The 55,205-nt window shown below is 59.0% G+C and carries 58 protein-coding genes (1 of these 58 only partly in view); 30 read left to right on the top strand and 28 right to left on the bottom strand.

Translation table 11 applies throughout. The annotated features are described in order from the left end of the window. Positions 1 to 10: 10 nt before the first annotated feature. Positions 11 to 904, top strand: coding sequence for a sensor histidine kinase (locus GIW69_RS04895; RefSeq protein ID WP_236481154.1), 894 nt, complete (start codon positions 11 to 13; stop codon positions 902 to 904). Then, the gene (locus GIW69_RS04900) at positions 901 to 1,560 is read left to right on the top strand and encodes a response regulator transcription factor (protein WP_236481011.1); all 660 of its coding nucleotides are present in this window, start codon (positions 901 to 903) and stop codon (positions 1,558 to 1,560) included. Before GIW69_RS04895 ends, GIW69_RS04900 begins: the two co-directional genes overlap by 4 nt. Here the strand turns inward: GIW69_RS04900 and yegS are convergent. Continuing rightward, a complete protein-coding gene (gene yegS / locus GIW69_RS04905; protein WP_236481012.1) occupies positions 1,544 to 2,461 on the bottom strand; it encodes a lipid kinase YegS in 918 nt (305 codons plus the stop codon). The genes GIW69_RS04900 and yegS overlap by 17 nt on opposite strands. 314 nt (positions 2,462 to 2,775) lie before the next feature. Here yegS and GIW69_RS04910 point away from each other — a divergent pair, with 314 nt between their 5' ends. Next, positions 2,776 to 3,084, top strand: coding sequence for a hypothetical protein (locus GIW69_RS04910; RefSeq protein WP_236481013.1), 309 nt, complete (start codon positions 2,776 to 2,778; stop codon positions 3,082 to 3,084). A 52-nt stretch (positions 3,085 to 3,136) separates the two neighbouring features. On the opposite strand, the gene GIW69_RS04915 is transcribed toward GIW69_RS04910, so the two are convergent. Then, positions 3,137 to 4,363 carry a molybdopterin molybdotransferase MoeA gene (locus GIW69_RS04915; protein WP_236481014.1) on the bottom strand — a complete coding sequence of 409 codons (1,227 nt, stop codon included), beginning with the start codon at positions 4,361 to 4,363 and terminating at the stop codon, positions 3,137 to 3,139. Further along, the gene (gene moaB / locus GIW69_RS04920) at positions 4,347 to 4,886 is read right to left on the bottom strand and encodes a molybdenum cofactor biosynthesis protein B (RefSeq protein WP_236481015.1); all 540 of its coding nucleotides are present in this window, start codon (positions 4,884 to 4,886) and stop codon (positions 4,347 to 4,349) included. Before moaB ends, GIW69_RS04915 begins: the two co-directional genes overlap by 17 nt. Positions 4,887 to 4,967: 81 nt before the next feature. On the opposite strand from moaB, the gene mobA reads away from it, so the two are divergent. Further along, positions 4,968 to 5,570, top strand: a complete 603-nt coding sequence (mobA, locus tag GIW69_RS04925) for a molybdenum cofactor guanylyltransferase MobA (protein ID WP_236481016.1) — start codon at positions 4,968 to 4,970, stop codon at positions 5,568 to 5,570. Positions 5,571 to 5,648: 78 nt separating this feature from the next. Continuing rightward, on the top strand, positions 5,649 to 5,870 hold the full coding sequence (locus GIW69_RS04930) for a YgdI/YgdR family lipoprotein (protein ID WP_236481017.1): 222 nt from the start codon (positions 5,649 to 5,651) through the stop codon (positions 5,868 to 5,870). A gap of 68 nt (positions 5,871 to 5,938) precedes the next feature. Here GIW69_RS04930 and GIW69_RS04935 read toward each other — a convergent pair whose 3' ends face one another. The 3 genes from GIW69_RS04935 to GIW69_RS04945 form a co-directional block, all read right to left on the bottom strand. Then, complete coding sequence (locus GIW69_RS04935) at positions 5,939 to 6,829, bottom strand: pseudouridine synthase (RefSeq protein WP_236481018.1); 891 nt, start codon at positions 6,827 to 6,829, stop codon at positions 5,939 to 5,941. Between the two features lie 82 nt (positions 6,830 to 6,911). Beyond that, positions 6,912 to 7,229, bottom strand: coding sequence for a transcriptional regulator (locus tag GIW69_RS04940; protein ID WP_122591930.1), 318 nt, complete (start codon positions 7,227 to 7,229; stop codon positions 6,912 to 6,914). A gap of 125 nt (positions 7,230 to 7,354) precedes the next feature. Continuing rightward, a complete protein-coding gene (locus GIW69_RS04945; protein WP_236481019.1) occupies positions 7,355 to 7,594 on the bottom strand; it encodes a glutaredoxin family protein in 240 nt (79 codons plus the stop codon). 185 nt (positions 7,595 to 7,779) lie between these two features. Here GIW69_RS04945 and GIW69_RS04950 point away from each other — a divergent pair, with 185 nt between their 5' ends. After that, positions 7,780 to 9,492 carry a monovalent cation:proton antiporter-2 (CPA2) family protein gene (locus GIW69_RS04950; protein ID WP_236481020.1) on the top strand — a complete coding sequence of 571 codons (1,713 nt, stop codon included), beginning with the start codon at positions 7,780 to 7,782 and terminating at the stop codon, positions 9,490 to 9,492. On the opposite strand, the gene GIW69_RS04955 is transcribed toward GIW69_RS04950, so the two are convergent. Then, a complete protein-coding gene (locus GIW69_RS04955; protein ID WP_236481021.1) occupies positions 9,489 to 10,697 on the bottom strand; it encodes an ammonium transporter in 1,209 nt (402 codons plus the stop codon). The genes GIW69_RS04950 and GIW69_RS04955 overlap by 4 nt on opposite strands. Positions 10,698 to 10,990: 293 nt before the next feature. Here GIW69_RS04955 and GIW69_RS04960 point away from each other — a divergent pair, with 293 nt between their 5' ends. From GIW69_RS04960 to GIW69_RS04995, 8 genes are all read left to right on the top strand, one after another. Further along, positions 10,991 to 11,305: a DUF883 family protein gene (locus GIW69_RS04960; RefSeq protein ID WP_236481022.1), complete on the top strand. Its 315-nt coding sequence runs from the start codon at positions 10,991 to 10,993 to the stop codon at positions 11,303 to 11,305. Between the two features lies 1 nt (position 11,306). Next, the gene (locus tag GIW69_RS04965) at positions 11,307 to 11,696 is read left to right on the top strand and encodes a phage holin family protein (RefSeq protein WP_236481023.1); all 390 of its coding nucleotides are present in this window, start codon (positions 11,307 to 11,309) and stop codon (positions 11,694 to 11,696) included. Then, the gene (locus GIW69_RS04970; protein WP_236481024.1) at positions 11,693 to 12,031 is read left to right on the top strand and encodes a hypothetical protein; all 339 of its coding nucleotides are present in this window, start codon (positions 11,693 to 11,695) and stop codon (positions 12,029 to 12,031) included. Before GIW69_RS04965 ends, GIW69_RS04970 begins: the two co-directional genes overlap by 4 nt. 123 nt (positions 12,032 to 12,154) lie before the next feature. After that, positions 12,155 to 13,318, top strand: coding sequence for an EAL domain-containing protein (locus GIW69_RS04975; protein WP_236481025.1), 1,164 nt, complete (start codon positions 12,155 to 12,157; stop codon positions 13,316 to 13,318). A gap of 68 nt (positions 13,319 to 13,386) precedes the next feature. Next, on the top strand, positions 13,387 to 14,715 hold the full coding sequence (locus GIW69_RS04980; protein ID WP_236481026.1) for a deoxyguanosinetriphosphate triphosphohydrolase: 1,329 nt from the start codon (positions 13,387 to 13,389) through the stop codon (positions 14,713 to 14,715). A gap of 354 nt (positions 14,716 to 15,069) precedes the next feature. Next, positions 15,070 to 15,696: a response regulator transcription factor gene (locus GIW69_RS04985; RefSeq protein ID WP_236481027.1), complete on the top strand. Its 627-nt coding sequence runs from the start codon at positions 15,070 to 15,072 to the stop codon at positions 15,694 to 15,696. A gap of 8 nt (positions 15,697 to 15,704) precedes the next feature. Beyond that, positions 15,705 to 19,349 (top strand): transporter substrate-binding domain-containing protein, encoded by a 3,645-nt coding sequence (locus tag GIW69_RS04990; protein ID WP_236481028.1) that lies wholly within the window; start codon positions 15,705 to 15,707, stop codon positions 19,347 to 19,349. A gap of 48 nt (positions 19,350 to 19,397) precedes the next feature. After that, on the top strand, positions 19,398 to 22,343 hold the full coding sequence (locus GIW69_RS04995) for an HD domain-containing phosphohydrolase (protein ID WP_236481029.1): 2,946 nt from the start codon (positions 19,398 to 19,400) through the stop codon (positions 22,341 to 22,343). Here the strand turns inward: GIW69_RS04995 and GIW69_RS05000 are convergent, their stop codons facing one another. Both GIW69_RS05000 and GIW69_RS05005 read right to left on the bottom strand, forming a co-directional pair. Next, on the bottom strand, positions 22,344 to 22,826 hold the full coding sequence (locus tag GIW69_RS05000; RefSeq protein WP_236481030.1) for a GAF domain-containing protein: 483 nt from the start codon (positions 22,824 to 22,826) through the stop codon (positions 22,344 to 22,346). It abuts the gene before it with no gap. Beyond that, a complete protein-coding gene (locus GIW69_RS05005; protein ID WP_236481031.1) occupies positions 22,823 to 23,713 on the bottom strand; it encodes an ATP-binding protein in 891 nt (296 codons plus the stop codon). The genes GIW69_RS05000 and GIW69_RS05005 overlap by 4 nt, the downstream gene beginning before the upstream one ends. 154 nt (positions 23,714 to 23,867) lie before the next feature. On the opposite strand from GIW69_RS05005, the gene GIW69_RS05010 reads away from it, so the two are divergent. After that, positions 23,868 to 26,189, top strand: coding sequence for a response regulator (locus tag GIW69_RS05010; RefSeq protein WP_236481155.1), 2,322 nt, complete (start codon positions 23,868 to 23,870; stop codon positions 26,187 to 26,189). Here GIW69_RS05010 and GIW69_RS05015 read toward each other — a convergent pair. The 3 genes from GIW69_RS05015 to msrB all read right to left on the bottom strand — a co-directional run bounded on the left by GIW69_RS05015 (position 26,173) and on the right by msrB (position 27,665). Then, entirely contained in the window at positions 26,173 to 26,634 is a 462-nt protein-coding gene (locus tag GIW69_RS05015) for a MarR family transcriptional regulator (RefSeq protein ID WP_236481032.1), read from the bottom strand. The two genes, GIW69_RS05010 and GIW69_RS05015, sit on opposite strands and share 17 nt — an antisense overlap. Beyond that, entirely contained in the window at positions 26,631 to 27,116 is a 486-nt protein-coding gene (locus tag GIW69_RS05020; RefSeq protein WP_236481033.1) for a glutathione peroxidase, read from the bottom strand. The genes GIW69_RS05015 and GIW69_RS05020 overlap by 4 nt, the downstream gene beginning before the upstream one ends. 153 nt (positions 27,117 to 27,269) lie before the next feature. After that, complete coding sequence (gene msrB / locus GIW69_RS05025) at positions 27,270 to 27,665, bottom strand: peptide-methionine (R)-S-oxide reductase MsrB (protein WP_236481034.1); 396 nt, start codon at positions 27,663 to 27,665, stop codon at positions 27,270 to 27,272. A gap of 223 nt (positions 27,666 to 27,888) precedes the next feature. Here msrB and GIW69_RS05030 point away from each other — a divergent pair, with 223 nt between their 5' ends. Both GIW69_RS05030 and htpX read left to right on the top strand, forming a co-directional pair. Then, the gene (locus GIW69_RS05030; protein WP_236481035.1) at positions 27,889 to 29,100 is read left to right on the top strand and encodes a pyridoxal phosphate-dependent aminotransferase; all 1,212 of its coding nucleotides are present in this window, start codon (positions 27,889 to 27,891) and stop codon (positions 29,098 to 29,100) included. Between the two features lie 303 nt (positions 29,101 to 29,403). Further along, entirely contained in the window at positions 29,404 to 30,291 is an 888-nt protein-coding gene (gene htpX / locus GIW69_RS05035) for a protease HtpX (RefSeq protein WP_236481036.1), read from the top strand. Between the two features lie 190 nt (positions 30,292 to 30,481). Here htpX and GIW69_RS05040 read toward each other — a convergent pair whose 3' ends face one another. Next, positions 30,482 to 31,138 carry a thiopurine S-methyltransferase gene (locus GIW69_RS05040; RefSeq protein ID WP_236481037.1) on the bottom strand — a complete coding sequence of 219 codons (657 nt, stop codon included), beginning with the start codon at positions 31,136 to 31,138 and terminating at the stop codon, positions 30,482 to 30,484. Between the two features lie 103 nt (positions 31,139 to 31,241). On the opposite strand from GIW69_RS05040, the gene GIW69_RS05045 reads away from it, so the two are divergent. Then, the gene (locus GIW69_RS05045) at positions 31,242 to 32,009 is read left to right on the top strand and encodes a DODA-type extradiol aromatic ring-opening family dioxygenase (protein ID WP_236481038.1); all 768 of its coding nucleotides are present in this window, start codon (positions 31,242 to 31,244) and stop codon (positions 32,007 to 32,009) included. A 116-nt stretch (positions 32,010 to 32,125) separates the two neighbouring features. On the opposite strand, the gene GIW69_RS05050 is transcribed toward GIW69_RS05045, so the two are convergent. Continuing rightward, positions 32,126 to 33,799 (bottom strand): DEAD/DEAH box helicase, encoded by a 1,674-nt coding sequence (locus tag GIW69_RS05050; protein ID WP_236481039.1) that lies wholly within the window; start codon positions 33,797 to 33,799, stop codon positions 32,126 to 32,128. A gap of 423 nt (positions 33,800 to 34,222) precedes the next feature. On the opposite strand from GIW69_RS05050, the gene GIW69_RS05055 reads away from it, so the two are divergent. After that, complete coding sequence (locus tag GIW69_RS05055; RefSeq protein ID WP_236481040.1) at positions 34,223 to 35,014, top strand: crotonase/enoyl-CoA hydratase family protein; 792 nt, start codon at positions 34,223 to 34,225, stop codon at positions 35,012 to 35,014. Positions 35,015 to 35,081: 67 nt separating this feature from the next. Here GIW69_RS05055 and GIW69_RS05060 read toward each other — a convergent pair whose 3' ends face one another. After that, the gene (locus tag GIW69_RS05060) at positions 35,082 to 35,837 is read right to left on the bottom strand and encodes a spermidine synthase (RefSeq protein WP_236481041.1); all 756 of its coding nucleotides are present in this window, start codon (positions 35,835 to 35,837) and stop codon (positions 35,082 to 35,084) included. 150 nt (positions 35,838 to 35,987) lie between these two features. On the opposite strand from GIW69_RS05060, the gene GIW69_RS05065 reads away from it, so the two are divergent. After that, complete coding sequence (locus tag GIW69_RS05065; RefSeq protein WP_236481042.1) at positions 35,988 to 37,334, top strand: class II 3-deoxy-7-phosphoheptulonate synthase; 1,347 nt, start codon at positions 35,988 to 35,990, stop codon at positions 37,332 to 37,334. 132 nt (positions 37,335 to 37,466) lie between these two features. Here the strand turns inward: GIW69_RS05065 and GIW69_RS05070 are convergent, their stop codons facing one another. Together GIW69_RS05070 and GIW69_RS05075 are read right to left on the bottom strand one after the other, a co-directional pair. Further along, a complete protein-coding gene (locus GIW69_RS05070; RefSeq protein WP_236481043.1) occupies positions 37,467 to 38,693 on the bottom strand; it encodes a winged helix-turn-helix domain-containing protein in 1,227 nt (408 codons plus the stop codon). A 64-nt stretch (positions 38,694 to 38,757) separates the two neighbouring features. Further along, a complete protein-coding gene (locus GIW69_RS05075; protein ID WP_236481044.1) occupies positions 38,758 to 38,973 on the bottom strand; it encodes a DUF1127 domain-containing protein in 216 nt (71 codons plus the stop codon). A gap of 97 nt (positions 38,974 to 39,070) precedes the next feature. Here GIW69_RS05075 and GIW69_RS05080 point away from each other — a divergent pair, with 97 nt between their 5' ends. Beyond that, positions 39,071 to 39,925 (top strand): LysR substrate-binding domain-containing protein, encoded by an 855-nt coding sequence (locus tag GIW69_RS05080; protein WP_236481156.1) that lies wholly within the window; start codon positions 39,071 to 39,073, stop codon positions 39,923 to 39,925. Here GIW69_RS05080 and GIW69_RS05085 read toward each other — a convergent pair. Next, complete coding sequence (locus tag GIW69_RS05085; protein ID WP_268945391.1) at positions 39,915 to 40,649, bottom strand: sulfite exporter TauE/SafE family protein; 735 nt, start codon at positions 40,647 to 40,649, stop codon at positions 39,915 to 39,917. The two genes, GIW69_RS05080 and GIW69_RS05085, sit on opposite strands and share 11 nt — an antisense overlap. A gap of 126 nt (positions 40,650 to 40,775) precedes the next feature. Between GIW69_RS05085 and GIW69_RS05090 the strand changes: the two genes are divergently transcribed. The 4 genes from GIW69_RS05090 to GIW69_RS05105 all read left to right on the top strand — a co-directional run bounded on the left by GIW69_RS05090 (position 40,776) and on the right by GIW69_RS05105 (position 44,066). Next, positions 40,776 to 41,732 (top strand): LysR family transcriptional regulator, encoded by a 957-nt coding sequence (locus GIW69_RS05090; protein ID WP_236481046.1) that lies wholly within the window; start codon positions 40,776 to 40,778, stop codon positions 41,730 to 41,732. Between the two features lie 76 nt (positions 41,733 to 41,808). Beyond that, positions 41,809 to 42,264, top strand: a complete 456-nt coding sequence (locus GIW69_RS05095; protein ID WP_236481047.1) for a MarR family transcriptional regulator — start codon at positions 41,809 to 41,811, stop codon at positions 42,262 to 42,264. Positions 42,265 to 42,600: 336 nt separating this feature from the next. After that, a complete protein-coding gene (locus tag GIW69_RS05100; protein ID WP_236481048.1) occupies positions 42,601 to 43,020 on the top strand; it encodes an organic hydroperoxide resistance protein in 420 nt (139 codons plus the stop codon). Positions 43,021 to 43,055: 35 nt separating this feature from the next. Continuing rightward, positions 43,056 to 44,066, top strand: coding sequence for an alpha/beta hydrolase (locus GIW69_RS05105; RefSeq protein ID WP_236481049.1), 1,011 nt, complete (start codon positions 43,056 to 43,058; stop codon positions 44,064 to 44,066). 106 nt (positions 44,067 to 44,172) lie between these two features. Here the strand turns inward: GIW69_RS05105 and GIW69_RS05110 are convergent, their stop codons facing one another. Both GIW69_RS05110 and earP read right to left on the bottom strand, forming a co-directional pair. Continuing rightward, a complete protein-coding gene (locus GIW69_RS05110; RefSeq protein ID WP_236481050.1) occupies positions 44,173 to 44,742 on the bottom strand; it encodes an elongation factor P in 570 nt (189 codons plus the stop codon). Positions 44,743 to 44,790: 48 nt separating this feature from the next. After that, a complete protein-coding gene (gene earP / locus GIW69_RS05115) occupies positions 44,791 to 45,933 on the bottom strand; it encodes an elongation factor P maturation arginine rhamnosyltransferase EarP (protein WP_236481051.1) in 1,143 nt (380 codons plus the stop codon). A gap of 125 nt (positions 45,934 to 46,058) precedes the next feature. Here earP and GIW69_RS05120 point away from each other — a divergent pair, with 125 nt between their 5' ends. Both GIW69_RS05120 and GIW69_RS05125 read left to right on the top strand, forming a co-directional pair. Further along, positions 46,059 to 46,466: a hypothetical protein gene (locus GIW69_RS05120; RefSeq protein ID WP_236481052.1), complete on the top strand. Its 408-nt coding sequence runs from the start codon at positions 46,059 to 46,061 to the stop codon at positions 46,464 to 46,466. A gap of 2 nt (positions 46,467 to 46,468) precedes the next feature. Then, complete coding sequence (locus tag GIW69_RS05125; RefSeq protein ID WP_236481053.1) at positions 46,469 to 46,951, top strand: GreA/GreB family elongation factor; 483 nt, start codon at positions 46,469 to 46,471, stop codon at positions 46,949 to 46,951. Between the two features lie 6 nt (positions 46,952 to 46,957). Here GIW69_RS05125 and cysB read toward each other — a convergent pair whose 3' ends face one another. The 5 genes from cysB to GIW69_RS05150 all read right to left on the bottom strand — a co-directional run bounded on the left by cysB (position 46,958) and on the right by GIW69_RS05150 (position 50,915). Further along, positions 46,958 to 47,932 (bottom strand): HTH-type transcriptional regulator CysB, encoded by a 975-nt coding sequence (gene cysB, locus GIW69_RS05130; protein WP_090284966.1) that lies wholly within the window; start codon positions 47,930 to 47,932, stop codon positions 46,958 to 46,960. A gap of 112 nt (positions 47,933 to 48,044) precedes the next feature. After that, a complete protein-coding gene (locus GIW69_RS05135) occupies positions 48,045 to 48,548 on the bottom strand; it encodes a universal stress protein (RefSeq protein WP_236481054.1) in 504 nt (167 codons plus the stop codon). Positions 48,549 to 48,645: 97 nt separating this feature from the next. After that, complete coding sequence (locus tag GIW69_RS05140; RefSeq protein ID WP_236481055.1) at positions 48,646 to 49,551, bottom strand: 5'-nucleotidase; 906 nt, start codon at positions 49,549 to 49,551, stop codon at positions 48,646 to 48,648. A 24-nt stretch (positions 49,552 to 49,575) separates the two neighbouring features. Beyond that, positions 49,576 to 50,529 carry a putative 2-dehydropantoate 2-reductase gene (locus tag GIW69_RS05145; protein WP_236481056.1) on the bottom strand — a complete coding sequence of 318 codons (954 nt, stop codon included), beginning with the start codon at positions 50,527 to 50,529 and terminating at the stop codon, positions 49,576 to 49,578. Continuing rightward, positions 50,529 to 50,915: a thioredoxin family protein gene (locus tag GIW69_RS05150; protein WP_236481057.1), complete on the bottom strand. Its 387-nt coding sequence runs from the start codon at positions 50,913 to 50,915 to the stop codon at positions 50,529 to 50,531. Before GIW69_RS05150 ends, GIW69_RS05145 begins: the two co-directional genes overlap by 1 nt. Between GIW69_RS05150 and GIW69_RS05155 the strand changes: the two genes are divergently transcribed. Next, the gene (locus GIW69_RS05155; protein WP_236481058.1) at positions 50,914 to 51,357 is read left to right on the top strand and encodes a PilZ domain-containing protein; all 444 of its coding nucleotides are present in this window, start codon (positions 50,914 to 50,916) and stop codon (positions 51,355 to 51,357) included. The two genes, GIW69_RS05150 and GIW69_RS05155, sit on opposite strands and share 2 nt — an antisense overlap. A gap of 129 nt (positions 51,358 to 51,486) precedes the next feature. Continuing rightward, positions 51,487 to 52,563 (top strand): 3-deoxy-7-phosphoheptulonate synthase, encoded by a 1,077-nt coding sequence (locus GIW69_RS05160; RefSeq protein WP_236481059.1) that lies wholly within the window; start codon positions 51,487 to 51,489, stop codon positions 52,561 to 52,563. A gap of 67 nt (positions 52,564 to 52,630) precedes the next feature. Here GIW69_RS05160 and GIW69_RS05165 read toward each other — a convergent pair whose 3' ends face one another. Further along, the gene (locus GIW69_RS05165; RefSeq protein ID WP_236481060.1) at positions 52,631 to 52,912 is read right to left on the bottom strand and encodes a GNAT family N-acetyltransferase; all 282 of its coding nucleotides are present in this window, start codon (positions 52,910 to 52,912) and stop codon (positions 52,631 to 52,633) included. A gap of 637 nt (positions 52,913 to 53,549) precedes the next feature. Here GIW69_RS05165 and oprI point away from each other — a divergent pair. Then, on the top strand, positions 53,550 to 53,801 hold the full coding sequence (oprI, locus tag GIW69_RS05170; protein ID WP_003199355.1) for an outer membrane lipoprotei OprI: 252 nt from the start codon (positions 53,550 to 53,552) through the stop codon (positions 53,799 to 53,801). Positions 53,802 to 53,926: 125 nt separating this feature from the next. On the opposite strand, the gene GIW69_RS05175 is transcribed toward oprI, so the two are convergent. Further along, positions 53,927 to 54,898 (bottom strand): L,D-transpeptidase family protein, encoded by a 972-nt coding sequence (locus GIW69_RS05175; protein WP_236481061.1) that lies wholly within the window; start codon positions 54,896 to 54,898, stop codon positions 53,927 to 53,929. 127 nt (positions 54,899 to 55,025) lie between these two features. Further along, positions 55,026 to 55,205 carry the 3' portion of a hypothetical protein gene (locus GIW69_RS05180; protein WP_236481062.1) on the bottom strand. 114 nt of this gene lie beyond the right edge of the window, so 180 of the gene's 294 nt are visible here — the last part of the coding sequence; its start codon lies beyond the right edge, outside the window; it ends in the stop codon at positions 55,026 to 55,028.

Consider the following 55,205-nt stretch of genomic DNA (forward strand, 5'->3'; position numbering starts at 1 on the left):
TCCATCCGTTATGTACGCCAGTCTCAAGTCAATTATTTCGTTGTCCATTTCTCGGGAACACGCTCGCCTGTTTACATTGCTGCTGTGCATCGGATCGGCTTTGGGCAGCTTGCTGACCTATGGCTTGTCGGCGCCGTTGTCGATTGGCCTGTTATTGATCAATGTCGCGGCAAGCGTGTGCGTCGGTGTGCAATATCGTCTGTCGCGCAAGTCGATCAAGTTCCAGCCTCAGGAACTGGCCGACCGTCTGCTGGAAGTCCAGGAAAACGAACGTCACCGCCTCAGTCGAGAACTGCATGACGATATCGGTCAATTGTTGACCGCTGCCAAACTCCAAAGCGAATGGCTCAAACGACGTCTGCCCGATGACCTGCAAGCGCAGTGCACAGTGCTGAGCGATACCCTGGAAGAAACCCTGACCAAAGTGCGCGATGTTTCGGCCATTCTCAATCCTCGGCAATTGACCAGCCTGGGTCTCGAAGCGAGTTTACGTGCGCACTTGCTCAAGACACTGGCCAATACCGCCGTACACTGGAGCCTGGATTGCCAGCAGCGACTCACCGGAATTCCCGAAGAAATGGCGGTCGCTGCGTTTCGTATCACCCAGGAAGCCGTGACCAACATCCTTCGCCACGCACAGGCAAAAAACCTGTTGATTCGCGTGCAGCGTCTGCCTCAAGGTTTAACCTTGTTGATCAGCGATGACGGGCTGGGATTCGAGCCGGCCGTCGATCCCGCGAGAGAAGGACAACGTGGCATGGCGGGAATGAGTGAACGTATCGCACAACTGGGCGGCACGTTGGCCGTCACCAGCGAACCGGGCAAGGGTACCCAAATTGAAGCACTTTTCCCCTGGGCGCCCCGCGCGCTCGAGCGGGCCAGTACCAATAAGGTTATGCATTGACTTGTAACTTACTTTTAGTGGACGACCACTCACTGATCCGGGCAGGCGTGCGCGCTCTGGTGCTGGATATCCCTGGCTACGCCGTCGTCGGCGAAGCCAACGACGGCTCGCAGCTGCTCGAACTGGTCGAGCAACTGACGCCGGACATTGTCCTTCTCGACATTTCGATGAAAGAAACCGGCGGACTTGAAGCGCTGCAACGCCTCAAACGAACACGCCCGCAAAGCAAGGTACTGATTCTGTCGATGCACACCGATCCAGCGCTGATCATGCAAGCTCTGGAATCCGGCGCTCATGGTTACCTGCTCAAGGACACCACCGCCACCGAGCTCGAACACGCGCTGACGGCTCTGCGCCATAACGAGCGCTACCTCAGTCCGGCAATCGCTCATACAGTGATCAATCAGGCATTGACCCGCTCGCAGAAAAACCAGCCGGACGCTGCCGAGTCCCATAACCTGACAGCGCGCCAATTGGAAATCCTGCGCCTGATCGTGCGCGGCAAATCCACCCGGGAAATCGCCAACGGCCTGGGTCTGAGCATCAAGACCGTCGAAACCCACCGCTCGCAAATCATGAAACGGCTGCAGATATACGACGTGGCAGGCCTGGTGCTGTTTGCCGTGCGCGAGCAGATCATCAGTCTGGACGACTGATCAACCGATTGGCGCTCAACAGCGGTGAATCCTTCGGCAGATGCACCTGCAATGCAGCCGGCCGCGCGGAAAATCGCAGATTGTCACCCTCAAGCGGTTCCCCATCGAGGTTGATGAACAGCCCTTCTGCAACCTTGATCTCGACCCAGGGCAAACGGACGCGCACAAACATATTGTCGATGCCGAAACCTTCGCTGAGTAGCGTCTTCAGAGTACCCACCACCTCCTGTGGCGCGGGCAAAATACTGATGTCCAACAGTCCGTCATCCGCCAGCGCTTCCGGGCATAGAGCCTGTCCTCCACCGGCCTGTCGGCCATTACCGATGCCCAATGCCAGCAACTCGCCACTCCAGTGAAAGTCCGGGCCCTGCAACTCTCCATAGGCGGCATGCAACTCGCTGAAGCGCGTTAACCCAGTGAAGAGGTAGGCCGCGCCGCCGAGCACTTTTTTCAGTTCCTCTGAGGTGTTAGCGGTGACATGGCTGCCAAAACCGCCGGTTGCCATATTCAGAAACACTTGTCCGCCCACGTCACCCAGATCAACAGGGCTAGGCTCGACATCCAATAGTGCCAGCGCGTCGACCGGCTCAAGAGGTACACCCGCTGCACGGCAAAAATCGTTGGCGGTACCCAGCGGCAACAACGCCAGACTGGCATTGTGTTCATGTGTCGCCAACGCTTCGGCGACATCACGCAGCGTCCCATCACCGCCGCCGGCGATGATCCGCGTGTAGCCGGCAGCCAGCGCCTCGCCCACCAACCGTTGGGCGTCGCCGGCTTCCCACGTCACTCGAACCGCCAGCTCCCAGCCTTGCTCACGCTTGCCTTGAACGGCGATGCGAACTTCTTCGTTGAGTGCCTGCTTGCCATGCAGAATCAACAGTGCCCTGCGCTCAGTCATAACGGTCACTCCAAGGTTTCAATCGATACGGGACATCTTGACCCTTCGTGCAGGCAAAAAAGTCGCTGAAACCTTAATTAATTCAAGCAACCTGTCGGGCACGTCCTACAAGGCAGTCTTTTTTCTTACAAAACGTGATGAAAAGGCTCAATTGACCGGCCTTGGCGATTGATACACCGTGTCCTGGCGGTATCCAAATATCAATCCAACAACACAGGGATGTGCAGTAATGAGTGGACCCAGCTTCAGGACTTCCGGCAGTCCGATCATCGGCTCCGTCGACAAGGGTGTCGAATCAGCGAACGGATACTTCCATGCAAACCAGTGAAGCCCGAATGCCAGTAAGTCCGGTCCCCCCTCTATCCGACAATCGTGCCCATCACGGCGGCGATGTCAAAAGCAGCGCCAAAGTCATTGGAGAAACTAGAATGGAACCTCGCGTCGTCGAACTGGAAACCCACCTCAAATACATTCGCAGAGACATGGAGGAAGTCAGGGACGACGTAAAATCCATCAAGCACCGTCTGGCCTATTCGGCAGGTGCGACAGCCGTCGTACTGGGTTTGATCGGATGGGTGGCGAACAGCCGGTTCGAGCAGTTGGTCACGCTGCTGGGCCATTGACCACGAAAGAAAACCAGGCCTCGATCGAGGCCTGTTTTGGCTTTGGCTAGTGTCAGCCGAGAAGTTCACTGAGCGGAATGAAGACAACTTCGTCCCCCTCCGCGAGTGTGCGACTTTCCAGTACTTCGACTAACCCGTCGGCCCATGCTGCGCTACGCAGGACGCCCGAACTTTGATTCTTGTAGATGACAGCTCGCCCTTGAACCAGGCGTCCGCGCAGGTATTCCCGGCGATTACCGGCCTGCGGCCAGTCAAAACCGGCGGGCACCGGGAACTTCAGTGGTTCGACCTCCTGCACGCCCAAGCGGCGCAGCAGATAAGGCCGCGCCAACAATGCGAACGTCACCAGTGTCGAAGCAGGATTGCCGGGCAGCCCGATGACCGGCACATTGCGGAAATGGCCAACCGTGAGTGGTTTTCCAGGTTTGATTGCGAGCTTCCACAATGTCAGCTCGCCTTCTTCGCGCAATGCGATGCCAAGAAAGTCTGCTTCACCGACAGAAACACCACCCGTAGACAAAATCAGGTCGACATCCTGCAGTTCGCCAAGTCGCGCACGCGTGGCAGGCAGATCGTCCGGCAGGATACCGGCATCGATCACCTCACACCCCATACGCTGCAACCAGCTGCACAACAGGACACGATTGCTGTTGTAGATCTGGCCCGGGCCAAGCGCCTGGCCCGGCTCGATCAACTCGTCACCCGTAGACAACACTGCGACCCGCACCTTGCGTACGACATCCAGTCCGGCACAGCCCAAGGAAGCAGCCAGGCCTTGTTCGATAGGACCAAGTCGCGTGCCGGCGTGCAACACCAATTCGCCGACCGTCGTTTCCTGTCCCTGCGGGCGGATGTTCTGCCCGCCAGTCATGGCCTCGGTGAAACGCACACGTTCATCGGCCTGGACTTCGGCATTCTCCTGCATCTCGACGCAATCGGCACCCGCCGGGACTGGCGCTCCGGTAAAGATTCGCGCACATGTTCCAGGCTTCAAAAGCTCAGGCGCCTGGCCGGCAAATACCTTCTGGCTCACCGGCAGCGGTTCGCCCGTCCAGTCAGCCAGACGCAGGGCATAACCATCCATGGCACTGTTGGGCCACGGGGGCAGATCCAGCGTCGAAACGAGATTATCGGCCAGTACACGACCCTGAACCTGCGCCAGCGGCAAATGTTCCCGCTCAACGATCCTGGACGCTTCGGCCATTTCCAGCAGTCGAGCCAGCGCCGTTTCAACAGGCATCAAGGCGCCGGTCTTGCCCGGCTTACCCACGGGATTCACAAGGCGCTGCCTGTTTCAGATGCGGCACGAAATTGCATGGACGATGACGCGAATCCAGTTGCTCGGCGAGGATGCCGTCCCAGCCGGTGCGTACCGCGTTGGTCGAACCCGGCAGGCAGCACACCAAGGTGCCATTGGCCAACCCGGCCAATGCCCGTGACTGAACAGTGGAGGTGCCGATATCGGCAACGGAAATCTGGCGGAACAGCTCACCGAAACCATCAACCTGTTTGTCGAGCAAGCAGGCGACGGCTTCCGGCGTGCTGTCACGCCCGGTGAAACCGGTACCGCCGGTGATCAACACCACTTGCACGATGTCTTCGGCGATCCAGTGGGCGACTTGCGCGCGGATTTTGTACAAGTCATCTTTGAGCAGCACACGCTCGGCCAGGTTGTGGCCGGCGGCATTCAAACGGTCGACGAACAGTTGGCCGGAGGTATCGGTTTCAAGTGTTCGGGTGTCGCTGACAGTCAACACGGCAATATTCAGCGGTGCAAAAGGTACATCGGCCTTGGCTTTCATAGGCTCGTCCAGTTGTAGGAGAAACAGCCCGGTGTTATATCACAGCGCCCACTTTTTCCGCCGCCCCCATGGAGAGTTGTCATGACTTTGAATTCAACCCTGCCACCCTGCTCCATCCTGCTTTTGGCGGGCGGACGCGGTCAGCGCATGGGCGGTCGGGACAAGGGATTGATCGAATGGCAAGGCGAGCCGCTGATCGCCCATCTCCAACGCAAGGTTCGCCCGTTGACCGATGACCTGATCATTTCCTGCAACCGCAATCGTGATCGATACGCGCCATTTTCGGATCAACTGGTCAGCGATGACGAAGAAGACTTTCCCGGGCCGCTGGCCGGCATCCTTGCGGGCCTGAAAGTGGCCCGTCATCGGCACTTGCTGGTGTTGCCCTGCGATGTGCCGCGAATCGACCTGCCGTTGCTGCAAGGCATGCGCGAGGCCGCCGCACGGTTTGATGACAAACCTTTAATGTTGCGCCACGACGACCATTGGGAACCCCTGCTGTGCATAATTCCGACGATGCTTTTGCCAGCCTTCGATAACGCTTGGCATGCCGGTGAACGCAGTCCCGGCCGGCTCATGCGCACCCTGGGCGCGACAGCCTTTCAGTGCCCCGACAACGATCCGCGGCTGGCCAACCTCAACACGCCGGAACTGTTAAGCTCCCATGGCACTGTGTCAGACTGACACCACTCAAGGAACTTGCACGCCTTGTATACGTCTCAAGCTCAGTAACTAAAAGAATTTTCCTTCGGAGACACACTCATGACTCAACGGACCCTCGCCACTTTCATGCTCGCACTGGGCCTGGCTACTTTGGCCGGTTGCGCTTCGCCCACAGTGATCACCTTGAATGATGGTCGCGAAATTCAGGCCGTCGACTCGCCTAAATATGATGAAGATTCGGGCTTCTACGAATTCGAACAACTGGACGGCAAGCAGACCCGCATCAACAAAGATCAGATCCGTACCGTTAAAGAGCTGTAACTTTCACGCCGGATACAGAAAAGCCCGCGCAAGACGCGGGCTTTTTCATGGGAGACCGAAAAGTAGAATTACCATTGCAACGTGATGCGACTCTCGAACTCGCGCTCCTCGCCTGTCACCGGATCGATAAACTTTAACCCTTGCGCCAACAGCTTCAGCGGATTGGCATAGTCATCTTCAACGTCTTTCAACACGTTCGGATAAAACGGGTCATTGCAGATGCTGGCCCCCAGCGCGGTCATGTGTACACGCAACTGATGTTTTTTACCGGTCACCGGATACAAGCCATAACGCCACAGTCCGCCGTTTTTCTCGCGCACGTCCACTGCCGTTTCGGTGTTGCTGACGCCCGCACCTTCCTGCATGCGGAAAAACGGCTCGCCTTCGACCAACCGGCTTTTATGCACCAGCGGAAACTCCAGACCGGGTAACGCGGCGGCAATGGCTTCGTAGCGCTTTTCAATCTGTCGCGTGGGAAAAAGCGACTGATAAGCCGAACGGGTTTGCGGATTGGCGGAAAAAATCACCAGTCCCGCCGTGTGCCGGTCAATCCGGTGCAGCGGCACCAGATGAGGATTGTCCAGACGGCGAATCAAACGCCGCAGCAGTGTTTGCTCCACGTATTCCCCGGCTGGCGTCACCGGCAAAAAATGGGGTTTGTCCGCCACGACCAAATGCTCGTCCGCATACAGAATCGACTCGACCACCGGAATCGGCTTTTCGTCCGGTACTTCGCGAAAGTAGTGGATGCGCAAGCCTTCCTTGTACGGAAGATCCAGTGCAATCGGTTGGCCGTTACCATCAAGCACTCGACCTCGGGCAATCCTGTCCAGCCATTGATCACGGCTGATGGCTCGGAAGTGCTCGCACAAACAGTCGAGCACCGTCAGCCAGGTACCCGGCGGAAGGTACAACGTGCTGGCCTGGTTCCGGGCGGCAGAAAATGATGATGTGGACATACGATACGTTCGACCCCTCAATGCAGGCCGGCATTATCCAACAGCGAGCGGAGTGTACCTAGCGCAGAATCCGATGATGGCCTCAAGCTGGAATGGATTTCAGCGCCGCTGCTTCGGTGAACTCTTTCAGCCAGCGCAGCACATCGACGGCTTCCCAGCGGCCCGGGTCGTAAAGGGCGTAGAGCAATCCCTGATACCCGACCACATCCAGTTGCTTGTGATACCCCGCCCGTTGAAATAGCGCCTCGATTTCGGCAAAGCAGGTGTTGAAGTGCACTTTGTTGAAGGGCGTCTTGCCTTCCGTGACCAACCCGTCCAGGCGCAGTTCGAGGACGGCCTCGCGCACCACGTCAACCGACATGCGGTTAACGCTGTTTTTCAACTGTTCGACATTGACCACGGTTCATCCCTCTGACATCCGGTTCGCTGAGAACCCATTACTGTATGCGCATACAGTAACCGAATAAACCCGATCGGCCAAGGAATGCGAAAACAGACGCGACCAGCGGGACGAGAAAACCGAGCTCAGCGTAGAAAGGCGACGACCTGATCGGCATCGAACGGCCAACCCAGCTCCTCCCCGGTATCGATGCGACGCAGCACCGGAATCCGCAGGCTATACGCTTCAAACCAGGCCTCGTTCTCAGCGATATCGACCAGCTCCAACAGAAGCGCGTGTTCGAGGACGAACTCCATCAGCACGTCTTCGGCCACTTCGCATAGATGACACCCCAAGGTGCCGAACAACTGACATTCAGGAAGCATGTGCGCCAGACCCCAACCATTGAGTGGACATTCTAGGCCCACCCCGAAATCCCGTCGAGTTGCCGACCCGACCGCGCGCGACAAAACCCTGACGCACATCAGCCAACCAAAATCGTGCTTGCGCCATGCTCTTTAACTTTTTGCTTCTACGCTTGAATAGCCCAAGCCATGCCCCCGGAGTGTTTGTGTTTGCCAATCTGCTCATCATCCTCGCCTCTTCCCTTGTTGTAATCGCACTGTTCCGGCGGCTGCGCCTGCCGCCAGTGCTGGGCTATCTGTGCGTCGGGCTGATGGTCGGACCGACGGCCTTTGACTGGATAAACGAAAGTGAAGATTTGCCCGATCTCGCCGAACTGGGCGTGGTGTTTCTGCTGTTTTCCCTGGGCCTTGAGTTCTCTCTGTCGAAGATGATTGCACTGCGTCGGGTAGTGTTTCGACTTGGCAGTCAGCAGGTGCTGATCAGTGCAGCAGTCCTGGGTTCGGTGCTCATGCTTTTAGGCATGTCGATCACACCAGCGCTTTTGCTCGGCGCCGGTCTGGCGCTGTCATCAACGGCAATCGTGACCAAGGAGTTGGGCAGCCTGGGCGAGGTGTTCAGCAGCCACGGCCAGAACGCCATCGGCGTCCTGTTGTTCCAGGACGTGGTAGCCGTGCTTCTGCTGACGCTCGTCCCGGTGTTCGCCGGCAGCAGCGATCAAGCCTGGTATTGGGCACTACCGATGACCCTGGCGAAGACCGTTGTGTTGTTTTTCGGTCTGCTGCTCGCCAGCCGCTGGCTGTTGCCACGGTTGTTCCATGAAGTGGCGGCGTCCCGTTCGGCGGAGCTGTTCGTACTGCTGGCGCTGGTCATCGTCCTGCTTACCGCATGGCTGACCCACCTGTTGGGCCTCTCCCCTGCCCTCGGGGCTTTTCTGGCGGGCATGTTGTTAGGAGAAAGTCACTACCGACACCAAATCGAAGCGGACATCCGTCCCTTCCGGGACATCTTGCTCGGGTTGTTTTTTGTCAGCATTGGCATGTTGATCGATCTGCAACTGTTCATCAGTCACAGCCTGTTGATCCTCGGACTGACTCTCGGCCTGCTACTGATCAAGGGCAGCATCGTGGCGTTGCTGGTGAAGTGGCGCGGCAGCGACAGCGAAACCGCCTGGCGCAGCGGTCTGGCCCTGGCTCAGGGCGGCGAGTTCTGTTTCGCCCTGATGGCGCAGATGCAGCAAAACAACATGCTGCCCGCCCAACTCGGTGCACTGCTCCTCGCCGCGACGTTCTGTTCGATGCTGCTGACGCCGCTGTTGTTGCGAGCGGCACCGCGCATCGCCGCGAAACTGCATCGCAAGCCCAACGAAGAAGCCGAGATCGAAGAAATCAGCGCTCTCAACGCCGGCCTCGAGCGGCACGTGGTGATTTGCGGATACGGTCGCGTTGGCCAATCCATCGGCCGCTTCCTGCGCAATGCCGAACAATCTTACATCGCGCTGGACAGCGATCCGGTGCGGGTTCAGGAGGCGGCGAGCGCAGAGCGCGACGTGCATTACGGCGACTCGACGCGAGGCGATCTGCTCACCGCCGTCGGCCTGCTAAGGGCCCGGTTGCTGGTGATTGCGGTGGATCAAAGCGATGTTGCCTTACGGGTATTGAAAGAAGCACGACGGCTCAATCCGCACGTGCCGATTCTGGTGCGCACCCGCGATGACAGCCAATGGGCCGAGCTTAAAACGGCCGGCGCCACCGAAGTGGTGCCGGAATTACTCGAGTCGAGCCTGATGCTCGCTTCCCACGCGCTGATCTTGCTGGGTCTGCCGTCAGATCAGGTACAAGCTCGGGTCAATCAGGTGCGCAATGACCGCTATCGGTTGCTGCACGGTTTCTACCCCGGCGCCGAGGATGAAGAAAACTAGTCCTGACTGACCGCGCCGATTTTGTGCAGCGAGAGGTCGGCGCCGTCATACTCCTGTTCCTGACTCAGGCGCAGGCCATGCAACGCCTTGACTGTGCCATACACAACGAAGCCACCGATCAGCGCCACCGCCACGCCCAAAGCCGTGCCGATCAACTGACTGATCAGGCTGACACCACCGAGCCCACCCAGCGCGGTCTGGCCAAAGATGCCGCAAGCAATTGCGCCCCAGACGCCGCACACCCCGTGCAATGGCCAGACACCCAGCACATCATCGATACGCCATTTAACCTGCGCCGCCGTGAAGCACCAGACAAATATCCCGCCGGCGATGGCGCCAGTCATCAACGCGCCTACCGGATGCATCAGATCTGAGCCCGCGCAGATCGCCACCAGACCGGCCAGAGGGCCGTTGTGCAGGAAGCCCGGGTCATTGCGGCCGACGATCAACGCCGCCATCGTACCGCCGACCATGGCCATCAGCGAGTTCACCGCGACCAGCCCGCTCATGTTCTGCAAGGTTTGCGCGCTCATCACGTTGAAGCCGAACCAGCCGACAATCAGGATCCACGAACCCAACGCCAGAAACGGAATACTCGACGGCGCAAATGCCACCAGTCGTCCATCGCGGTAACGCCCGTTGCGCGGGCCGAGCAACAGCACCGCCGCCAATGCCAGCCAGCCGCCCATGGCGTGCACCACGACGGATCCGGCGAAATCGTGGAAGCTGGCGCCGAAGCGCGCCGCCAGCCAGTCTTGCAGACCGTAATTGCCGTTCCAGATCATGCCTTCGAAAAACGGGTAAATGAACGCTACGATCAATGCAGTCGCACACAACTGCGGCACGAAGCGAGCGCGTTCGGCGATGCCGCCGGAAATGATCGCCGGAATAGCAGCGGCGAAGGTCAGCAGGAAGAAAAACTTCACCAGACCATAACCGTGGTCGGCATTGAGCACCGCTGCCGGTTGCATGAACGACACACCATAGGAGATCCAATAGCCTATAAAGAAATAGGCCAGGGTCGAGACGGCGAAGTCGCTGAGGATTTTCGACAGAGCGTTGACCTGGTTTTTCTGGCGGACGGTGCCGACTTCGAGAAAGGCGAAACCGGCGTGCATGGCCAAGACCATCACCGCACCGATCAGAATGAACAACGTATTGGAGCTGTGAACCAGCGTGTCCACAGCGCTTTGCAGATTTTCCATGAGGAGGCAGACCCAAGGGCTAAGAAGGCACCAAAACGGTTCGCGGGGACATTTCATGCACCAAGTTGCGACCAGGCGGTTACGGATCTTATTTCCGCTGACCCGCTTTGGCGCACAAGGACGATGCCCTCACCATGAACCGGCGTTAAATGTTCCGGCCTCTTGCCCGCCGATAGCGCACGGGCGCCGGCCGGCGCACCGTCACACAGCAAAAGTTGTACCAGTCATTTGTACTGAACCTTCACGCAGGGCTCATACTCGAACGCTTCAAACGCCAATTACGGAGATCACCAATGGCCAGCATCAAGGCAAAGACTGCTCAAGAAATTCTGAAGAATGACTTCCAGACCCTCGTGGCCGATACCGAGCGGTTGCTTGAGCACACCGCCAGCCTCGCGGGCGATCAGGCCGATGAGCTGCGCGATCAGATCAACGACAGCCTGCTGCGCGCCCGGGAAACCTTGAAACTGACCGAAGAGTCGCTGCGCGAACGTGGTCAGGCCGCTGTCACCGCCACTGAAGACTACGTGTCAGCCAACCCTTGGCAATCAGTGGGCATCGCCGCCGGCGTCGGCTTTCTGATCGGCCTGCTGGCCACTCGGCGCTGATATGTCGATCGGCGAATCCGGCCCGTCCGCATCGGGCACCAGCTCCTCAACGCGCCGTCTCGGCGCCGCCGTCCTTGGGTTGTTGCACAGTCACGTCGAGTTGTTCGGCATCGAACTGCAGGAACAGAAATCGCGAACCGTGAGCCTGCTGCTGTTCGCAGGTCTGGCGCTAGTGTTTGCACTGTTGCTGCTGGTCGGCCTTTCGACGCTGGTCTTGATCCTGTTCTGGGATACCTATCGCCTGCCCGCCATCATCGGGTTGTGCGTTTTTTACACCTTGGCTTCCATCTTTTGTGGACTGCGCCTGAAAGCGGCTATCTTCGATGAATCCTCGCCCTTCCACGGCACCCTGGAAGAGTTGGCCAACGACAGGGAGCGTCTGCTGCCATGAGCCTGCCCAATCTTCCGCATAACAGTTCACGCCAGGAAATGCGCAAGGCGTTGATTCGCTTGCGCATGGAAATGCATCGTCAAGAGATCCGCCAGGAAGTGAGGCAAGTGCTGCAACCCTTGCATCGGGTGCGCGGCATGGGTCAGAACCTGCAAGACGGTTTCGGCATCAAGCATGCGCCGCTATGGGGCATGGCCGCTGTCACGCTGGTGGGATTCCTCACCGGCAAAGGCGCAAAAAGCGGCGGTGTCGGTGGTCTGACCCGTCTGATCCGCCTGGGCACCAGCCTCGGGCCGCTGATCAAACTGGTGATGCAAGGCTCGGCCAAACGCTGAGCGGTCGTTTTGGCTGCATTCTTGCAATCACGCAGGATTGAATCTCCCTATCCCGAGATTCGATCCTGCGTGCTACCCGGTTCAGCAGGCATTACTTAAAACAAGAACAACTAAGGAGGCCCCGTGATCGACGGGCAACCGCTCGCCTGCTTTCAGCCTTTCATCGACACCGCCACCGGACGCATTGCCGGCGTGGAAGCGTTGGGCCGCTTGCGTCAATCCGACGGCCAAATGGCTTCCGTCGGTCCACTGTTTGCTGACCCGCGCACACCTGCAATCGCCCTGCGCCGTCTTGATCGACAAATCCGCGATAACGCGCTGAGCCGCTTGCACGAAGCGCCCGCCGAATGGTTTCTCAGCCTGAACATGTCGCCACGCTGGATCAGCCGTTTGCGTGCCGATCAGGATTTGCCAAGCCTCAAACAACTGCTGCGACACGACGTCGATCCGCGGCGCATCGTCTTTGAAATCACTGAGCTGGGCGGTAACAGCCAGCGCCTGGCGGAAGTGGTCACGCGGTATCGCCAGGCCGGCGCACGCATCGCCATCGATGACTTCGGTGCCGGTTACTCGCAACTTGATCGCGTGCTGGCCCTGCAACCGGACATTCTCAAGCTCGACATGCGCCTGTTTCAGGCAGCCGCCCTTGGCGGGCCCAGCAGTGACGTAGTCAAGGCCCTCGCGCAAATGGCCGAAAAGACCGGGTGCTGGATCATCGCCGAAGGGGTGGAAACCGAGGCGCAATTGAGTTTTGCCCTGGAATGCGGCTCGCGTTATGTGCAGGGCTTTCTGTTTGCGCGGGCCGAAGAAGCGTTCTATCCCACCGAAGCCTTCGTGGACAAATTCGCCGAGCTTCGTCAGCGTTACGTGCGCCACAAACTGGCCGAGCGCGGTCGATTGATGACTATGCGCCAGCAACTCGGCGAATTGATGGCCATCCTGCAATCCTGGGCTCAGGCCCGTGCGCCGTTGAGTGCCCTGCCGCAACTGGATGCCTTTCCCTGGCTGCTGCGGTTTTATCAATGCGACCGCCACGGCACGCAACTGACCCCCAATCTCGAATGGCGCAACAACGGCTGGGTCGCCGACAACCGTTATCTGGGCCACAACTGGTCGTGGCGGCCATATTTCTATCACCTGCTGGCGGAAGGCTGGGAGGAGCGGCGCCTGACGCTGTCGAACACCTACCGCGATGCGACGAGCAATCAGTACTGCCTGACGGCCGGACAGTTCTTCGAAAACGGCGAACGCCTGTTGCTGATCGATATCGACGCCGCCGGGTTGTAGTTCCGCTTGCAGGCATCAGTCTGAACCGGGAAGCTAGGGCACCCCTCACCCGACGGAGTGAATCAGCCTTGGATTGGCATACCCTGCTCAACCGCGAACGCCTCGGAAAACCGCTGCACAGCCCCCAGGAACTTGGCCGCAGCCCGTTTCACAAGGATCACGATCGCATCATTTTTTCCGGCGCCTTCCGCCGCCTCGGCCGCAAGACCCAAGTGCATCCGGTCTCAAGCAACGATCACATTCACACGCGTCTGACCCATTCGCTGGAAGTCAGCTGCGTGGGCCGTTCGCTGGGCATGCGCGTCGGAGAGACGCTGCGCAGCGCCCTGCCGCAATGGTGCGATCCGAGCGATTTGGGCATGGTCGTGCAATCGGCTTGCCTGGCCCACGACATCGGCAATCCGCCCTTCGGCCATTCCGGCGAAGACGCGATTCGCCACTGGTTCCAGCAAGCCGCCGGGCGTGGCTGGCTCGACGGGATGAGTGAGGCCGAACGTGGCGACTTCCTCAATTTCGAAGGCAACGCCCAAGGGTTCCGAGTGCTCACCCAACTGGAATACCACCAGTTCGACGGCGGCACCCGGTTGACCTACGCCACGCTGGGCACTTACCTGAAATACCCATGGACGGCGCGTCACGCTGACTCGCTCGGTTACAAGAAACACAAGTTCGGTTGCTACCAGAGCGAGCTGCCGCTGCTTGAGCAGATCGCCCACAAACTGGGTCTGCCGCAACTGGAAGAACAGCGCTGGGCACGGCACCCGCTGGTGTACCTGATGGAGGCGGCGGACGACATTTGTTATGCCCTCATCGACCTCGAAGACGGCGTGGAGATGGAGCTGTTGGACTACGCCGAAGTCGAGTCACTGTTGCTCAATCTGGTCGGTGATGATCTGCCGGAAACCTATCGTCAACTCGGCCCGCAGGATTCTCGTCGGCGCAAACTGGCGATCCTGCGCGGGAAGGCCATCGAGCATTTGACCAACGCGGCGGCGCGCGCCTTTGTCGAACAACAGGACGCCCTGCTCGCCGGCACCTTGCATGGCGATCTGGTGGAACACATGCACGGTCCGGCCAAACGTTGCGTACTGAACGCCAAGGACATCGCGCGCAAGAAAATCTTCCAGGACAAACGCAAAACCCTGCATGAAATCGGCGCCTACACGACGCTGGAAATCCTGCTCAATGCGTTCTGCGGCGCCGCCCTGGAACAACACAACGGCCGCACGCCTTCGTTCAAGAGCCGCCGTGTCCTTGATTTGTTGGGCAGTAACGCGCCGGATCCGCACGGCTCGTTGCATGGTTCTTTCCTGCGCATGATCGATTTCATTGCAGGCATGACCGACAGCTACGCCAGTGACATGGCACTGGAAATGACTGGGCGTTCAGCCCGTTGAACGTGCAGGAGCTACCGCAGGCTGCGATCTTATGATTGTTCTTTCAAATCAAAGATCGCAGCCTGTGTCAGCTCCTACAGTGGGTTACTTGGCCAGTAATGTGAGTCTTCCCTACCGTCGTTAAACAGGGGCGCAAAAGCAGATACAAGCCGCGTAATAAAAGACAACTTCAACAACAACAAGAAAATATAAAACCAGCACTTCCTAACTCCTCAACCAGTTCATTCGTAGTCCACATCTCTCTTTCGCGTAGGATTAATCCTATATTGCTGCTGATGTCATGTCGGCTCATACGACCGCTCATTCATCTGAGCTAAGGTGCGCGCTTTATTCGCGCTTGTATGGGATTTGATTATGAACTCCGTTTTTATTGTCGACGATCACCCGGTTATCCGTCTTGCCGTTCGAATGCTGCTGGAGCACGAAGGTTATAAGGTTGTCGGCGAAACCGATAACGGCGTCGATGCCATGCAGATGGTGCGTGAGTGCATGCCGGATCTGATCATTCTGGACATCAGTATCCCCAAACTCGACGGCCTCGAAGTGCTGGCTCGTTTCAACGCCATGAGCTCACCGGTGAAAACCCTTGTACTGACCGCCCAATGCCCGAGCCTGTTTGGCATTCGCTGTATGCAATCCGGCGCCTCGGGGTATGTCTGCAAGGAAGAAGACTTGAGCGAACTGGTCAGCGCGATCAAAGCGATACTGTCCGGTTATAACTACTTTCCGAGCCAGGCGTTGAATCCTGTTCGCAGTGACGACGTGCGTTATGTCGAACTTGAACTGTTCAAGGCCGTCAATGATCGGGAATTAATGGTGCTGCAGTTGTTTGCTCAGGGGCGCACTAACAAGGAAATAGCAAAAGGCATGTTTCTCAGCAATAAGACCGTCAGCACTTACAAGAAACGCCTCATGCAAAAACTCAAAGCCAAATCCCTTGTAGAACTTATCGAAATGGCCAAACGCAACGCACTCGTGTGAGAACCAGGATGCCCAGCCGCTTAAAGGACTATTTGATCGCATTGAGTGCAAGTCTATGCCTCTTTGCCCCGGCATTTGCCCTGACGGAAGACTCGCAGGTTTACCGGCTACTCAGTCGCGCGGCGAGCGGCTCGGTGCAAGTCCCGCTGGATCAGGCGCAGCGCCAGTGGCTGCAGACGCGCCGCGAGTTGGTACTGGGTACTTCAGCGCCTGATTATCCGCCCTTCGACATGACCGTCAGCGGTCGCGACTACGAAGGGTTCACCGCGGACTATGCGGGCATCCTCGGTCAAGCGATGGGTCTGCCGGTCAGGGTTCAGCGTTTCGAGTCGCGGGAAGCTGCCATCCAGGCGCTGGTCGAAGGCAAGGTGGATCTGCTCGGTACTGCCAACGGCTATGAAGTCGGTAACGCCGACATTGCGCTGTCCCGACCCTACGCCATAGATCAACCGGTGCTGGTCACACGCGAGGGGGAAACCCGGTCATTGAGTGACGGTCTGGCCGGCTTGCGCCTGAGCATGGTGTATCACTACTTGCCGATGGATGAAGTCAAAAACCTGTACCCCAAAGCGATCATTACGTCGTACCCCTCTTACCAAAATGCAATCAACGCGGTTGCGTTCGATCAAGCCGACGTATTTCTCGGCGATACCATTTCCACCCATTACCTGATCAACAAGGGCTATCTGAACAACATTCGGATGGCCAACTTCGGTAAACACGAGGCGTACGGTTTCAGCTTCGCGGTACACCGCAAAAACCACGTACTTCTGACCCTCATCGATGCGGTGCTTAAAGCCGTTCCCAATAGCGAGCGAGACAACATCGCCAAACGCTGGAGTGCCGGCAGCGACATTCTGATGACCGATCGCAAGTTGCAACTGACCCGACGCGAAGAGCTTTGGCTGAAGGAGCATGCGGTGGTGCGCGTGGTCGTCAACGAAGCGTTCGCGCCGCTGAGTTTTTTTGACAGTGACGGCAACTTCCGCGGCATCAGCGCCGACCTGCTCGAACTGATCAGGCTGCGCACCGGCCTGCGCTTCGAAGTCCGCCGCAGCCGCAACGACGGCCAAATGATCGAACAGATCCACAATCGCCAGGCCGATCTGATCGCCGCCCTGCTGCCCAGCCCACAGCGTGAACAATCCCTGAGCTTCAGCCGTCCCTACCTGGAAAACTCCTTTGTCCTGCTGACCCGAAAAACCGCCGACAGCCCCACGCACCTCGGCCAGCTCAAAGGCAAGCCTCTGGCGATCGCTCAAGGCAATCCGATGATCGATTATCTGCGGCGGGACTTTCCGCGTATTCGCCTGATCGAAACCCCGGACGCCTACGCCGCTGTCTCGCTGCTGGCCGAAGGCAAGGTCGATGGCGCCGTGAACTCGCTGGTGATCGCCAACCATTACATCGCGTCGCAAACCTTCGCCCAGCCACTGCAAATCACCACCACCATCGGCACACAGCAAGCCGCGTTCTCCCTGGCAACGGCCAGCGACAACGACGAGCTGGGCTCAATAATCGACAAGGCATTGCTGAGCATTGCGCCAGAGGAACTGGGCATCATCAATGGACGCTGGCGCGGTTATTCCACGCCTTCGCAAAGCACCTGGCGCAATTATCAACGGCTGTTCTATCAAGTGGCGACCGGCGTCGGTCTGCTCCTTTTGCTGTCGCTGGCCTGGAACGCCTACATGCGTCGCCAGATCAAACAGCGTCAGGCGGCTGAACGGGCATTGAGCGATCAGTTCGAATTCATGCGGTCATTGGTCAACGGCACGCCACACCCTATTTATGTCCGAGACCGCCAGGGTTTGTTGCAAAGCTGCAACGACAGCTATCTCGAAGCGTTCAGCGCCCGGCGCGAAGACGTCATCGGTAAAAGCGTCATTCAAGGCACGTTGAGCAATGCCTTCGAAGCCCGGGCGTTTCAGGCCGATTACCAACGGGTGGTGGCCGAAGGCAAGCCGCTGGTACTGGATCGGCCGCTGCAAATCGGCAACCGCCAACTGACGATCTATCACTGGATCCTGCCTTACCGCGACTCCAGCGGCGATGTGCAAGGGATCATCGGCGGCTGGATCGACATCAGCGAGCGCCGGCAACTGCTCGACAAATTGCGCGCCGCCAAAGAGCGCGCCGACAGTGCCAACCGGGCCAAAAGCACGTTCCTCGCGACCATGAGCCATGAGATCCGCACGCCGATGAACGCAGTGATCGGCATGCTCGAACTGACGCTCAAGCGCATCGAGGCGCACCACCCGGATCGCTCGTCGATCGACACCGCCTATCGCTCGGCCAAGGATCTGCTCGGCCTGATCGGTGACATCCTCGACATCGCCAGGATCGAATCCGGACGCCTGAGCCTGAGCCCCGAATGGATCAACCTGGAGGACACCGTAGGGTCGACGGTCAGAATATTCGATGGCCTGGCCCGGCAAAAAAACCTTTCCTTGCAAGTAAATCTGCATCCGCGCGCCACGGCGGTGGATGTCCATCTCGATCCCCTGCGCTTCAAGCAGGTGCTGTCGAATCTCATCAGCAATGCCATCAAGTTCACCGAACAGGGGCACATTCGGATCGCCGTGAATGTGCAGGACACGGAGGTTGCTGATCGATGCTTGTTGCAATTGACGGTTCAGGACAGTGGCGCGGGGATCAGTGCCGAAGATCAGCAACGTCTGTTCGAACCTTTCGTCCAGGCCGGCAACGGTGGGCGGCAAAGTCGCGGCGGTGCGGGGCTGGGCCTGGTCATCAGCCGAAACCTTTGCGAAATGATGGGCGGACAACTGCAATTGAGCAGCCAGCCTGACATCGGCACCCAAGTGTGTATTTCCCTCCCCCTGGCCACCCGTGCCGCCATAGTGAGGAGCCCGGCAAACGAACCGCTGATTCAAGTCTCATCGACCCCTTTGAGCGTTCTGGTGGTGGACGACCATCCCGCCAACCGTTTGTTGATGTGTCAGCAACTGGAGTTTCTCGGCCACCGCTCCAGCGTTGCGGAGGACGGTCAGAGCGGTCTCGAAAACTGGATGAACGGCCAGTTCGATCTGGTGATCGTCGACTGCAACATGCCGGTCATGAATGGCTACGACCTGACTCGGGCGATCCGTCAGCACGAGCGGCAGACAGGACGCCAGCCCTGCACCGTGCTCGGTTTTACCGCCAATGCTCAGCCGGAGGAAATACAACGCTGCAAACGCGCAGGCATGAATGACTGCCTGTTCAAGCCGTTGAGCCTGAATGTTCTGAACGAGTGGATCAGCACCCTTCAGCCTGCTTTCGCGTCCCCGCCGTTCAATCTGCAAGGCCTGAATCAATTGACCGGAGGTCAGCCAGCCCAGACGCGGCGTTTACTTCTGGAGCTGCTCAACAGCAGCCGTCTGGATCGTCAGGAACTACTGGCCTTGGCGCCCGAGTACGATCGCGAAGCTTTGGCGCAGGTTGCACACAAGATCAAGGGGGCAGCGCGCATTGCCCAGGCATCTCAAGTCATCGAATGTTGCGAAGCGCTCGAACAGGCCTGCGTGCAGTCATCCTCCGTGCAGGAAATTGCCTCATGCCGCGAGGCCTGCAGCCGGGCCATGCTCGATCTTGAACGAGCACTGCAGCAACAATTGCAGCACGACAGCCAAAGCACGATGACCGAGCCTTAACTATGCTTGGGCGCTGAGCAGTGTGTTAAACATCACGGAGTGACAGCTATGCCCAGCCCACTGCGTCCGGCACAACGCCGGTTCCCGTTGCACGTACACATCAGCGTTATGTTCACATTCCTGCTGCTGCTCACCGGCGTCGTGCTGGGGCTGTTCAATTATCGGCAGACGACGCAGATCATCCTGTCGAGCAGTGAAAAGCTGTTCAACCGCATCGAACAGGATGTGCGCCTGGATCTGCAGTCTACCTATGAGCCCATCCGCCATATGCTCAGCCTGCTGGCTGACAACCCTGCCATCGGCGCTTCGCGGCTCGACGACCGGCTGGCATTGCTCAAACCGTTCAGGCAGGCGCTGACGGATAACCCCGACCTCGCGTCGCTGTACGTGGGTTTTGCCAATGGCGATTTCTTTATGGTGCGTCCGCTGCGCACGGCGGCATTGAAAGCGCTGTTTCAGGCGCCCGCGGCTGCGGCGTATCAGGTCTGGAGCATTGAGCACGACGCCAGCGGTCTGCCCCGTTCGCAATCGCTGTTTTTCGACTCAACGCTGGTGCCGGTCGGCAGCCTGAGCAATCCCGATGAAAGCTACGATCCGCGCAGTCGTGCCTGGTTTAACGCCGCCCGAGGGCAAGCCGACCAGATCACCACCGATCCATATGTGTTTTTTTCGACGCACAACATCGGCACGACGCTGGCCCGGCGCAGCGGTGATAACGCAGTGATCGCTGCCGACCTGACCCTGGACGCTCTCTCGGCGACATTGACCAAACACGTGGTGACCCCCGCCACCGAGATCGTCCTGTTCGACGCCGAAGGCAACGCGGTTGCCTATCCCGACAGCAGCCGTCTGATCGTCGACGACCGAACGGCACGCCTTGCCAAGGCAGCCGACCTGAGTCCGAGCCTGCACGCGTTACTGTCGGGTAATCATCAAGGTAATCGTTTGAGCGCCGATGGTCGCGAATGGATCGTCGCCCGCAACACCCTTGAGGAAGGCGGCCCGCAGGGTTTGCGAATGGCCCTGTTGGTGCCGGAAGACGAATTGCTGGTGGACGCCTATCGTATGCGCTGGCAAGGCGCGCTGATAACCCTGGCGACGTTGTTGCTGTGTCTGCCACTGGGCTGGCTGATCTCGCGGATCCTGGTCAAGCCGCTGAAGGCGCTGGTCAAGGAGGCCGACGCGATCCGCAGTTTCAATTTCGATTTCCCGATGATGCGCCGCTCACCCGTGCTGGAAGTGGATCAGCTGAGCGTCTCGATGGCGCGCATGAAAGACACCCTCGGCAGTTTTTTTCGCATCACCAACAGCCTGAGTGGGGAAACCCGTTTTGCGCCGCTGTTGCAACGGGTTCTGTTCGAGACCGTGCAAATCGCCCAGGCGCAGGCGGGTCTGATCTATTTGCGTGACAGCGATGGCAGTCGCGTGGAGCCCTATGGGCTAGTGATTGATGGCGTCTCGCAGCCATTGGCCGAATACGCCATTCAAGGTCAGGATCTTGAAAGCGGACAAGGGCCGGCGTGGTTCGAGCAACTGACAGACGCAGACACTGTGGTGAGTGACTTCGGCTTTGAACAGGCCGGCGATTTGCAGAAGGTGCTGCTGACCATCAACTCGCCGCGGGTGCATCTGATTGGCATCCGTCTGCATAACCGTCACAACGAAACGATCGGCCTGTTGGTTCTGCTGATCAGCGACAGCGGCACTGCGCAGGATCTGGAAAAACTGCGGCCTGATCGCATCGCGTTCCTTCAGGCGGTGTCCGGCGCCGCTGCCGTGAGCATCGAAAGCCAGCGTCTGCAAGCCAAGCAGAAACAATTGCTGGATGCATTCATCCAGTTGCTCGCCGGCGCCATCGATGCCAAAAGTCCTTACACCGGCGGCCACTGCCAGCGCGTGCCGGAGCTGACCCTCATGCTTGCCCATGCCGCCGCTGCCAGCCAGGCGCCCGCGTTCAGCAACTATCAGCCCAACGAGGACGAGTGGGAAGCCTTGCACATCGCGGCCTGGCTGCATGACTGCGGCAAGGTCACGACCCCGGAATACGTGGTCGACAAAGCCACCAAACTGGAAACCCTGAACGACCGCATCCATGAGATCCGCACCCGTTTCGAAATCCTCAAGCGCGACGCCTGGGTCGATTACTGGCGAGGGCTGGCCACGGGCGGCGAAGCGTCTCATTTGGCCGAACAGCGCAACGCCACGCTGACTGCGCTGGATGATGACTTTGCCTTCGTCGCGCGCTGCAATCTGGGCAGTGAAGCCATGGGTGACAGCGACCTGCAACGTCTGGAAAAGGTTGCCCGACGTACATGGGTGCGCACACTGGACGATCGACTCGGGGTTTCCTGGGAAGAGAACCGTCGTCAGGCCAGAACCCCGGCGCCGACTTTGCCGGTCACCGAAAACTTGCTGGCGGACAAGCCCGAACATCTGTTGGAGCGTGCCGACAGCGAGCTGATCCCGGAGGACAATCCCTGGGGCTTCAAACTGGACGCGCCGCAGTACAAATACAATCGCGGCGAGCTGTACAACCTGAGCATCGTGCGCGGCACCCTGACCCGCGAAGAGCGCTACATCATCAATCACCACATGGTGCAGACGATCCTGATGCTCAGCCACTTGCCCTTCCCAAGCCACTTGAACAGCGTCGCGGAAATCGCCGGTGGCCACCATGAAAAAATGGACGGCACCGGTTACCCGAAACGTTTGAAGCGCGAAGAAATGAGCCTGCCGGCGCGGATGATGGCGATCGCCGATATTTTCGAAGCATTGACGGCGGCGGATCGCCCGTACAAAAAGGCCAAATCCCTGAGCGAAGCGCTGGGCATCATGGCCACCATGTGCCGCGATGCCCACATCGATGCCGAACTGTTCGGCCTGTTCATCAACGATGGCGTGTACATGCAGTACGCCACGCGCTTTCTCGATCCGCGGCAGATTGATGCGGTGGATCCCGCCGGCCTGTTGCTCAAGGCCGGCGTGACAGTGTAATCAGCAGTCGGTCAGACGCAGGAAAATCGCTGCCAGACGCTCGATCCCGGCCTGATCTTCGCTGCCGAATCGCGCAAGTTTCGGGCTGTCGAGGTCGAGCACGCCGATCAGGCGACCGTCCTTGACCAACGGCACCACCAGTTCGCTGTTCGAAGCACTGTCGCAGGCAATGTGGCCGGGAAATGCATGAACGTCCTCGACCCGCTGCGTCTGCAACGTCGCGGCCGCTGCGCCGCAGACACCACGGCCGAACGGAATGCGCACGCAGGCGATCTGCCCCTGGAACGGGCCGAGCACCAGTTCTTCGTTGCGATTGAGGTAAAAGCCCGCCCAGTTCAAGTCATCGAGCTGGTTGTAGAGGAACGCGGAAAACTGCGCGGCGTTGGCGATGAAATCGCGCTCGTCCGCCAGCAGCGATTCCAGTTGCGCGGCCAACATGCCATAACCTTCCAGGCCCTGGCCGCTTTGTTGCAAATCAATCATGCCTTGTGCTCCAGCAATTTCAGTCCCACCCAGTAACGGGCGAATTGGTACGCGCAACGTCCGTTGCGGTTGCCGCGGCCGGTGGCCCAGCGCACGGCGAGGATGTCCAGTTCTTCGTCGCGCTGCCAGCTCAAGCCGGCCTTGGCTGCCAACTGGCCGATCCAGTGTTCGACGACGTTGAGGAAATGTTCTTGGGTAAACGGATAGAATGACAGCCACAAACCGAAGCGATCCGACAGGGCAATCTTGTCTTCCACCGCCTCGCTTGGATGCAGCTCGCCATCGACGCGTTTCCAGTTCTCGTTGTCGCTTTCTTTCTCCGGCACCAGATGGCGACGGTTGGACGTGGCGTACAGCAGGACGTTATCCGGTGCCTGCTCCAGCGAGCCGTCGAGCACGCTTTTCAGCACGCGGTAATCGCCTTCGCCGGACTCGAACGAAAGGTCGTCGCAAAACAAAACGAAACGTTGTGGCAGCTTGGCGATCTGTTCAACGACCCGAGGCAGATCGGCCAGATGATCACGCTCGATCTCGATCAGGCGCAAACCGGCCTTGGCATGTTCCGCCAGCAAGGCACGCACCAGTGAGGATTTACCCGTGCCGCGTGACCCCCAGAGCAGCGCATGGTTGGCCGGCATGCCGTCGAGGAATTGCCGGGTATTGCGCCCCAATTGCTCCAGCTGCCGATCGACGCCGATCAGGTCGGACAGGCGCATGTCGAGGCTGACTTCCAGCGGTAGCAAAAAACCGCTGCGACCGTCACGCTGCCAGCGGGCGGCGAGGCAGGTGTCCCAGTCGATAACAGGGCGAAGTGCCGGCAGCAGCGGCTCGATTCTCGCCAGAACCGACTCGGCGCGCTCAAGAAAAGCATTCAATCGGGAATCCACGTCTTCTCCTCGGACACATTCACAGTGATGATGGCGCTACAGACAATACGCAGGCCTGGCCACCCTTGTTACAAGGCAATTCGCCAACCCCGGTATTTACAGATGATCGGCTATGCTTGAGCAGCGAAGGGAAACGTAAGTGGTTCAACACTCCATGGACATCAAATTCACCCACCGGCTCTCTTATAAACAAGCACGGCTGGCCGTGCTGGTCGGGTTCATTCTGGGCACGCTGCTCAGCGTGCTGCAAATCGGCATCGATTATGCCAGTGAAGACGCCTCCATCAACCGTGAAATCCGGTCTTTACTGGAAATCAGCCACAATCCGGCTTCGCGCATCGCCTACAACATTGATGCCGAACTCGCGCAGGAGCTGGCGCTGGGCCTGCTGCGCTCGCCCGCCATCATCGGTGTGCGGCTGACCGACAACAACGGCACCCTCCTGGCCAACGTCAAGCGCCCGGGCCTGCAAAGCGGCTACCGGTTGCTCAGTGATTCGCTGTTCGGGGCCAATCGCCAGTTCGAAGACCGCCTCTACCTCGACCATTTGCCGAGTGAGTCCCTCGGTACCCTGCGCCTTGAAGTCGATACGTTTGCCTTCGGCAGCCGCTTTCTGCGTCGGGCGGAAGTAACCCTGCTCAATGGCTTCGCCCGCAGCCTGATCCTCACCGGCCTTCTGCTGGCCTTGTTCTACGTCATGTTGACCAAGCCGCTGGTGCGGGTTATCCGCGAACTCAGCGGCCGTGACCCGCGCAGTGCCGAACCGACCACACTTGAGTGCCCGGCGGGCCACGCCAACGATGAAATCGGCGTGCTGGTGAAAGTCGCCAATCAGCAGTTCGAAAACATCGCCACGGAAATCCAGCAGCGGCGCAACGCCGAAAACCGCCTCACCGAGTACCTTAGCCAACTCGAAGACATCGTCTCGACCCGCACCGCCGAACTTAAGGCGATTAATTCGCGTCTGAGCCAATCCAACGAGGAACTCGAAGTGGCGCGCAGTACGGCGCTGGACATGGCCGAAGCGCGGTCGGCGTTCCTGGCCAACATGAGCCATGAGATACGCACACCGCTCAATGGCCTGCTGGGCATGATCGCCTTGTCCCTCGACGGTCCATTGAACGCCGAGCAGCAACAACAACTGTCCATCGCCCACGACTCTGGCAAAGTGCTGGTCGAGTTGCTCAACGATATTCTCGATTTGTCGAAATTCGATGCCGGCCAACTCGAACTGGAAAACATTCCATTCGATCTCGGATCGTTGATTGAAGACACCGCCAACCTGCTCTCGCAGAACGCGGCGCCGAGTGTCGAACTGACCTGCCTGATCGCTCCGGACTTTCCGGCGCTGGTGCTGGGAGATCCGACCCGGGTGCGGCAGATTGTCAGCAACCTGCTGTCCAATGCGCTCAAGTTCACTCGCTTCGGCCGGGTCGATGTGCGCCTGTCGACACGCAAGGACGGCGTGCGCATTGAGGTCTGTGACACTGGCATCGGCATCGCCCGGGAAGCCCAAGTGAAAATTTTCCAGCCCTTTACCCAGGCCGGCGCCGGTATTACTCGCCAGTTTGGCGGGACCGGACTGGGCCTGGCGTTGACCTATAACTTGTGCGAGGCGATGCAGGGTCGCCTGACGATCAGCTCTGAAGTCGGCTTCGGCAGTCAGTTCTGCGCCGATCTGCCCCTACCCTGTCATACCCGCGCCGTGATGGTGCCGCCGCTGCAAGGCAGTGTGCTCGCGATCACCAATGCCAGCAGTGGCCTGGCGGAACTGCTGAAAACCTTGCTGCCAATCTGGGGTGTGGGGTATGAACAGCGCTCGATAGACGATTCACGGCTTGGGCTGGCGCCAGACGTGGTGATCACGGATTGCCCGGAATGCCTGTTCGGTTTGCGCCCGGCGCTCACCGCACCGATCCTGCTGGTGACGGCCTATGGCAGTTTTCTGCCCACTGAAGAAGCCAGCGCCCTCGCGCCTTTACAACAACAGGCTCGACCGCTGGCGAGAAACGCGCTGTATCAGACCTTGCGTCGTGTGTTGCAACCGGAACTGGCACCGCAAACCGATCCGCACCTCGAAGCGCCGTCCAACCGCAGCCGCGGTCGAGTGCTGTTGGTCGAGGACAATCCGGTCAACCAATTGGTCGCCAAAGGCATGTTGAGCAAGCTCGGCTGTGAAGTGATCGTGGCGGCCCATGGCGCCGAGGCACTGGATCAACTTGAGCATGACGTCTTCGACCTGGTGCTGATGGACTGCAACATGCCGGTGATGGACGGCTACGAGGCCAGCCGACAGATTCGCCAAAGCGGGCGCTGGCCGGCGCTGCCGATCGTCGCCCTTACGGCCAACGCGATGTCGGAAGAGCGCGAGCGCTGTCGGGCGGCGGGCATGAGCGATTACCTGGCCAAACCGTTTCGCAAGGAAGAACTCGCCGCGCTGCTCGACCAATGGGTGCCGACTACGACAACGTCTTGATCTGACCGAGCAAATGATCGAGGCCGTCGCGCAAGTCGTTAAGGCGATCCAGATCAACACCGCTGTCGCACAACAGGCGCGCCTTGAGCGGCCCGACTTGCTCGCGCAACGCCTTCCCTGCCGGTGTCAGGCTCAAGTGTACTTCGCGCTCATCCCGTGCCGAACGCTGACGCTGCACCATCTGCATCTGCTCCAGACGCTTGAGCAACGGCGTCAGGGTGCCGGAATCCAGCGCCAGACGTTCGCCCAACGCCTTGACGGTAGGCTGCGGCGGCGCAACATCCTGCCATTCCCATAACACCAGCATCACCAGGTATTGCGGGTAAGTCAGGCCGAGCTTGTCGAGCATTGGCTTGTAGGCACGGATGACCGCCCGTGAAGCGGCGTACAGCTTGAAGCACAACTGACTATCGAGCTGCAGCGAATCGACAGACCACTTGATCATTTGAGCAGGGCTTCAATCTCGCGGCTCAGATCCTGCGGCTTGGTGGCCGGGGCGAAACGCTTGACCAACTGGCCGTCCTTGCCGATCAGGAACTTGGTGAAGTTCCACTTGATGCCTTGGGAGCCGAGCAGACCCGGAGCGCGTTTTTTCAACTGGACGAACAGCGGATGGGCGCCCGCTCCGTTGACCTCGATTTTTTTGAACAGCGGGAAGCTGACGCCGAAATTCAGCTCACAGAATTCGGAAATCGCGCCCTCGTTGCCCGGCTCCTGCTTGCCGAACTGATTGCACGGGAAACCCAACACCACAAGGCCTTGATCCTTGTACGTTTGCCAGAGTTCTTCGAGTCCTTTGTATTGCGGGGTAAAGCCACACTTGCTCGCGGTATTGACCACCAGCACGGCCTTACCGGCGAAATCAGACAGAGTCTTTTGCTCGCCCTTGATGGTGGTGCACGGGATATTCAGCAGACTGTCGCTCATGGTGCGCACTCGGAAATGAAGAGAAACGCAAACATAGCGATCAATTGAATTGCACGCAATTTAATTAATCGACACGCCCCCCTTCCGCAGCTCCTACAGGGGGGCGTATGCATCCATGGATACGGGCACAGGTCGGTTTGTGCAGGGGCCGCGTTATTCGCGCGGTTCCAGGTTCAGGCAGACCGAGTTGATGCAGTAGCGCAAGCCCGTCGGCGGCGGGCCGTCCGGAAACACATGGCCCAGGTGCGCATCGCAACGGGCACATTTCACCTCGGTACGGATCATGCCGTGGGTGGTGTCACGGATTTCGGTCATGGCGCTTTCGCCGATCGGCGCATAAAAGCTGGGCCAGCCGCAGCCGGAATCGAACTTGGTCTTGGAGTCGAACAGCGGCTCATCGCAGCAGACGCAGCGATAAACACCGTCGGTTTTGGTGGCGTTGTATTTGCCGGAGAACGGTCGCTCGGTCGCGCTGAGGCGGCACACCTCGTACTGCTGCGGATCGAGCATGGCTTTCCATTCTTCCAGGGTTTTTTCCAACTTTTCCATCATCACACCTCAGCGGCTGAAAAAGCCCGATCTGTACCTTTTCCACGGATCGGGTGGCACGTATGATTGCGCCTCGTTACTCGCCAGTCTGGCAGCGGGATCCCATGCATTCAAACGGATTCTGGCGACCAGGGTTCATGGCTTTGCCTGCGCGATGTCGCAGGATTCCCAGCACGGTTGTCCATCCGCCGCCTGGATCGTTCATTTTCAGGATCACAATGCCATGCAGTTCAGCAAATCGAACAAGCTCGCCAACGTCTGCTACGACATTCGCGGCCCGGTGCTCAAGCACGCCAAACGCCTGGAAGAGGAAGGCCAACGCATCCTCAAGCTGAACATCGGCAACCCGGCGCCGTTTGGTTTCGAAGCGCCGGAAGAAATCCTCCAGGACGTGATCCGCAACCTGCCGACCGCCCAAGGCTACAGCGATTCCAAAGGCCTGTTCAGTGCGCGCAAGGCCGTCATGCAGTATTACCAGCAGAAGCAGGTCGAAGGCGTCGGCATCGAAGACATCTACCTGGGCAACGGCGTGTCCGAACTGATCGTGATGTCGCTTCAGGCGCTGCTCAACAACGGCGATGAAGTGCTCGTGCCCGCCCCGGATTATCCGCTCTGGACGGCAGCCGTCAGCCTGGCCGGCGGTAACCCGGTGCATTACCTGTGCGACGAGGGCGCCGACTGGTTCCCGGATCTGGCCGACATCAAGGCGAAGATCACGCCGAATACCAAAGCCCTGGTGATCATCAACCCGAACAACCCGACCGGCGCGGTGTACTCGAAAGAGTTGCTGCTGGGCATGCTCGAAATCGCCCGCCAGCACAATCTGGTGGTGTTCTCCGATGAAATCTACGACAAAATTCTTTACGACGATGCCGTGCATGTCTGCACCGCTTCGCTGGCGCCGGATCTGTTGTGCCTGACCTTCAACGGTCTGTCGAAGTCTTACCGCGTCGCGGGTTTCCGCTCCGGCTGGATCGCGATTTCCGGCCCCAAGCACAACGCCCAGAGCTACATCGAGGGCATCGACATGCTGGCCAACATGCGCCTGTGTGCCAACGTGCCGAGCCAACACGCCATCCAGACCGCGCTGGGCGGCTATCAAAGCATCAACGATCTAGTGTTGCCTCAGGGCCGCTTGCTGGAACAGCGCAACCGCACCTGGGAATTGCTCAACGATATTCCCGGCGTGAGCTGCGTCAAGCCGATGGGCGCGCTGTATGCCTTCCCGCGCATTGACCCGAAAGTCTGCCCGATCCACAACGACGAGAAATTCGTCCTCGATCTGCTGCTGTCCGAGAAACTGCTGGTGGTACAAGGCACGGCGTTCAACTGGCCGTGGCCGGATCACTTCCGCGTCGTCACATTGCCACGGATCGACGATCTGGAAATGGCCATCGGCCGCATCGGCAACTTCCTAAAGTCCTATCGCCAGTAATCGGCCAGCAGTGCGCAACGGCTCAACGTTGCGCACTGTCTGATTCAGCAACACTTCTGCCGATCTCATTTTCGAACGCCTTCTACACTTGCGATGCATGTGCTCCAAAGCATGCCTGCTCAATGGGCGACGGGTGCGGACGGGGTGCTTTGCACCCGGTTCGGCCTGTAGGACATGTCCGATACTATGGCGAATTTGCTGTAGGACACAGTTTGAAATAGTCACCCGGTTGAATAGCCCGGTGCCGCACCTTATATACCCCGCAGTACGCTACATCTTTAGCATGAGGAGATTTCTACAACCATGATGCGCATCCTGCTGTTTTTGGCCACTAACCTGGCGGTCGTGCTGATTGCCAGCATCACCCTGAGCCTGTTTGGCTTCGACGGGTTCATGGCGGCCAACGGGGTTGATCTCGACCTTAGTCAGCTGCTGGTTTTCTGTGCAGTCTTTGGTTTCGCCGGTTCACTGTTCTCGCTGTTCATCTCCAAGTGGATGGCGAAAATGAGCACCAGCACCCAGATCATCACCCAGCCACGCACCCGTCATGAACAATGGCTGCTGCAAACCGTCGAGCAACTGTCGCGGGAGGCTGGTATCAAGATGCCCGAAGTCGGGATCTTCCCGGCTTACGAGGCCAACGCCTTCGCCACCGGCTGGAACAAGAACGACGCGCTGGTCGCGGTCAGCCAGGGTCTGCTCGAGCGTTTTTCGCCAGATGAAGTCAAAGCCGTGCTGGCTCACGAGATCGGCCACGTGGCCAACGGCGACATGGTCACCCTGGCGTTGATCCAGGGCGTGGTGAACACCTTTGTGATGTTCTTTGCTCGGATCATCGGCAACTTCGTTGACAAGGTGATTTTCAAGAACGAAGAAGGCCGGGGCATCGCCTACTACGTGGCGACCATCTTCGCGGAACTGGTATTGGGCATTCTGGCCAGCGCCATCGTCATGTGGTTCTCGCGCAAGCGCGAATTCCGTGCCGACGAAGCCGGCGCTCGCCTCGCCGGCACCAACGCAATGATCGGTGCTTTGCAACGTTTGCGCGCTGAACAGGGCCTGCCGGTTCACATGCCGGATACCCTGAACGCCTTTGGCATCAACGGTGGCATCAAGCAGGGCTTCGCCCGCATGTTCATGAGCCACCCGCCGCTGGAAGAGCGGATTGATGCACTGCGTCGTCGCGGTTGATTGATAACTGCAAAATGGAAGGCCCGCAGTGATGCGGGCCTTTTTTTGGCTCAAAATTTCGCTGTTTCGCCGGCCCCATCGCTGGCAAGCCAGCTCCCACAGGGAATGAAGTGGAACACAGCATATGGGCCGCCAGTGAAACCTGTGGCAGCTGGCTTGCCAGCGATGAGGCCGACCCGAACGATACAAATCAGCGGGTTGAAATCCGATACACCCGTTCCTCAAGCCGCGTTACCCCCGCCTGCAAAAATTTCCAGCTCTCCCCCAGCACATCCTGCTCTTCCAGCACCTGTGCGTGCCAATACTCGCCCATCAAGCGTTGTACTTCAGAGTCTTCGACGGCAAACGGCGGTCCGGACATCTGCGCCTGATCGTAATCCAGCGTGATCAGCAGCCCCTGCACTTTCGTCGGCAAGATACGCTGCAAGTGCGCCACATAGCGCTCGCGCATCGGCGGTGGCAAAGCGATCAATGCTGCGCGGTCATAGATCGCCGCAAAGTCGGCGACATCCTCGGCAGTCAGTGCGAAAAAGTCACCGCACCACAATTCAATCGAACCACTGCGATAAACCTTGAATGCGCCCCGCTCGCCCACCTCGGGCGCCAATCGCTGCTCTGTGAAAAAATCCCGGATTGCCGTTTCCGATAATTCGACACCCAAGACCCGATGCCCCTGATCCGCCAGCCACAGCAGATCCAGACTCTTGCCGCACAGCGGCACCAACACTCGGGCTTGGACAGAAACACCCAATTGCCCCCAGTACCGCTGCAGATAAGGATTCACGTCCGTCAGATGAAAACCGATCTGGCCCGACGCCCACTTCTTGTGCCAAAACTCCGGCTGCATAAATCACCTCAAAAATTCGATGAAAAAGCGCTAAAACTTATATTAGATTTAGATCAATGGTCTGACTGAAGATGGTGCCATCTTAACGCTCAGGAACCCTTCCATGTTTCCCAGCCTGTTTATCTCCCACGGTTCGCCCATGCTCGCCCTGGAACCCGGCGCCAGCGGCCCGGCTCTGGCACGGCTGGCAGCTGAACTGCCGAAGCCAAAAGCCATCGTTATCGTTTCCGCTCACTGGGAAAGCCATGAGCTAATGGTCAGCAGCCATCCGCAGCCGGAAACCTGGCACGACTTTGGAGGATTTCCGAAAGCCCTGTTCGAAGTCCAGTATCCGGCGCCGGGCAATCCGCAGCTGGCCTCCGAGATCGCCGAGCAACTGACCGCCAGTGGCCTGACGGCGTGCATTGATCCGCAACGCCCGTTTGATCACGGTGTGTGGGTACCTCTTTCGCTGATGTATCCGCAAGCCGATATCCCGGTCGTTCAGGTTTCCCTGCCCAGCCGCGGTGGCCCGGCCTTGCAGACGCATGTGGGCCGGGCGCTGGCCGGTTTGCGTGAGCAAGGCATCCTGTTGATCGGTTCCGGCAGCATCACCCATAACCTGCGCGAGCTGGATTGGCACGCCGGCCCGGAGAGCGTTGAGCCCTGGGCCCGTGATTTCCGTGACTGGGTGATCGACAAACTCGCCACCAACGATGAAGCGGCATTGCACGATTATCGTCAACAGGCGCCGAATGCCGTGCGCAGCCATCCGAGCGATGAGCATTTGTTGCCGCTGTATTTTGCCCGTGGCGCGGGTGGAACGTTCGGCGTGGCGCATCAGGGTTTTACGATGGGTGCGTTGGGCATGGACATTTATCGGTTCGGTTGAAGGTTAAAGACCAAAAAATCGCGGCCTTCGGTAGCTCCAACACAAATGTGCAGGCAAAAAAAATCCCCGAACCAGTCGGGGATTTTTTATGTGCGATCGATCAGCTCAAGGGCAGATCAATCTTCGCGGTAGCGACGCAGCTTCAACTGCTTGCCAGCAACGCGAGTGTCCTTCAGTTTGGTCAGGAGTTTATCCAGGCCATCTTCCGGCAGCTCGACGAGGCTGAAGCTGTCACGCACCTGGATGCGACCGATCGCTTCACGGGCCAGACCACCTTCGTTGAGGATGGCGCCCAGCAGGTTTTTCGCAGCGATACCGTCACGCGCACCCAGCGCGGTACGGCAACGAGCACGGCCTTCGCCCAAAGGCATTGGCGCACGACGCTCGCGGTCGCCACGATCAGGACGGTCACCGGTACGCTCTGGACGATCGCCACGCGGTGCGTTGTTTGGCACCAGTGGACGTTCTTTCTCGATAGCGGCCAGGTTCAGCGCTTGACCGTTGGTAGCCTTGCGCAGCAGGGCTGCAGCCAGGGCACGCGGCGAGCAACCGATATCAGCGGTCAGACGATCCAGCAGATCACCGTGAGTCGATTCAGCATCGGCAACCAGTGGCGACAGGCTGTTGGTCAGTTTCTTAATGCGGGCATCGAGAACTGCCTGAGCGTCCGGCAGGCGAACTTCAGCAACTTTCTGACCGGTTACACGCTCGATCACTTGCAGCATGCGGCGCTCACGTGGAGTCACCAGCAGCAGTGCACGACCTTCGCGACCGGCACGACCGGTACGGCCGATACGGTGAACGTAGGATTCCGGATCGTACGGCATGTCGACGTTGAACACGTGAGTGATGCGCGGAACGTCGAGGCCACGGGCAGCAACGTCGGTCGCGACAACGATGTCCAGACGGCCATCTTTGAGCGAGTCGATAACGCGCTCACGCTGGTTCTGGGCGATGTCGCCGTTCAACGCGGCGGCTTTGTAGCCTTTGGCGTCGAGGGCGCTGGCCAGATCCAGGGTCGCTTGCTTGGTGCGCACGAACATGATCAGCGCGTCGAAGTCTTCCACTTCCAGCAAGCTGAGAACCGCAGAGGTCTTCTGGTCAGCGTGAACCAACAGGTGAGCCTGTTCGATCGCGGTAACGGTCTGGGTCTTGGTCTGGATCTTCACGTGTTGCGGATCGCGCAGGTGGCGTTCGGCAATGGCGCGGATCGACTGCGGCAGGGTCGCCGAGAACAAAACAGTCTGACGGGTTGCAGGCAGAGCCTTGAAGATGACTTCCAGGTCGTCCATGAAGCCCAGTTTGAGCATTTCGTCCGCTTCGTCGAGAACCAGGTGGTTCACGGTCGACAGGACTTTTTCGTCACGACGCAGGTGGTCGCACAGACGGCCCGGCGTGGCGACAACGATCTGTGCGCCATTACGGATTGCTTTCAGTTGCGGGCCCATAGGCGCGCCGCCGTAGACGGCCACAACAGTGACGCCCGGCATTTGCTTGGCGTAGGTTTCGAAAGCGGTTGCTACTTGCAGCGCCAACTCACGGGTTGGCGCCAGGATCAGGGCTTGCGGTTCGCGCTTGGCAGGATCGATGCGATGCAGGATTGGCAGGGCGAACGCAGCGGTTTTACCCGTACCGGTTTGCGCCTGACCGATCATGTCCTGGCCGGCCATGATGATCGGGATCGATTGCTGCTGAATAGCCGAAGGCTCTTCGTAGCCAGTCGCTGCGACGGCTGCAAGAATATTCGGATTAAGATTAAAAGCGGCGAAGCCGCCGGTTTCCTGGGTCATGGGTCTGCCTCTAAGTGCATCCGCAAAGACCCATGCTCCAAAGCTGCGCATGCCGTGTTGAGACTCAAGAGTCGCCCTGGCTGCTTTGTCGGCGGGGATTTGCGAAAACGAATGAATGAAAAAAAGAATCGTCAAGGAAGAGCCCGCAGTGCGGGTGTGCAGCCGAAGCTGGCTTCGGGGAATTGCGCTACCTAAACGCGGCCCGGTTAAAGGCCGGCGCGCACTATACCGGAAATTGCCCAAAAAGGGAGCTTTTTTTATCGCCGGAGTCCGGTTGTCACCGGCCTGTCACGGGGTTTTGCGGATAATCGTGCGAAGGTCTATTTTTCAAAGGCCCGGCCCTGCGGGCGATGCCACTTAAACGATTCATCCAGATGCGACACGCGGTCGCTGCAGCTTCCCATCCCGCCCGAGGAACACCCCATGAATCAGCCCTGCCCCGGTCGCGTCAGCCGAGAACGACGCGGTCACGTCCTGTTGATCGGTCTGGATCGGGCGCCCAAGCGCAACGCCTTCGATATCGATTTGCTCAATGACTTGAGCCTGGCCTACGGCGAGTTCGAGGCTGACAGCGAGGCGCGGGTGGCCGTGGTGTTCGGCCATGGCGAGCATTTCACCGCCGGCCTGGATCTGGTCAACGCCAGCGCCGCGCTCGCCGAAGGCTGGCAGGCGCCGCCGGGCGGCTGCGATCCGTGGGGTGTGTTCGCAGGGCCCAGGGTCAGCAAACCGGTGATCGTCGCCGCACAGGGTTACTGCCTGACCATCGGCATCGAATTGATGCTCGCCGCCGACATCAATCTCTGCGCCAGCAACACCCGGTTCGCGCAAATGGAAGTACAGCGCGGGATCTTTCCGTTCGGCGGCGCAACGCTGCGCTTTCATCAGATCTCAGGTTGGGGCAATGCCATGCGCTGGTTGCTGACGGGCGACGAATTTGATGCCCACGACGCCTTGCACTTGGGATTGGTGCAGGAAGTGATGGCCAGCGAAGACCTGCTGCCGCGTGCTATCGAACTGGCGGAACGCATTGCCCGTCAAGCGCCGCTGGGAGTGCAAGCGACGTTGATGTCGGCGCGTCAGGCGCGTTATGAGGGTGAGATGGCCGCAGCGCAGGCCTTACCGGCATTGGTGAAGAAGTTGTTGGCCAGTGAGGACGCGCAGGAAGGCGTGCATTCTCTGGTGGAGCGGCGACCCGGGATTTTTAAAGGGGTCTGAACGCTTTGGTGATTCTGCTGGCGCCTTCGCGGACAAGCCCGCGAAGGGGTCAGCACAGACACAACACCTAGGTTGCCGGGCGAATGGCCTTGATCAATGACTGCAACGAATAACCCAGACGCGGCGCCAGCGCTTCAGCGCGCTCGGTCAGCGCCTGCATGTCGAGTTCCTGCTCCAGATCCGCCGGGACGATCAGGATCACATTTCCCTCCTTCACCGGCAATTCCCAGTAATGCCGATGATAAAGCCCGCGCAACAACGCCGCCCCCAGCGGCTTGCCGTCATCAGTCGCCCATTGATTGATCACCAACCAGCCGCCCGGATTCAAGCGCTGCTGGCAGTCACCGAGAAAATTCCAGGCCAGATGCCCGACGCCCGGGCCGACGTCAGTGTAAAGGTCGACGAAAATCAGATCCGCCGGCTCAGCGCTCGGCAGCAGTTCGATGGCATCGCCGACGCGGATGTAGAGACGCGGATCGTCGTCCAGCCCGAGGTATTCGATAGCCAGACGCGGCACGTCGGGGCGCAGTTCAATGGCTTCGACGTCTTCCAGCGGTAAAAATTTCAGGCATGCCTGGGTCAGCGTTCCCGCGCCTAGCCCCAGGAACAACGCGCTCTCCGGTTGTTCATGACACAGCGCGCCGATCAGCATCGCCCGGGTGTAGTCGTATTCCAGCCAGCTCGGATCGGCGGTGAACACGCAGCTTTGTTCGATGGCATCGCCAAACTCCAGAAAGCGGTAATCGGCCACTTCCAGCACGCGAATCACACCGAACTCGTCCTGTACCTCGGCGAGCAGATGCTCGACGCGCTCCTCAGTCATTTCGTCTCCTGATGGTCACCGGGCGCGGTGACGCGTTCGCACCCTCGGGGTGACGTGGCAAAGCGGCGATTGTCGGCCATGGCGCGGGAACAGGTCACGCACTAATTGCTGATACCATGGCCGTCCGTGCGTAAACCACCCGAGAACGTGATGAGCCAACCGTGGAGCCCTGACAGCTGGCGTGCCCTGCCGATCCAGCAACAACCCCAATACCCCGACGCCGCGCATTTGCGCCAGGTCGAGCAAACCCTGGTCAGCTATCCGCCACTGGTATTTGCCGGTGAAGCCCGGGAGTTGCGCCGTCAGTTTGCCGAAGTGACCCAGGGCCGCGCGTTCTTGTTGCAGGGCGGCGATTGTGCGGAAAGTTTCGTCGAATTCTCCGCTGCGAAGATTCGCGACACCTTTAAAGTGTTGCTGCAAATGGCGATTGTGATGACCTTCGCCGCTGGTTGCCCGGTGGTCAAGGTCGGGCGCATGGCTGGCCAGTTCGCCAAACCGCGTTCAGCCAACGATGAAACCATCGACGGCGTGACCCTGCCCGCCTATCGCGGCGACATCGTCAACGGCATCGGTTTCGACGAAAAGAGCCGCGTGCCGGATCCGGAGCGTCTGTTGCAGTCCTATCACCAGTCCACCGCTACGCTCAATCTGCTGCGCGCCTTTGCTCAGGGCGGTTTTGCCGACCTGCATCAAGTGCACAAGTGGAATCTGGATTTCATCGCCAACTCGGCGCTGGCCGAGAAGTACAGCCACTTGGCCGATCGCATCGATGAAACCCTGGCGTTCATGCGGGCCTGCGGCATGGACACCTCGCCGCAATTGCGCGAGACCAGTTTCTTCACCGCTCACGAAGCCTTGCTGCTGAACTACGAAGAAGCCTTCGTGCGCCGCGACAGCCTGACCAATGACTATTACGATTGCTCGGCACACATGCTGTGGATCGGCGACCGCACCCGTCAGCTCGATGGCGCGCATGTTGAATTTCTGCGCGGGGTGAACAACCCGATCGGCGTCAAGGTCGGCCCGAGCATGAACCCGGACGATTTGATCCGCCTGATCGACGTGCTCAACCCGGACAACGATCCAGGCCGCCTGAACCTGATCGCGCGCATGGGTGCGAACAAGGTCGGCGATCACCTGCCGGCGCTGATCCGCGCAGTGCAACGCGAAGGCAAGCAGGTGCTGTGGAGTTCCGACCCGATGCACGGCAACACGATCAAGGCCAGCAGCGGCTACAAGACCCGGGACTTTGCGCAAATCCTCGGCGAGGTGAAGCAGTTCTTTCAGGTGCACGAAGCGGAAGGCACCTATGCCGGCGGTATCCACATCGAAATGACCGGGCAGAACGTCACCGAATGCATCGGTGGCGCACGGCCGATTACGGAGGATGGTCTGTCGGATCGCTACCACACCCACTGCGATCCACGGATGAATGCCGATCAGTCGCTGGAATTGGCGTTTCTGATTGCCGAAACCCTGAAACAGGTCAAGCGCTAGGGTTTGAAATCCTTATCGTCTGGGCGGGCTTCTTTGCGGGCAAGCCCGGCTCCTACAGGGTATTTGTCGGACGCCTGACCTGCGAACGACGCGGTCATTGTGGGAGTCGGGCTTCCCCGCGAAGGCGTCCGCTCAATCGCTACAAAGGCCGGCCAATGCCAGCCTCAATCGTCCGGCGCTCTCGCGCTGACAATTAAGCTGCACCTGCGCCAACCCCAACCAATCCGCCATCCTGTGCAAATTCGCCGCCAACGCCATCATCCCCGCCTCGTCCAGCCCCGGCTCGTCCTCATGCACGGCATGCACCGCCAGCCGCCCCGATGCCCGCTCGGCACGCAGATCAACCCGCGCGGCGATCCGTTCGTTGTGCAAAAACGGCAACACGTAGTAACCGTAAACCCGCTTGTGCTGCGGCGTATAAATCTCCAGCCGATAGCGGAAATCGAACAGCCGCTCGGTACGGCTACGCTCCCAGATCAATGAATCGAATGGCGACAACAACGCGCTCGCCCCGACCTTGCGCGGCACTTTCGGCTCGGGGAGGCAATAGGCGATTTGCCGCCATCCAGCGACTTCACACGTCAGCAATTGTCCGTCTTCGACCAACTCCGCCAGTCGCACACGGCTGTCGCCCGGATTCAAGCGGAAGTAATCGCGCAGATCCTTTTCCGTGCCGACACCCACCGCTTGCGCCGCATGCAGCAGCAAGCCGCGTTGCGCCTCGGCTTCATTCGGCAATGGCTGTCGCAGGATCGGCGCAGGAATCACCCGCTCCGGCAAATCATACAAACGCTCAAAACCACGACGCCCGGCCACCGTCACTTCGCCAGCAGCAAACAGCCATTCCAGCGCATGTTTTTCGGCGCTCCAGTCCCACCACGGCCCGGCCTTTTCCTGACGGGTCGACAGACTCCCCGCGCCCAACGCGCCGCGCTCTTCAACCAACGCCAGCACCCGGCGAATGGTTTCCTGTTCGTCACGACCGAATTTCGCCAACTGCTGATAAATATCCTCGCCGCGTCTGGCCCGCTGCATGCGCCAGCCCATCAACGGGTACATCGACAGCGGCATTAAAGAGGCTTCGTGCCCCCAATATTCGAACAACGTGCGACGTCGCCCGGCACTCCAGGCAGCCTGATCGAGCAAGTCAGAAGAATAGGAACCCAGACGGGAAAACAACGGCAGGTAGTGCGAGCGCACCACGGCGTTGACGGAGTCGATTTGCAAAAGGCCCAGCCGTTCGATCAGCCGATTGAGATGGCTTGCCTTGACTTCCGGCGGCTGGCGCCCTTGAAAACCCTGGGCGGCCAGCGCCAGACGTCGCGCCTGTTTGAGGGAAAAGGACAATGTCGCGGGCATGTGTACCTCCATGTCTGCTCGCAACCTACCTCACCTGAAGTTGGTTTGTGTAGCGATGGCCGCATCATTTATGCATCGGGTCGTCCCAGAACGGGCGCACCGTTTCGTGTTCGACATCGGCACGGCTGACACCGATATCCTTCAGCGCTTCGTCGCTCAGACTGGCCAGCAATTCACGCTCGCGGTGCAGTTCATACCAACGACTGAATTTATGCAGCAGATCGGATACCACATGGACGGAATGTTTTGTTTCGCCTACATACTCGTTTTGACCTTTCATCGTGTTGCCCTCCGTTGGGATTGGCTCCAGTCTCGTCTTCGAGCTAGGATCAATCCAACGAATGTTTCTGATGGCATGCATCTCGGAGATTGATGAATTGTCCGCCTATCCCAGTATCGATACCGATGTTCTGCGTACCTTCGTAGCGATTGCCGATCAGGGCGGTTTCACCCGCGCCGGGGAGATGGTCAACCGCACGCAATCGGCGGTGAGCATGCAGATGAAACGCCTCGAAGAGGACGTGCTGCAACGGCGCCTGTTCGATCGCGACGGGCGCCAGGTTCGTTTGACTGCCGAAGGCCAGGTGTTGCTCGGTTACGCCCGGCGCATCCTCAAGTTGCACAGCGAGGTGTTCAACACTTTGCGCGAGCCGCACATGGTCGGCACTGTACGGATCGGCACGCCGGATGATTACGTGATGCGTTTTCTGCCGGGAATACTGTCGCGGTTTGCGCAGTTCTATCCGTTGATTCAGATCGAAGTGCATTGCGAGTCCAGCAAGCAACTGTTGCAACGCACGGATCTGGATCTGTCGATCGTCACCCGCGAGCCGGGCAACGAGATTGGCCAGTTGCTGCGCAAGGAGCGTTTCGTCTGGGCCGAGGCGCAGAATTTCAATGCACACGAACAAACGCCGTTACCGCTGGCGATGTTCAACAGTGATTGTTTCTGCCGGTTGTGGGCCTGCAATGCGCTGGATGCGATGGGTCGCGACTACCGCATCGCCTACAACAGCACCAGTCTGTCGGCATTGATGGCGGTAGTGAGCGCAGGCCTGGCAATCACCGCGCAACTGGAAAGCCTGATCACGCCGGACTTGCGCATTCTCGGTGCCGCCGAAGACCTGCCGATGTTGCCCGAGGCCAGCATCATGCTGATCCGCAACCTCAACAACCCGTCGCCGATCACCGAATGCCTGGCCGAACACATCGTCGAAGGCTTCAAGCTTTAAAGGCGAGCATCACCGCACACAGGATCAGGAAACCGCAAAACAGCCCACGAAGGAGTCTTTCCGGCATGGCGTGGGCAATTTTCACACCCCAACTGATGCTCAGCAGACCGCCGACAGCCAACGGCAGGCCGATCATCCAGTCCACTTCGTGGTGCGCCGCGTAAGTCACCAACGTGACGCCAGTGCTGGGCAATGCCAGCGCCAGCGATAAGCCTTGGGCGACCACTTGCGTGGTGCCGAACAGACTGGTCAGCACTGGCGTAGCCACCACCGCGCCACCCACGCCGAACAAACCGCCCATGGTGCCGGACGCCGCGCCGAGCACGCCGAGCCATGGCCACGAATAACGCATTTCGGAGGTCGCCGCCGGTTTCTTGCCAAACATACGCAGTACGTTGTACGCCGCGAGCACCACAAGGAACGCGACGAAGCCGATACGCATGCTTTGCGCGTCGATGCCCACCGCCCAGATCGAACCGATCCAGGCAAAGCAGAAGCCCATCACCGCCAGTGGCAATGCGTGGCGCAACTCGATACGGCTGCGCTGGTGATAGCGCCACAATGCAAGCATTACATTCGGCACCACCATCACCAGTGCGGTGCCTTGGGCCAGTTGCTGATCGAGGCCGAACCATACGCCCAGCAAGGGGATGGCGATCAAACCACCACCGATGCCGAAGATCCCGCCGAGGGTGCCCAAGGCTGCGCCGAATACCAGGTACATCAGAATTTCAATCACAGCGGATTTCCTTCGTCGTCAGGCGACTTATCCTACGCAGTTGAGGCTGGTACGGAAACGCACAGCCACGCACAATGGCTATGCTCATTTCGCACAAGCACAGTATTTTTCATGAATCCCAACCAATTGACCGATCAACTCGGGCTGTTCCTCGATGTGCTGGAATCCGGCAGTTTTTCTGCCGCCTCGCGTCGACATCCGTTGACACCTTCGGCGGTGGCACGGCGTATCGACAGCCTCGAAAGCGCCGTCGGCAGCCAACTGTTCATCCGCAGCACCCATGCTGTACGTCCGACCCCAGCCGGCTTGGCGTTCGCCGAACGGGCCCGGCGGATCGTCGCCGAACTGCGCCTGGCCCGGGCCGAAGCGGTATCGCTGAGCAGCGCGCCGGAAGGCCTTATTCGGGTTGATGCACCGGCGGCTTTCGGACGTCGACATCTGGCGCCGGTGATCGCCGATTTTCTGGTGTTGTACCCGGGGCTCGACGTGCAACTGCACCTGATCGACAGCTTCGTCGACATGGACGGCTCGAATCTGGGCAAGGTCGATCTCGTACTGCGCGCAGGGCAAATCGCCGACACACGCCTGGTCGCGACCCCGCTGGCAAGCATGGTGCGCATTGCCTGCGCCAGCCCTGATTATTTAAAACGGCGCGGGATGCCGGACAGCCCTGCGCAATTGAGCGAACACGACGGTCTTGATTGGGAAGGCCTTGCGCCGCCCTTCGCCTGGCGTTTCGAGCAGGGTGGACGGTTGCAAACCCATCGCCCGGCGCGGATCCGCATGAGCGCCAACAATGCCGAAGCGTTGGTCTGTGGTGCGTTGGCGGGGCTGGGCATTGCGCATCTGCCGACCTGGCTGGCCAGCGAATACCTGTTACGCGGCGAACTGCTGCCGCTTTTTTGCGAAAACGGTCTGCCGAAGCCAGAAAGCACCGGGATCTATGCGCTGCGCCTGGAGCAACAGGCCAACGCCCGCAGCCGACTGCTGCTCGAATACCTGAAATCCCGTTTCAGTCCATTGCCGCCTTGGGATCTTGCGTTGCAAAGGGATCTGGGCCGGCATTGATCCATTCGGCTAAATTATCTGGCGCATTAAACATTCGAGCGCTAGATTCATCTCGACTATTGAACAAGGCTTCAACATGACCATCGAACGCGACATCTGCGACGACCTGCTGCTGGACAACCAGGCCTGCTTCGCTCTGCATTCCACTTCGCTGATGATGACCAAGGTCTACAAACCCTTATTACAAGCGCTGGGCCTGACCTATCCGCAGTACTTGGCGATGATGGTTCTGTGGGAAAAAGATGGTCTGACCGTCGGCGAAATCAGCGCGCGTCTGCTGACTGATCCCGGATCCCTGACGCCGCTGCTCAAGCGACTTGAGGGTGAAGGCCTGCTCAGCCGCACCCGCAGCCGTGAGGATGAACGGGTGGTGATTGTCGAACTCACCGAAAAAGGCCGCGCCTTGCAAAAGACAGCCGAAACCGTCCCGCAATGCATCCTCGGTGCCAGCGGATTCACCCTCGAACGTCTGCAAAACCTGCAAGCGGAACTTCAAGCGCTGCGCAGCCATCTGCAAGACAGCCTCAACTGACATACCCCACCGCCCCCTGTAGCTGCCGAAGCTGCGATCTTTGACTTTGCATTTCCAGAGCAAGGATCAAGAGTTCGCAGGCTGCGATCTTTTGATTTTCAGGAACGCAAAGCGTCCCTGACTGCGTTCCCACGCCGAGCGTGGGAACGAGATCGCAGGCACTTTACCCTTCTAGATCCAGGCTTCCAGCCGAACTGACACGTGTGTTCGAGTGCAGCGCAATATTTTTTTAAATTTATCTTGCGCGCAAAACATTAGCGCAGTACATTTGCCTCGTACTTACTTAGCGCGCAAACATTTAGCGCAAAACATCGCACTTAATACGAGGCTCACACCATGCAAACTCTCTACACCGCAATCGCAACCTCCACCGGTGGCCGTGACGGTCGTGCCATCTCCAGCGACAACGTGCTCGACGTCAAACTGGCCACCCCGAAAGAACTCGGTGGTGCCGGCGGCGCAGCCACCAACCCTGAGCAACTGTTCGCTGCCGGTTACTCGGCCTGCTTCATCGGCGCGCTGAAATTCGTCGCCAGCCAGACCAAACGCAGCATCCCGGCAGACGCCTCGATCACCGCCCATGTCGGCATCGGTCAGATCCCTGGCGGTTTCGGTCTGGACATCGACTTGCACATCAGCCTTCCGGGCCTGGATCAAGCGGATGCACAAAGCCTGGTCGACGCCGCTCACCAAGTCTGCCCGTACTCCAACGCCACCCGTGGCAACGTCGATGTGCGTCTGCACGTCACCGTCTAATCGCTGACCCCCGTCGCCCGAACAAGGAAATGAACATGAACACTTTCAGCAAAGTCTTGACCGGCACCCTTCTCGCCCTCTCCGTCCACAGCGCATTTGCCGGGGACGTTGAGCACAACACTCAGGCATTTCTTGATGCACTGAATGCCGGCACCGGCAAACCGATTGAGCAGCTGACACCCAAAGATGCCCGGGCCGTACTGACCGGCGCGCAGTCCGGGGTCAAGTTGTCATTGCCCAAGGCAGACGTCAGCGAGAAGACTATCCAGGTCGATGGCCAACCGTTGAGCCTGACCATCGTCCGGCCGGCCGGGGTCAAGGGCGAGTTGCCAGTGTTCATGTTCTTCCACGGCGGCGGCTGGGTACTGGGGGACTTCCCGACCCACGAACGTCTGGTGCGTGATCTGGTGGTCGGTTCAGGCGCGGCGGCGGTCTTCGTCAATTACACCCCGTCACCGGAAGCGCATTACCCGGTGGCGATCAATCAGGCTTATGCCGCGACAAAATGGGTGGCCGAGCACGGCAAGGACATCAACGTTGACGGCAAGCGTCTGGCCGTGGCCGGCAATAGCGTCGGCGGCAACATGGCAGCCGTGGTTGCACTGATGGCCAAAGACAAAGGCACCCCGGCGATCAAATTCCAGGTGCTGCTGTGGCCCGTGACCGATGCAAGCTTCGACACTGGTTCCTACAACCAATACGCCGAAGGGCACTTTCTCACTCGCAACATGATGAAGTGGTTCTGGGACAACTACACCACTGACGCCAAACAACGCAGCGAGATCTATGCCTCACCGCTGCGGGCAACCCCTGCGCAGTTGAAGGGCTTGCCGCCGGCACTGGTGCAAACCGCCGGGGCCGATGTGCTGCGTGATGAAGGCGAAGCCTATGCGCGCAAACTCGACGAGGCCGGTGTGCCAGTGACGGCGGTTCGCTACAACGGCATGATCCACGACTATGGTTTGCTGAACGTAGTCAGCCAGGTGCCGGCGGTGCGTTCGGCAATGTTGCAGGCTTCGCAAGAGCTGAAGGAACACCTGAAATAAAACTGTAGCAGGCTCGCTCCTGCAGGGGTCGGCCTCGACGCTGAAAGGCAGGCACAAAAAAGCCCGACTCAATGTTCGGGCTTTTTCTTTTCCGCAAAAACAGTGCTTATTTGGCACGGCCTTTGTAGGAACCGCCTTCGCGGGTATCGATTTCGATCATGTCGCCGATTTCGATGAAGTCAGCAACCGACAGCTCGGTGCCGTTCTTCAGCTTGGCAGGCTTCATTACCTTGCCGGAAGTGTCGCCGCGAGCGGAACCTTCGGTGTAGTCAACCTGACGCACGATGGTGGTCGGCAGTTCTACCGAAACCAGACGCTCTTCAAAGAACACGGCTTCGCAAACATCGGTCATGCCTTCTTCAACGAAAGGCAGAACGGCTTCGATGTCTTCAGCGTTCAGCTCGTACATGGTGTAGTCGGTGGTGTCCATGAACGTGTAGGTGTCGCCGCTGATGAAGGACAGGGTCGCTTCTTTGCGGTCGAGAATCACGTCATCGATCTTGTCGTCGGCGCTGTAAACGATCTCGGTCTTGTAGCCGGTCAGCAGGTTTTTCAGCTTGGTCTTCATGATCGCGCTGTTACGGCCCGACTTGGTGAATTCAGCTTTCTGAACCAGCCAAGGATCGTTTTCGATACGGATCACGGTACCGGGTTTGAGTTCTTTACCAGTTTTCATTGCGAATATCCGAATTTGGATGGGATTTACAAAAATCTAGGCCGCGTATCATAGCCAATTTAGGTAAAACTGTACCAGCGCTGCGGCAAGATCGGCTTGCAAGGCCTGTTCCAGACACCACCTCTGCGCGTTGTTTTGCAGTTCCGGCCAATGCCTGCGGGCCGCGAGCCAGTGCTCGCCGATGGGTTGCCCGGCGCTCCATGCGTGCCATAGACCGTTCATCGCTTCGGCCGCCGCCGGTGAAAGCTCCCGACTGTACAGCGCGAGAAAGGCATCAAGCTTGTCGAGATGAATGTCTTCGTCCTGCTGATATATGTGCCACAGCATCGGCCGACCGGCCCATTGCGCCCTGACGAACGAATCTTCACCACGCACGGCATTAAAATCACAACACCACAACAACTGATCGTATTGATCCTGGCGGACAAACGGCAGCACCTGCACCGTCAGGGTCTGGCTCGTATGGATATCGCCCGCCATCAGGGTTTCGACACCGAGCCAGCGCGCGACGTCGCCAAGAATACGTCCTTCCGGCACCAGCAGATGCGTGGAGGTGGTGTCAGCCGCGAGCACATCCAGCCAACTGGCCAGTCCCGGGTTTTCATAGGCAAACAACGAGATCAGTTGCGCACCCGGTGCAGGCTCGATTCCCAAGTGCTGCAGGAATTGTCGCTGCGCAGCAGGATCCTGCTGAAACCGCTGACGGCGTTCAAGCAAGCCACGCTCACGTAACAGACCGCCCGTGCCCGGTTGAAACCCCGGAAAGAAGAAGAACTTCTGCACCGTTTTGTATTTCACCGAAGGCAGGCCATGGCAGCCGATCACCCAGTCCTCGGCACTGAGGTAATCAAGGTTCATCCATAGCGGCGGTGTTTGCCGCGCGGCCATGGCGTCCATATACGGCGTGGGTAGCTGGCAGGCAAACGCTGCGATCACGACGCCGGCCGCATCGGTCGGTTGCCATTCGCTCAACCAGTGCCGCACTTCCACACCTTGCTGCCATTGCTCGTCGAGGTCGATATCAATCTCGGGACAAAGCCGTTCGAACGCGCGCAGGTCATCGACCCACAGGCGCACCGTCAGCGCATGCTCGGTCACCAATTGCCGGGCCAGACGCCAGGTCACGCCGATGTCGCCGAAGTTGTCGACGACGGTGCAGAAAATGTCCCAGCGGGGTTTCAGTTCCGGCATTCAAGGCTCCCGTTGGCAAAAGTGTTGATTGTCCGCATAAATGAGGCCGCGCAGAAGAGCCGACGGCGATTAATCTTCGTGCGACAATCGCCGCTTGCTTCGCAACCGTCCGCCAGGAGGCCGTCATGCCCTATCGTCCCAACTCGCGTCGCCCCTTGCCCGTTCAGCTTAGCGCGCTGCAATTAACCGGCAGCATTGCCTTGGGATTGTGGCTGGGGTTTCTGGCCATTGCGTTGACCTGCTGGCTCGCGTCCTTGCTGTTCAGCAAACAACTGGAGCCCGTGGCCGAGGCCGTCCAGCAGCTAGCCAAACCGCCAGTCGCCGCGCAGCCGGAACCTGCACCTGAACCGCAAAACCGCCTGTTCGAGCAATACGAAGAGAACCTGCGCAAGAACGAGCAGCAGGTGCGTATGGATCAGGCCCGCAGTAGCAACCGCAACCTGTCCAATCCGAAATGCCAGTTCTGGTTGCAACAGGATCAGAACGCCCCGAGCGAAAAAAGCCGCGCCAACGTCCTGCAATTTTGCGATTGATCATGAATAAACACATCGTCCACCAACTGATTCTCGACAAGCTGCGCGCCGATTTGGACATCGCCGAGCGCGCCGCGCAAACCGCTTACGAAACCGCGACCCACGAAGAGAACATTGCCGAAAACAAATACGACACGCTCGGACTGGAGGCGTCATATCTGGCGGCCGGACAGGCGAAGCGAGTAGAGGAAATCCGCCAATCCCTTGTGCTGTGCCAGAACCTGACGCTACGCGCCTATGACGAAAGCCGTGGCATCGAAATCGGCGCCCTGCTCGGTCTTGAAGACGAAAAGGGTCGCGAGCAATGGCTGTTTCTGGCGCCGGATGCGGCGGGATTGAAAGTCGACGTGGTCGGCCAACCGATCACCGTCATTACCCCCCGCTCACCCTTGGGCAAAAGCCTGCTGGGCAAGGTCGAGGGTGATGAGGTGGACATTCTGGTAGCGGGCGCCCGGCAACAGTTTGCTGTCACCGAGGTGCTTTGAAGGGAATTAATGGACGGGCAGTTCGACGCCGTCAAACAGTTCTTCCAGTTCCTGCTTGTTGTGGCACTGGATCGCTTTGGCCATGACTTCGCGGGTCAGGTGCGGGGCGAATTTTTCGATGAAATCGCACATGAAACCACGCAGGAAGGTGCCGCGACGGAAACCGATCTTGGTCACGCTGGACTCGAACAGTTCGCTGGCATCCAGCACGACGAGGTCGTTATCAAGCTTGGTGTCGACCGCCATTTTCGCCACGATGCCAACGCCCAGCCCCAGGCGTACGTAGGTTTTGATCACGTCGGCGTCAGCGGCAGTGAACACCACTTTTGGGGTCAGGCCACGATGACTGAAGGCTTCGTCGAGTTTTGAACGGCCGGTGAAACCGAATACGTAGGTCACGATCGGGTATTCGGCGAGCGCTTCGAGGGTCAATTTCGGCAGTTTGGTCAGCGGGTGGCCGTGCGGCACAACCACGCAGCGGTTCCAGCGATAGCACGGCATCATCACCAGGTCGCCGAACAGTTCCAGCGCTTCGGTGGCAATCGCAAAATCAACGGTGCCGTCAGCGGCCATTTCGGCGATCTGCATCGGCGAACCCTGGTGCATATGCAGCGCAACGTCAGGGTATTGCTTGATGAAATTACTGATCACTGGCGGCAACGCATAACGCGCCTGGGTATGCGTGGTGGCAATCGACAGCGTGCCTTTCTTCTCGTTGGAGAATTCCTGGGCAATCTGCTTGATGCTCTCGACCTTGCGCAGAATCTCACCGGCGGTGGTGATGATGCGCTCGCCGGCCGGGGTGACGCGGGTCAGGTGTTTGCCGCTGCGGGCAAACACTTCGACGCCGAGTTCGTCTTCAAGCAGGCGGATCTGTTTACTGATGCCCGGTTGCGAGGTGTAAAGGCTTTGGGCGGTAGCGGAAACGTTGAGGTCGTGGTGCGCCACTTCCCAGATGTAGCGCAGTTGTTGAAGCTTCATATGTATCCCTCAAAGCAGGTAGACGCCACGGGCATCAGCGAAGATATATAACTATATGAATGGTTCGAATAATAAATCTAGAACTTTTTTATCAAAATGCCAGTAATTTGCCTCAGCGATCCTCCCGACGCCGACGCTCCATCAGCGGCACCAGATAAACCGGCACCTTGGCCAGTTGCAGAACCCTCGCCGCTGTGCGCCCCAACGGTGTTTCCGCACCGACGCCATGACTGTGGCTGCCGACAATCAGCAAGTCGACGGACAACTTCTGCACCTGGTCGAGAATCACCTGTGACGGATCCCCCTGCAGCACACGCACCGCGCAAATTCGCTGCAGGTCTTGCTCGCCCTCGTCCCCCAACTCCTCACGGAAACTGTCGAGAACGCGCTGTTCGATATTGGCGATGACTGTTTTCAGACCCTGGCTATGAAATTCGTTCAATGCCTGTTCGTCGAGATAACTCTGCAACACCGATTCGGCGAACAGCCCCATCGGTTCCACCGCGTGCACCACGTATAGGTCGGCATTGAATGTGCGGGCCAGCGCCAGGGCGTGCTGCATCACGAACGGCGCGTAGAGACCGAGGTCAGTGGCATACAGCATTGAGCGAATCATATGACCTCCTCGCGAACCAACAGTGGCGGAGATGGATTCAGCTTAGCAGTGCCTCGGCGATCAGGAGGTGTGACGCAACGTCTTGAACCACAGGGCTTTAGACCGACGGTTCATTGCTGATGCCATGGGGCACGTGCCCCGTGGCGACCACCTCGCGCGCCAGTTCGCAGTGACCGGCCTGATCATCGAAAAACACGTCGGCGGCGAACGCTTCGAGGAACGCCGACTTGGTCAGGCCGCCGAGGAACAGTGATTCGTCCAGACGAATGTCCCACTCGCGCAAGGTGCGGATCACACGTTCATGGGCAGGTGCCGAACGCGCGGTGACCAGCGCAGTGCGGATCGGGCAATCCTCGTCCGGAAATTCGCGCTGAAGCAAATTGAGCGCCGCCAGAAATCCCTTGAACGGCCCACCGCGCAGAGGCTCGCGCGCCGATTGCCGCTCGCTGGCCTGGAACGCCTCCAGCCCGCCGGACTGATAAATCCGCTCGGATTCATCGGAAAACAACACCGCGTCCCCGTCGAATGCGATGCGCAATTCATCGCTGGCCGCACGACTGGCGCCGCCGGACAGAATGGTCGCCGCAGCGAATCCGGCATCCAGCGCAGCGCGCACGTCCTCGGCATGAGTTGACAGAAACAGGTCGCAACCAAAGGCTTTCAGGTACGGATATGGACTGCGCCCGCCGACGAATGCCGCGCGGGAAATCGCCAGGCCGTAATGGCCGATCGAATTGAATACCCGCAGGCCGGTGTCGGCGCTGTTGCGCGACACCAGGATGACCTCAACACGGGCTCGACCGAGTCGACTGTTGAGGTTCAGCAGTTTTTCCACCAGGGGGAAGGCATCGCCGGGGGCGAGGATTTCGTCTTCGTGCTCGATCTGATATTGCCGGTAGGCCTCGACGCCGCTGGAGAGATAGACCTTGTGACTTTCGCTCAAGTCGAACAGTGCCCGAGACGAAATCGCCAGCACCAATTTGTCATCGATGTTTTTTGCCATGCCCCATCCCCCAAAACGATCGAATCAAGCGTTGCGCCGATCGATAAACCGCAAGCTGCGATACAGCGCCTCAATACGCGGCAACTCACAACCGGCCGCTTTCGCTGCCGCCAAAGGACGGGCATAAATGGCCTCCAGCTCCAGCGGACGTTTGTGCAAATAATCGTGATACATGCTCGGCCAGTAATCGGGTATTTTTTCGGTCATCGTCAACAAAAATTCGGCATAGCCCGGCGGCATGTCGTGGCCGCAAGCCTTGGCGCCTTCCACCACCTCGCTCATCAATGCCTGGATCAGCGAGCGACTGTCGGCATCGGCCATCAGTGGCGTTGTGCCGGCGCCGAGCAGCACCGAGAGGCCGTTATAAGGAATGTTCCAGACCAGTTTCTGCCAGCGTGCCTGATGCAGGTTCGGCATCGCTTGCGAGTCGATACCGGCGGCGCGGAACAGGGCGGCTCCCTCCTCGACCATCGCCATGCGCGCCAGCTCATCGATGGCCTGGCCACTGTGATAGCCGATATTCACCGCACCCAACGCCTGGTGGGTGATTTGCCCGGGGCTCTCGCGATGCACGCAGATCAGGCATAGACCGCCAAGCAAATGCAGCGAATCAGGCAGCAACTCACGCAGACTGTCTTCGACATCCAGACCGTTTTGCAGCACCAGCACTTTGGCATCGTGCTTCGCCGCTTGAACGATGGCCGGGGCCAGACCGGCATTGCTGGTGGTCTTGGCGCCGACAAACAGCCAGTCGCAAGGCGGCATGTCTTCAGCCGACGAATAGGCCTGAACCGGATTGAGCGTCAGCGCGCCATGCACCGCGCTGTCCACATGCAGACCGTTTTCAGCGACGGCCGCGAACTCGCTGCGTAACAGAAAATGCACGTCGAAACCGGCCCGTGCCAGCATCAACCCATAGAACCCCCCAATCGCCCCGGTGCCGATAATGCCCACCACCGGTTTTTTCACGCCCCCCATCACGGCAACTCCTCTGCAGTTCGACCGAGCGCCTGTTCGACCGCCGCATTCAATGCGTCGGCACTCAGGCGCGTATGCAATGCCCCAAAGAACTCGCCGTCGCGCACCACAAACAGCGCCGGCAAATGAAAGACCTGATAACGCTCCACCACCCCGCCGTTGTCACCGGCGTCGATCCAGCATAGGCGATCGATATTCAAGCCAAGCGTCGGCAGCACTTCACGGGCATACCGGCAACTGGCGCAGCCGACACTGGTGAAAATAACCAGTGAAACACCGCTCATCGCCAGCAGCCGCTGATCGGCGTCGAAATCGGTCAGTTGCGATTCGACCACTATACTGGGGGAAACAATGTCAGATGGCCGACACAGGGAATCAGTGCTCATGGGACGCTTCATTCCTCATCCGGACGATGTGCCCGTTGAATTAACGTTGCTCACGCCGGAGTGCATTTCACGGCAACAGCTGCACACTATCAGCCTCGGCGGGATCGCTTGCAATTACCACCGCGCCTGGCGCCATGGCACGGCGCTGCAAGTGCGCATGCCGACGCTCAACGCCGACATCCGTTTTCCGGGCTACGTCGCCTGGTGTTTGCGGCGCAAAAAAGGCTATCTGGTGGGCATCGCTTTTACCGATGAGCAGACGCTGTTCAGTGCGCGAATGGGGGAGCAAGTGTGCCAGATCGAGCGCTTTTGCCGCCTCAACGACCCCCACGATGACTTGCAGGATATTCAAGCGCTGGCACTGCAATGGGTCGAACAACATGCCGACGAGTTCTCCCACGACACCGTTCGCAAGGCTTTTGCCCAGCCTGTGCTTGATTAAAGCCGCCTCTGCCCATTGTCGAGCAGCGTCTGACGCGCTAAGGTTCGGCTCCCCGACGCGCTTAAATCTGCTGTGCTCCGCCGCGCGGGGATCGCTGGCGGCCGGCACCCGTGACCTGACGAGTAAACGATGGCTGATTTACCGATCAACGACCTAAACGTCGCCTCCAACGAGACGCTGATCACTCCTGACCAGCTCAAGCGCGATATTCCTCTGAGCGACGCCGCCCTGCGCACCGTCACCAAGGGCCGCGAAGTCATCCGCAATATTCTCGATGGCACCGACCACCGTTTGTTTGTGGTGATCGGGCCTTGCTCGATCCACGACATCAAGGCTGCCCACGAATACGCCGAGCGCCTCAAGGTGCTGGCCGAAGAAGTGTCGGACACCTTGTATCTGGTCATGCGCGTGTATTTCGAGAAGCCGCGCACTACCGTCGGCTGGAAAGGCCTGATCAACGATCCGTATCTGGACGACTCGTTCAAGATTCAGGACGGCTTGCACATCGGTCGCCAGTTACTGCTGGATCTGGCTGAAAAAGGCCTGCCGACCGCCACCGAAGCGCTTGACCCGATCTCCCCGCAATACCTGCAGGATCTGATCAGTTGGTCGGCCATCGGCGCCCGCACCACCGAATCCCAGACCCACCGTGAAATGGCTTCCGGCCTGTCCTCTGCCGTCGGCTTCAAGAACGGCACCGACGGCGGCCTGACCGTGGCGATCAATGCCTTGCAGTCGGTTTCCAGTCCGCACCGTTTCCTGGGCATCAACCAGGAAGGTGGCGTGTCGATCGTCACCACCAAGGGCAATGCCTACGGCCACGTCGTGTTGCGCGGTGGCAACGGCAAGCCGAACTACGATTCGGTCAGCGTTGCCCTGTGCGAACAGGCGCTGGACAAGGCGAAGATCAAGCCGAACATCATGGTCGATTGCAGTCACGCCAACTCCAACAAGGATCCGGCCCTGCAACCGCTGGTGATGGAAAACGTCGCCAATCAGATCCTCGAAGGCAATCAGTCGATCATCGGCCTGATGGTCGAGAGCCATCTGAACTGGGGCTGCCAGGCGATTCCCAAAGACCTCGCCGACTTGCAATACGGCGTGTCGATCACCGATGCCTGCATCGACTGGTCCGCCACCGAGAACACCTTGCGCAGCATGCACGCCAAGCTCAAGGATGTTCTGCCCAAGCGTCAGCGCAGCTGATAACCGTTTTGCAGACATAAAAAAACGCCGGGCTCAGCCCGGCGTTTTTGTGTGTGGGGTATTGGGTTCAGATTTTCGCGGCGCGGCGCTGATGGCGTTCCATGTAGCGCTCGACGTAAGAACATGACGGAATCACCGTGTAGCCCATTTCTTCAGCATATTGCAGCGCCTGCTCGGTCAGCGCGGCCGCAATGCCTCGGCCACGCAAGGCGTTGGGCACGAACGTGCGATAAATATCCAGGGTCTGCTTACCCAGATCCATATAGGTCAGATAGGCACGATGACCGTCCACATTGGTCTCGAACTGATGACCAGCCTGGTCATGGTGGATGGACAACGCCTCGCTCATCACAACTCCTCGCGGGTCTTGAATTCTGACCCCTACCTTACCGATGTTTTCCCGGCGAAGGAACAACAACGCCACCCCGTGCCTGATTGGACTTCGGGAAGAACCGCACCGATCTCGCACAATCGAACACATGACAAATAGTAGGCACCATTGCTGAAAATGCTCAAGGTACGCTCGTCATCACGCTCGCTGGCGGGTGCCGTTCCGGTGGTCGCAGACTGGCCGGCGGGAAAATTTCCCAAGCCTGAAGCCTGAACATTTGCCGGATATTGAGACTTGAGACGTGTCGGTTTTTTTAAAGTCACCTCAACTTGGACAAAGAGGTGCGACGCACTACGCAATTCCCCAACAAAAGTGTAGACGAAACCATATACACAGACTTTAGCCAAGACCGTAAAAACAATGGACACACAGCGGAACTTTCCCGGCAAAAACCGCTCAGCTCGCGGCTTGTAGCTGATTATTTTTTAAACAGCCCACTTAAAAGTTGCTCGAAAAAGAATCAACGCCTACAATTTTTTTTGCTTCTTGCGCTACGTCAGTTTACTTACTACAAGTAATGGGTAGTATGTACGCCGGCTATTTCCTCACTCGGAGGAGACAGTCACTTAATTGAAAGTCCTTGAAGGGGAACACGATGAACAACGTTCTGAAATTCTCTGCTCTGGCTCTGGCCGCAGTTCTGGCTACCGGTTGCAGCAGCGCATCGAAAGAAACCGAAGCACGTCTGACCGCTACTGAAGACGCAGCTGCTCGCTCCCAGGCTCGTGCAGACGAAGCTTACCGTAAAGCTGATGAAGCTCTGGCTGCTGCTCAAAAAGCACAACAGACTGCTGACGAAGCTAACGAGCGTGCTCTGCGCATGCTGGACAAAGCTAGCCGCAAGTAATAATCCCTCGGGATTGTTATCAGCCGACCCATTCATTTGGGTCGGCTTTTTTATTGCCTGGACGTTCGTCCGGGCAATAAAAAACCCGTCGATGCCTGACACATCGACGGGTTGTCGATCAGACCTTACTGCTGAAGATCGATCGGTGCGCTCGAGACAATCGGTGCAGACGTATTCGGCGTAGCGATTTCCGTCGGCAGGCCATCTTCAGCCGCAACGACATCACGCACAACATCCCAGTCCATGCGCAGATTGCTGGTGACGTCTTCACGCTTGAGCATCGCGTTGATCACCGCCGTGTGCTTGTCGACCACTGACGGGTTGCCCTTGTCGTCAATCGGCGTGTGCGCCTCCAGGTAAACCTTGCCGCCGCTGCGACCGAACTTATACGCATCGTTGAGGATACGCACCGACGTACCCACCGGCACCATGCCAGCCATTTCCAGCACGTTGTTGTTGTACATGCGGAAGCAGCCGTGGCTGGTGCGCATGCCAATGCCGAACTTCTTGTTCGAACCGTGGATCAGGTAGCCCGGCGTGCCGAGGGTGAACTTGAACGGGCCCAGCGGGTTATCGGGACCGGCCGGCACCACGTTTGGCAGCGGATCGCCGTCGGCGGCGTGTTCGGCCTTGATCGAGGCTGGCGGCGTCCAGGTCGGGTTCGGCGTCTTGGCGATGATCGAGGTATGTGCGATCGGCGAGCCCCAGCCTTCACGACCGATGCCCAGCGGGAATGTGTAGACCACGTTCCGGCCTTTCGGGAAATAGTAGAGGCGGTATTCAGCGAGGTTGATCACGATGCCTTCACGCGGGCCCGGCGGCAGGATGAAGCGCGTCGGCAGGACGATTTCAGTCCCGGCGCCCGGCAACCAGGCATCGACACCCGGGTTGGCCGCAACCATTTCCGAATAGCCCAGGTCGTAGGCGGTGCCCAGATCGGCGAACGTGTCTTCGTACTTGGCTTTGATCACCTGCACCTGACCGATGATGTCTTCACCGGGTGGTGGCAGGGGAAACTCCAATGCAGCAACGGGACCGGCCACACACAGGGCGGCAAGTGACAGGCAGCGGGCGACGGCGGGAAAGCGCGGCAACATCCGGAAAATCCTTCGCGTGATCAACAGGGCTATATAAAGAGCGCGATTGTACACTGCGTCTTGAGGATTCGGGGAGATCACCCTGCGGCAGGCGATACAAGGCATTTATGCAGGAGCGAGCCTGCAATTACAGCTCAAACCGTAATTCAGGCCAGATCGGCGATGTCCCGCGCTTCTGCGATTCCAGGATCGCCCGGCACAACGAGCACAGGCGCTGATCCTGAAACACTCGACGATCCACGCTCGACCAGCGCGGTTGCGCTGGCAACAAACAGCCGCACAAGGTGCGATCCGCCGAACCACCGAG

Origin of the sequence: Pseudomonas syringae (assembly GCF_021605415.1) — a bacterium.
Taxonomy (GTDB): domain Bacteria; phylum Pseudomonadota; class Gammaproteobacteria; order Pseudomonadales; family Pseudomonadaceae; genus Aquipseudomonas; species Aquipseudomonas syringae_S.

Excerpts from the sequence above, each read along its gene's own strand:
- GIW69_RS04960 (WP_236481022.1), top strand. The coding sequence starts at position 10,991 with ATGGCCAGCATCAAGGCAAAGACTGCTCAAGAAATTCTGAAGAATGAC.
- GIW69_RS05125 (WP_236481053.1), top strand. The coding sequence starts at position 46,469 with ATGAATAAACACATCGTCCACCAACTGATTCTCGACAAGCTGCGCGCC.
- GIW69_RS04970 (WP_236481024.1), top strand. The coding sequence starts at position 11,693 with ATGAGCCTGCCCAATCTTCCGCATAACAGTTCACGCCAGGAAATGCGC.
- GIW69_RS05175 (WP_236481061.1), bottom strand. The coding sequence starts at position 54,898 with ATGTTGCCGCGCTTTCCCGCCGTCGCCCGCTGCCTGTCACTTGCCGCC.
- GIW69_RS04930 (WP_236481017.1), top strand. The coding sequence starts at position 5,649 with ATGACTCAACGGACCCTCGCCACTTTCATGCTCGCACTGGGCCTGGCT.
- moaB (WP_236481015.1), bottom strand. The coding sequence starts at position 4,886 with ATGAAAGCCAAGGCCGATGTACCTTTTGCACCGCTGAATATTGCCGTG.
- htpX (WP_236481036.1), top strand. The coding sequence starts at position 29,404 with ATGATGCGCATCCTGCTGTTTTTGGCCACTAACCTGGCGGTCGTGCTG.
- msrB (WP_236481034.1), bottom strand. The coding sequence starts at position 27,665 with ATGGAAAAGTTGGAAAAAACCCTGGAAGAATGGAAAGCCATGCTCGAT.
- GIW69_RS05120 (WP_236481052.1), top strand. The coding sequence starts at position 46,059 with ATGCCCTATCGTCCCAACTCGCGTCGCCCCTTGCCCGTTCAGCTTAGC.
- GIW69_RS05030 (WP_236481035.1), top strand. The coding sequence starts at position 27,889 with ATGCAGTTCAGCAAATCGAACAAGCTCGCCAACGTCTGCTACGACATT.
- mobA (WP_236481016.1), top strand. The coding sequence starts at position 4,968 with ATGACTTTGAATTCAACCCTGCCACCCTGCTCCATCCTGCTTTTGGCG.
- GIW69_RS05065 (WP_236481042.1), top strand. The coding sequence starts at position 35,988 with ATGAGCCAACCGTGGAGCCCTGACAGCTGGCGTGCCCTGCCGATCCAG.
- GIW69_RS05100 (WP_236481048.1), top strand. The coding sequence starts at position 42,601 with ATGCAAACTCTCTACACCGCAATCGCAACCTCCACCGGTGGCCGTGAC.
- GIW69_RS05105 (WP_236481049.1), top strand. The coding sequence starts at position 43,056 with ATGAACACTTTCAGCAAAGTCTTGACCGGCACCCTTCTCGCCCTCTCC.
- GIW69_RS05110 (WP_236481050.1), bottom strand. The coding sequence starts at position 44,742 with ATGAAAACTGGTAAAGAACTCAAACCCGGTACCGTGATCCGTATCGAA.
- GIW69_RS05070 (WP_236481043.1), bottom strand. The coding sequence starts at position 38,693 with ATGCCCGCGACATTGTCCTTTTCCCTCAAACAGGCGCGACGTCTGGCG.
- GIW69_RS04935 (WP_236481018.1), bottom strand. The coding sequence starts at position 6,829 with ATGTCCACATCATCATTTTCTGCCGCCCGGAACCAGGCCAGCACGTTG.
- GIW69_RS04945 (WP_236481019.1), bottom strand. The coding sequence starts at position 7,594 with ATGCTTCCTGAATGTCAGTTGTTCGGCACCTTGGGGTGTCATCTATGC.
- GIW69_RS05150 (WP_236481057.1), bottom strand. The coding sequence starts at position 50,915 with ATGAGCACTGATTCCCTGTGTCGGCCATCTGACATTGTTTCCCCCAGT.
- GIW69_RS04985 (WP_236481027.1), top strand. The coding sequence starts at position 15,070 with ATGAACTCCGTTTTTATTGTCGACGATCACCCGGTTATCCGTCTTGCC.
- GIW69_RS05010 (WP_236481155.1), top strand. The coding sequence starts at position 23,868 with ATGGACATCAAATTCACCCACCGGCTCTCTTATAAACAAGCACGGCTG.
- GIW69_RS05050 (WP_236481039.1), bottom strand. The coding sequence starts at position 33,799 with ATGACCCAGGAAACCGGCGGCTTCGCCGCTTTTAATCTTAATCCGAAT.
- GIW69_RS04895 (WP_236481154.1), top strand. The coding sequence starts at position 11 with ATGTACGCCAGTCTCAAGTCAATTATTTCGTTGTCCATTTCTCGGGAA.
- GIW69_RS04990 (WP_236481028.1), top strand. The coding sequence starts at position 15,705 with ATGCCCAGCCGCTTAAAGGACTATTTGATCGCATTGAGTGCAAGTCTA.
- GIW69_RS05090 (WP_236481046.1), top strand. The coding sequence starts at position 40,776 with ATGAATCCCAACCAATTGACCGATCAACTCGGGCTGTTCCTCGATGTG.
- GIW69_RS05055 (WP_236481040.1), top strand. The coding sequence starts at position 34,223 with ATGAATCAGCCCTGCCCCGGTCGCGTCAGCCGAGAACGACGCGGTCAC.
- GIW69_RS05000 (WP_236481030.1), bottom strand. The coding sequence starts at position 22,826 with ATGATTGATTTGCAACAAAGCGGCCAGGGCCTGGAAGGTTATGGCATG.
- GIW69_RS04995 (WP_236481029.1), top strand. The coding sequence starts at position 19,398 with ATGCCCAGCCCACTGCGTCCGGCACAACGCCGGTTCCCGTTGCACGTA.
- GIW69_RS05145 (WP_236481056.1), bottom strand. The coding sequence starts at position 50,529 with ATGGGGGGCGTGAAAAAACCGGTGGTGGGCATTATCGGCACCGGGGCG.
- earP (WP_236481051.1), bottom strand. The coding sequence starts at position 45,933 with ATGCCGGAACTGAAACCCCGCTGGGACATTTTCTGCACCGTCGTCGAC.
- GIW69_RS05140 (WP_236481055.1), bottom strand. The coding sequence starts at position 49,551 with ATGGCAAAAAACATCGATGACAAATTGGTGCTGGCGATTTCGTCTCGG.
- GIW69_RS04965 (WP_236481023.1), top strand. The coding sequence starts at position 11,307 with ATGTCGATCGGCGAATCCGGCCCGTCCGCATCGGGCACCAGCTCCTCA.
- GIW69_RS05165 (WP_236481060.1), bottom strand. The coding sequence starts at position 52,912 with ATGAGCGAGGCGTTGTCCATCCACCATGACCAGGCTGGTCATCAGTTC.
- GIW69_RS05095 (WP_236481047.1), top strand. The coding sequence starts at position 41,809 with ATGACCATCGAACGCGACATCTGCGACGACCTGCTGCTGGACAACCAG.
- GIW69_RS05020 (WP_236481033.1), bottom strand. The coding sequence starts at position 27,116 with ATGAGCGACAGTCTGCTGAATATCCCGTGCACCACCATCAAGGGCGAG.
- GIW69_RS05045 (WP_236481038.1), top strand. The coding sequence starts at position 31,242 with ATGTTTCCCAGCCTGTTTATCTCCCACGGTTCGCCCATGCTCGCCCTG.
- cysB (WP_090284966.1), bottom strand. The coding sequence starts at position 47,932 with ATGAAGCTTCAACAACTGCGCTACATCTGGGAAGTGGCGCACCACGAC.
- GIW69_RS05015 (WP_236481032.1), bottom strand. The coding sequence starts at position 26,634 with ATGATCAAGTGGTCTGTCGATTCGCTGCAGCTCGATAGTCAGTTGTGC.
- GIW69_RS05085 (WP_268945391.1), bottom strand. The coding sequence starts at position 40,649 with ATGTACCTGGTATTCGGCGCAGCCTTGGGCACCCTCGGCGGGATCTTC.
- GIW69_RS05155 (WP_236481058.1), top strand. The coding sequence starts at position 50,914 with ATGGGACGCTTCATTCCTCATCCGGACGATGTGCCCGTTGAATTAACG.
- yegS (WP_236481012.1), bottom strand. The coding sequence starts at position 2,461 with ATGACTGAGCGCAGGGCACTGTTGATTCTGCATGGCAAGCAGGCACTC.
- GIW69_RS05060 (WP_236481041.1), bottom strand. The coding sequence starts at position 35,837 with ATGACTGAGGAGCGCGTCGAGCATCTGCTCGCCGAGGTACAGGACGAG.
- GIW69_RS05160 (WP_236481059.1), top strand. The coding sequence starts at position 51,487 with ATGGCTGATTTACCGATCAACGACCTAAACGTCGCCTCCAACGAGACG.
- GIW69_RS04910 (WP_236481013.1), top strand. The coding sequence starts at position 2,776 with ATGCAAACCAGTGAAGCCCGAATGCCAGTAAGTCCGGTCCCCCCTCTA.
- GIW69_RS05040 (WP_236481037.1), bottom strand. The coding sequence starts at position 31,138 with ATGCAGCCGGAGTTTTGGCACAAGAAGTGGGCGTCGGGCCAGATCGGT.
- GIW69_RS04955 (WP_236481021.1), bottom strand. The coding sequence starts at position 10,697 with ATGGAAAATCTGCAAAGCGCTGTGGACACGCTGGTTCACAGCTCCAAT.
- GIW69_RS05075 (WP_236481044.1), bottom strand. The coding sequence starts at position 38,973 with ATGAAAGGTCAAAACGAGTATGTAGGCGAAACAAAACATTCCGTCCAT.
- GIW69_RS05135 (WP_236481054.1), bottom strand. The coding sequence starts at position 48,548 with ATGATTCGCTCAATGCTGTATGCCACTGACCTCGGTCTCTACGCGCCG.
- oprI (WP_003199355.1), top strand. The coding sequence starts at position 53,550 with ATGAACAACGTTCTGAAATTCTCTGCTCTGGCTCTGGCCGCAGTTCTG.